The 55,659-nt window shown below is 63.0% G+C and carries 59 protein-coding genes (1 of these 59 only partly in view); 40 read left to right on the top strand and 19 right to left on the bottom strand.

The features are described 5' to 3' along the window. From dapA to FJ950_RS21775, 3 genes are all read left to right on the top strand, one after another. Window positions 1-324: the end of a 4-hydroxy-tetrahydrodipicolinate synthase gene (dapA, locus tag FJ950_RS21785; protein ID WP_140618726.1), read on the top strand. The gene continues 558 nt to the left of window position 1, outside the view; the window shows 324 of its 882 coding nt (coding positions 559-882); its start codon lies beyond the left edge, outside the window; the stop codon is at window positions 322-324. A 151-nt stretch (window positions 325-475) separates the two neighbouring features. Beyond that, a complete protein-coding gene (smpB, locus tag FJ950_RS21780; protein WP_006202221.1) occupies window positions 476-955 on the top strand; it encodes an SsrA-binding protein SmpB in 480 nt (159 codons plus the stop codon). A gap of 73 nt (window positions 956-1,028) precedes the next feature. Next, entirely contained in the window at window positions 1,029-1,739 is a 711-nt protein-coding gene (locus FJ950_RS21775) for a GH25 family lysozyme (protein ID WP_140618498.1), read from the top strand. Window positions 1,740-1,801: 62 nt separating this feature from the next. Here the strand turns inward: FJ950_RS21775 and FJ950_RS21770 are convergent, their stop codons facing one another. Then, window positions 1,802-2,725 carry a DMT family transporter gene (locus FJ950_RS21770; RefSeq protein WP_140618496.1) on the bottom strand — a complete coding sequence of 308 codons (924 nt, stop codon included), beginning with the start codon at window positions 2,723-2,725 and terminating at the stop codon, window positions 1,802-1,804. 145 nt (window positions 2,726-2,870) lie between these two features. Here FJ950_RS21770 and FJ950_RS21765 point away from each other — a divergent pair, with 145 nt between their 5' ends. Next, complete coding sequence (locus FJ950_RS21765) at window positions 2,871-3,344, top strand: Lrp/AsnC ligand binding domain-containing protein (protein ID WP_015318584.1); 474 nt, start codon at window positions 2,871-2,873, stop codon at window positions 3,342-3,344. 33 nt (window positions 3,345-3,377) lie between these two features. Here the strand turns inward: FJ950_RS21765 and FJ950_RS21760 are convergent, their stop codons facing one another. Then, window positions 3,378-4,034, bottom strand: coding sequence for a uracil-DNA glycosylase (locus FJ950_RS21760; RefSeq protein WP_140618494.1), 657 nt, complete (start codon window positions 4,032-4,034; stop codon window positions 3,378-3,380). 11 nt (window positions 4,035-4,045) lie between these two features. Continuing rightward, the gene (locus tag FJ950_RS21755) at window positions 4,046-4,627 is read right to left on the bottom strand and encodes an NYN domain-containing protein (RefSeq protein WP_140618492.1); all 582 of its coding nucleotides are present in this window, start codon (window positions 4,625-4,627) and stop codon (window positions 4,046-4,048) included. A gap of 318 nt (window positions 4,628-4,945) precedes the next feature. Between FJ950_RS21755 and rpoZ the strand changes: the two genes are divergently transcribed. From rpoZ to FJ950_RS29870, 18 genes are all read left to right on the top strand, one after another. Next, window positions 4,946-5,347 carry a DNA-directed RNA polymerase subunit omega gene (rpoZ, locus tag FJ950_RS21750; protein ID WP_015318581.1) on the top strand — a complete coding sequence of 134 codons (402 nt, stop codon included), beginning with the start codon at window positions 4,946-4,948 and terminating at the stop codon, window positions 5,345-5,347. A gap of 212 nt (window positions 5,348-5,559) precedes the next feature. Further along, window positions 5,560-7,788 carry a bifunctional (p)ppGpp synthetase/guanosine-3',5'-bis(diphosphate) 3'-pyrophosphohydrolase gene (locus tag FJ950_RS21745; protein WP_140618490.1) on the top strand — a complete coding sequence of 743 codons (2,229 nt, stop codon included), beginning with the start codon at window positions 5,560-5,562 and terminating at the stop codon, window positions 7,786-7,788. A 24-nt stretch (window positions 7,789-7,812) separates the two neighbouring features. Next, window positions 7,813-8,391: an orotate phosphoribosyltransferase gene (gene pyrE, locus FJ950_RS21740; RefSeq protein ID WP_023771628.1), complete on the top strand. Its 579-nt coding sequence runs from the start codon at window positions 7,813-7,815 to the stop codon at window positions 8,389-8,391. Between the two features lie 13 nt (window positions 8,392-8,404). Beyond that, complete coding sequence (locus tag FJ950_RS21735; RefSeq protein ID WP_140618489.1) at window positions 8,405-8,785, top strand: VOC family protein; 381 nt, start codon at window positions 8,405-8,407, stop codon at window positions 8,783-8,785. A 335-nt stretch (window positions 8,786-9,120) separates the two neighbouring features. Next, window positions 9,121-9,720 (top strand): DUF2062 domain-containing protein, encoded by a 600-nt coding sequence (locus FJ950_RS21730; protein WP_015318577.1) that lies wholly within the window; start codon window positions 9,121-9,123, stop codon window positions 9,718-9,720. Then, complete coding sequence (gene acpS, locus FJ950_RS21725) at window positions 9,717-10,130, top strand: holo-ACP synthase (RefSeq protein ID WP_015318576.1); 414 nt, start codon at window positions 9,717-9,719, stop codon at window positions 10,128-10,130. The genes FJ950_RS21730 and acpS overlap by 4 nt, the downstream gene beginning before the upstream one ends. A 78-nt stretch (window positions 10,131-10,208) precedes the next feature. Beyond that, window positions 10,209-10,958: a signal peptidase I gene (gene lepB / locus FJ950_RS21720; RefSeq protein WP_027144187.1), complete on the top strand. Its 750-nt coding sequence runs from the start codon at window positions 10,209-10,211 to the stop codon at window positions 10,956-10,958. Then, entirely contained in the window at window positions 10,958-11,674 is a 717-nt protein-coding gene (gene rnc, locus FJ950_RS21715; protein WP_140618724.1) for a ribonuclease III, read from the top strand. The genes lepB and rnc overlap by 1 nt, the downstream gene beginning before the upstream one ends. Next, window positions 11,671-12,591 (top strand): GTPase Era, encoded by a 921-nt coding sequence (gene era, locus FJ950_RS21710; protein WP_140618487.1) that lies wholly within the window; start codon window positions 11,671-11,673, stop codon window positions 12,589-12,591. Before rnc ends, era begins: the two co-directional genes overlap by 4 nt. Window positions 12,592-13,343: 752 nt before the next feature. Continuing rightward, on the top strand, window positions 13,344-14,504 hold the full coding sequence (locus tag FJ950_RS21705; protein ID WP_140618485.1) for a porin: 1,161 nt from the start codon (window positions 13,344-13,346) through the stop codon (window positions 14,502-14,504). 132 nt (window positions 14,505-14,636) lie between these two features. Continuing rightward, window positions 14,637-15,413, top strand: a complete 777-nt coding sequence (recO, locus tag FJ950_RS21700; protein ID WP_140618484.1) for a DNA repair protein RecO — start codon at window positions 14,637-14,639, stop codon at window positions 15,411-15,413. Continuing rightward, window positions 15,410-15,928, top strand: a complete 519-nt coding sequence (locus FJ950_RS21695) for a PaaI family thioesterase (RefSeq protein ID WP_015318570.1) — start codon at window positions 15,410-15,412, stop codon at window positions 15,926-15,928. Before recO ends, FJ950_RS21695 begins: the two co-directional genes overlap by 4 nt. An 82-nt stretch (window positions 15,929-16,010) precedes the next feature. Next, window positions 16,011-18,758, top strand: a complete 2,748-nt coding sequence (locus FJ950_RS21690; RefSeq protein ID WP_140618482.1) for a DUF2339 domain-containing protein — start codon at window positions 16,011-16,013, stop codon at window positions 18,756-18,758. 161 nt (window positions 18,759-18,919) lie between these two features. Further along, window positions 18,920-19,438: an RNA polymerase sigma factor gene (locus tag FJ950_RS21685; RefSeq protein ID WP_140618480.1), complete on the top strand. Its 519-nt coding sequence runs from the start codon at window positions 18,920-18,922 to the stop codon at window positions 19,436-19,438. Next, on the top strand, window positions 19,435-20,226 hold the full coding sequence (locus FJ950_RS21680) for an anti-sigma factor (protein ID WP_140618479.1): 792 nt from the start codon (window positions 19,435-19,437) through the stop codon (window positions 20,224-20,226). The genes FJ950_RS21685 and FJ950_RS21680 overlap by 4 nt, the downstream gene beginning before the upstream one ends. A gap of 208 nt (window positions 20,227-20,434) precedes the next feature. Further along, a complete protein-coding gene (locus FJ950_RS21675; RefSeq protein WP_140618477.1) occupies window positions 20,435-21,532 on the top strand; it encodes a peptidase C39 family protein in 1,098 nt (365 codons plus the stop codon). Next, window positions 21,532-22,995, top strand: coding sequence for a RimK family alpha-L-glutamate ligase (locus FJ950_RS21670; RefSeq protein WP_015318565.1), 1,464 nt, complete (start codon window positions 21,532-21,534; stop codon window positions 22,993-22,995). Before FJ950_RS21675 ends, FJ950_RS21670 begins: the two co-directional genes overlap by 1 nt. A 144-nt stretch (window positions 22,996-23,139) precedes the next feature. Then, window positions 23,140-23,286, top strand: coding sequence for a DUF3303 family protein (locus FJ950_RS29870; protein WP_246681361.1), 147 nt, complete (start codon window positions 23,140-23,142; stop codon window positions 23,284-23,286). Window positions 23,287-23,301: 15 nt separating this feature from the next. Here the strand turns inward: FJ950_RS29870 and FJ950_RS21660 are convergent, their stop codons facing one another. Continuing rightward, entirely contained in the window at window positions 23,302-24,216 is a 915-nt protein-coding gene (locus FJ950_RS21660) for a LysR substrate-binding domain-containing protein (RefSeq protein WP_140618476.1), read from the bottom strand. 111 nt (window positions 24,217-24,327) lie between these two features. On the opposite strand from FJ950_RS21660, the gene FJ950_RS21655 reads away from it, so the two are divergent. Then, window positions 24,328-25,218 carry a fatty acid desaturase family protein gene (locus FJ950_RS21655; RefSeq protein WP_140618475.1) on the top strand — a complete coding sequence of 297 codons (891 nt, stop codon included), beginning with the start codon at window positions 24,328-24,330 and terminating at the stop codon, window positions 25,216-25,218. Between the two features lie 15 nt (window positions 25,219-25,233). On the opposite strand, the gene FJ950_RS21650 is transcribed toward FJ950_RS21655, so the two are convergent. From FJ950_RS21650 to FJ950_RS21640, 3 genes are all read right to left on the bottom strand, one after another. Next, entirely contained in the window at window positions 25,234-27,375 is a 2,142-nt protein-coding gene (locus FJ950_RS21650) for an EAL domain-containing protein (RefSeq protein ID WP_140618473.1), read from the bottom strand. A gap of 65 nt (window positions 27,376-27,440) precedes the next feature. Continuing rightward, entirely contained in the window at window positions 27,441-28,076 is a 636-nt protein-coding gene (locus tag FJ950_RS21645) for an HD family hydrolase (RefSeq protein ID WP_015318561.1), read from the bottom strand. Then, window positions 28,076-28,936 (bottom strand): folate-binding protein YgfZ, encoded by an 861-nt coding sequence (locus tag FJ950_RS21640; protein ID WP_140618472.1) that lies wholly within the window; start codon window positions 28,934-28,936, stop codon window positions 28,076-28,078. Before FJ950_RS21640 ends, FJ950_RS21645 begins: the two co-directional genes overlap by 1 nt. Window positions 28,937-29,012: 76 nt before the next feature. On the opposite strand from FJ950_RS21640, the gene FJ950_RS21635 reads away from it, so the two are divergent. Beyond that, a complete protein-coding gene (locus FJ950_RS21635) occupies window positions 29,013-30,344 on the top strand; it encodes a dihydroorotase (protein WP_181171395.1) in 1,332 nt (443 codons plus the stop codon). Window positions 30,345-30,826: 482 nt separating this feature from the next. Here the strand turns inward: FJ950_RS21635 and FJ950_RS21625 are convergent, their stop codons facing one another. From FJ950_RS21625 to FJ950_RS21610, 4 genes are all read right to left on the bottom strand, one after another. Then, the gene (locus FJ950_RS21625) at window positions 30,827-31,612 is read right to left on the bottom strand and encodes a hypothetical protein (RefSeq protein WP_181171374.1); all 786 of its coding nucleotides are present in this window, start codon (window positions 31,610-31,612) and stop codon (window positions 30,827-30,829) included. Window positions 31,613-31,682: 70 nt separating this feature from the next. Next, the gene (locus tag FJ950_RS21620; RefSeq protein ID WP_015318556.1) at window positions 31,683-31,940 is read right to left on the bottom strand and encodes a hypothetical protein; all 258 of its coding nucleotides are present in this window, start codon (window positions 31,938-31,940) and stop codon (window positions 31,683-31,685) included. Window positions 31,941-32,291: 351 nt separating this feature from the next. Then, entirely contained in the window at window positions 32,292-32,666 is a 375-nt protein-coding gene (locus tag FJ950_RS21615; RefSeq protein ID WP_015318555.1) for a TIGR02301 family protein, read from the bottom strand. Between the two features lie 129 nt (window positions 32,667-32,795). Beyond that, complete coding sequence (locus FJ950_RS21610) at window positions 32,796-33,218, bottom strand: NUDIX domain-containing protein (RefSeq protein WP_140618468.1); 423 nt, start codon at window positions 33,216-33,218, stop codon at window positions 32,796-32,798. Window positions 33,219-33,346: 128 nt separating this feature from the next. On the opposite strand from FJ950_RS21610, the gene FJ950_RS21605 reads away from it, so the two are divergent. Further along, window positions 33,347-34,108 (top strand): SOS response-associated peptidase, encoded by a 762-nt coding sequence (locus tag FJ950_RS21605; protein WP_140618466.1) that lies wholly within the window; start codon window positions 33,347-33,349, stop codon window positions 34,106-34,108. 75 nt (window positions 34,109-34,183) lie between these two features. Here the strand turns inward: FJ950_RS21605 and FJ950_RS21600 are convergent, their stop codons facing one another. Next, complete coding sequence (locus FJ950_RS21600) at window positions 34,184-34,339, bottom strand: hypothetical protein (RefSeq protein WP_015318552.1); 156 nt, start codon at window positions 34,337-34,339, stop codon at window positions 34,184-34,186. 414 nt (window positions 34,340-34,753) lie between these two features. Between FJ950_RS21600 and cysS the strand changes: the two genes are divergently transcribed. The 8 genes from cysS (at window position 34,754) to rarD (ending at window position 41,711) form a co-directional block, all read left to right on the top strand. After that, entirely contained in the window at window positions 34,754-36,205 is a 1,452-nt protein-coding gene (gene cysS, locus FJ950_RS21595) for a cysteine--tRNA ligase (RefSeq protein ID WP_140618465.1), read from the top strand. A 226-nt stretch (window positions 36,206-36,431) separates the two neighbouring features. Beyond that, window positions 36,432-36,782 carry an endonuclease domain-containing protein gene (locus FJ950_RS21585; protein WP_140618721.1) on the top strand — a complete coding sequence of 117 codons (351 nt, stop codon included), beginning with the start codon at window positions 36,432-36,434 and terminating at the stop codon, window positions 36,780-36,782. Continuing rightward, window positions 36,779-37,165, top strand: a complete 387-nt coding sequence (locus FJ950_RS21580; protein WP_015318548.1) for a VOC family protein — start codon at window positions 36,779-36,781, stop codon at window positions 37,163-37,165. Before FJ950_RS21585 ends, FJ950_RS21580 begins: the two co-directional genes overlap by 4 nt. A 6-nt stretch (window positions 37,166-37,171) precedes the next feature. Then, entirely contained in the window at window positions 37,172-37,663 is a 492-nt protein-coding gene (locus FJ950_RS21575) for a GFA family protein (RefSeq protein ID WP_140618463.1), read from the top strand. Beyond that, entirely contained in the window at window positions 37,660-38,136 is a 477-nt protein-coding gene (locus FJ950_RS21570; RefSeq protein ID WP_140618462.1) for a GFA family protein, read from the top strand. Before FJ950_RS21575 ends, FJ950_RS21570 begins: the two co-directional genes overlap by 4 nt. Then, entirely contained in the window at window positions 38,133-39,083 is a 951-nt protein-coding gene (gene pip / locus FJ950_RS21565; RefSeq protein ID WP_140618460.1) for a prolyl aminopeptidase, read from the top strand. Before FJ950_RS21570 ends, pip begins: the two co-directional genes overlap by 4 nt. After that, entirely contained in the window at window positions 39,080-40,702 is a 1,623-nt protein-coding gene (gene cimA / locus FJ950_RS21560) for a citramalate synthase (protein ID WP_181171372.1), read from the top strand. Before pip ends, cimA begins: the two co-directional genes overlap by 4 nt. Before the next feature lie 82 nt (window positions 40,703-40,784). After that, window positions 40,785-41,711 (top strand): EamA family transporter RarD, encoded by a 927-nt coding sequence (gene rarD, locus FJ950_RS21555; RefSeq protein WP_140618458.1) that lies wholly within the window; start codon window positions 40,785-40,787, stop codon window positions 41,709-41,711. Here rarD and FJ950_RS21550 read toward each other — a convergent pair. From FJ950_RS21550 to FJ950_RS21535, 4 genes are all read right to left on the bottom strand, one after another. Then, window positions 41,689-42,687, bottom strand: coding sequence for a transporter (locus FJ950_RS21550; RefSeq protein ID WP_140618719.1), 999 nt, complete (start codon window positions 42,685-42,687; stop codon window positions 41,689-41,691). The two genes, rarD and FJ950_RS21550, sit on opposite strands and share 23 nt — an antisense overlap. 108 nt (window positions 42,688-42,795) lie before the next feature. Further along, entirely contained in the window at window positions 42,796-43,578 is a 783-nt protein-coding gene (locus FJ950_RS21545; RefSeq protein WP_140618456.1) for a glucose 1-dehydrogenase, read from the bottom strand. Between the two features lie 158 nt (window positions 43,579-43,736). After that, entirely contained in the window at window positions 43,737-43,904 is a 168-nt protein-coding gene (locus tag FJ950_RS21540; RefSeq protein WP_181171402.1) for a hypothetical protein, read from the bottom strand. An 83-nt stretch (window positions 43,905-43,987) separates the two neighbouring features. Beyond that, a complete protein-coding gene (locus FJ950_RS21535; protein WP_015318539.1) occupies window positions 43,988-44,599 on the bottom strand; it encodes a TIGR00730 family Rossman fold protein in 612 nt (203 codons plus the stop codon). Between the two features lie 127 nt (window positions 44,600-44,726). On the opposite strand from FJ950_RS21535, the gene FJ950_RS21530 reads away from it, so the two are divergent. The 4 genes from FJ950_RS21530 to FJ950_RS21515 all read left to right on the top strand — a co-directional run bounded on the left by FJ950_RS21530 (window position 44,727) and on the right by FJ950_RS21515 (window position 48,986). After that, window positions 44,727-46,208: a LysM peptidoglycan-binding domain-containing protein gene (locus FJ950_RS21530; protein ID WP_140618452.1), complete on the top strand. Its 1,482-nt coding sequence runs from the start codon at window positions 44,727-44,729 to the stop codon at window positions 46,206-46,208. Window positions 46,209-46,287: 79 nt separating this feature from the next. Further along, window positions 46,288-46,635 carry a metalloregulator ArsR/SmtB family transcription factor gene (locus FJ950_RS21525; RefSeq protein WP_181171370.1) on the top strand — a complete coding sequence of 116 codons (348 nt, stop codon included), beginning with the start codon at window positions 46,288-46,290 and terminating at the stop codon, window positions 46,633-46,635. A gap of 25 nt (window positions 46,636-46,660) precedes the next feature. Next, the gene (locus tag FJ950_RS21520; RefSeq protein WP_140618450.1) at window positions 46,661-48,544 is read left to right on the top strand and encodes an ABC transporter ATP-binding protein/permease; all 1,884 of its coding nucleotides are present in this window, start codon (window positions 46,661-46,663) and stop codon (window positions 48,542-48,544) included. Window positions 48,545-48,638: 94 nt separating this feature from the next. After that, a complete protein-coding gene (locus FJ950_RS21515) occupies window positions 48,639-48,986 on the top strand; it encodes an antibiotic biosynthesis monooxygenase (RefSeq protein WP_140618448.1) in 348 nt (115 codons plus the stop codon). Here FJ950_RS21515 and FJ950_RS21510 read toward each other — a convergent pair. Beyond that, window positions 48,983-49,849: an SMP-30/gluconolactonase/LRE family protein gene (locus FJ950_RS21510; RefSeq protein ID WP_140618446.1), complete on the bottom strand. Its 867-nt coding sequence runs from the start codon at window positions 49,847-49,849 to the stop codon at window positions 48,983-48,985. The two genes, FJ950_RS21515 and FJ950_RS21510, sit on opposite strands and share 4 nt — an antisense overlap. Before the next feature lie 408 nt (window positions 49,850-50,257). On the opposite strand from FJ950_RS21510, the gene FJ950_RS21505 reads away from it, so the two are divergent. Beyond that, window positions 50,258-50,956, top strand: coding sequence for a phosphatidylserine decarboxylase (locus tag FJ950_RS21505; protein WP_140618445.1), 699 nt, complete (start codon window positions 50,258-50,260; stop codon window positions 50,954-50,956). Between the two features lie 74 nt (window positions 50,957-51,030). Continuing rightward, window positions 51,031-51,777 (top strand): phosphatidylcholine/phosphatidylserine synthase, encoded by a 747-nt coding sequence (locus tag FJ950_RS21500; RefSeq protein ID WP_224584719.1) that lies wholly within the window; start codon window positions 51,031-51,033, stop codon window positions 51,775-51,777. A 27-nt stretch (window positions 51,778-51,804) separates the two neighbouring features. Here FJ950_RS21500 and FJ950_RS21495 read toward each other — a convergent pair whose 3' ends face one another. After that, window positions 51,805-54,027 carry an AMP-binding protein gene (locus FJ950_RS21495; protein WP_140618443.1) on the bottom strand — a complete coding sequence of 741 codons (2,223 nt, stop codon included), beginning with the start codon at window positions 54,025-54,027 and terminating at the stop codon, window positions 51,805-51,807. A 103-nt stretch (window positions 54,028-54,130) separates the two neighbouring features. Then, window positions 54,131-54,538: a 4-oxalocrotonate tautomerase family protein gene (locus FJ950_RS21490; protein ID WP_140618441.1), complete on the bottom strand. Its 408-nt coding sequence runs from the start codon at window positions 54,536-54,538 to the stop codon at window positions 54,131-54,133. Window positions 54,539-54,648: 110 nt separating this feature from the next. Between FJ950_RS21490 and FJ950_RS21485 the strand changes: the two genes are divergently transcribed. Next, entirely contained in the window at window positions 54,649-55,512 is an 864-nt protein-coding gene (locus FJ950_RS21485; RefSeq protein WP_140618439.1) for a LysR substrate-binding domain-containing protein, read from the top strand. Window positions 55,513-55,659 lie beyond the last annotated feature (147 nt).

The raw sequence follows: 55,659 nt of genomic DNA, 5'->3' as shown, positions 1-55,659 counted from the left end.
GGTGAGGACGCTTCCGCGCTCGGTTTCAACGCGCATGGTGGTGTCGGCTGCATCTCGGTGACCTCGAACGTCGCGCCACGGCTCTGCGCCGAATTCCAGGAAGCAACGCTTTCGGGCGACAGTGCGAAGGCGCTGGAGCTGCAGGACCGTCTCTTGCCGCTGCACAAGGCGATCTTCATCGAGCCCGGCGTATCCGGCGCGAAATATGCACTGTCGAAGCTGGGCAAGGTCGAGAACGTGCTGCGTTCGCCGCTGGTGACTGTCGAGCCGGCAACGGCCGAGAGGATCGATGCGGCCATGAAGCACGCCGGCTTGATCAATTAGCGAGCCCGTTTGGGAAGTCTGCTCCCGCGGTCATCTGAAGGCGCCACCTGCGCTTCCGGTGTTCCCGTACTATATGTACGCTCCGCTCCGGTTCTCGGTAGCACCATCATCTGACTCGCGGGAGCGAGTTTCGAAACGGACTCTAGACCTCATGAACCAAGTCAGAAAAGCCGATCCCAACAACAAGACCGTTGCCGAAAACCGCAAGGCGCGGTTTTCCTATGAGGTGCTCGACACGATCGAGGCCGGCCTTGTGCTGACCGGAACCGAGGTCAAGTCGCTGCGTCAGGGCCAGGCCAACATCCAGGACAGCTATGCCTCGGTCGAAGGCGGCGAGATCTGGCTGATCAATTCCTATCTGCCCGAATATCTGCAGGCCAACCGCTTCAACCACGAGCCGCGCCGCCGCCGCAAACTGCTGCTCAACAAGCGCGAAATGGCCAAGCTGTCGCAGAGCGTGGACCGCGAAGGCATGACCCTGGTGCCGCTGAAAATCTATTTCAACGACCAGGGACGCGCCAAGCTGCTGCTTGCCGTCGGCCGCGGCAAGAAACTGCACGACAAGCGCGAGACCGAAAAGCAACGCGACTGGTCGCGCGAAAAAGGCCGGCTGCTGAAGGAGCGCGGGTGATCGGGAGATAGCCTGGAAAGCCAACGGTCGGGTTTTCAACGCCGAACAACCGGCAAGTCCAACAGGGGTGGTCTTGAAGAAGCGGATTGTTCTCTGGGGCGCGGCCAGTCTTGCCCTGGCATGTGTCATTGCTGTGGGAGGAGTGGCCAATTTCCGCACCTACTCTCCCGACCGCGACCGATATCCGGTCAGGGGCATCGACGTCTCCCATCATCAGGGCCGGATCGACTGGCGGCGTGTTGCCGCCGATGATGTGGCTTTCGTCGTCATCAAGGCGACTGAAGGCGGCGACCATGTCGACGACGCCTTCGCCGGCAATCTGCGCGAGGCCCGCGCCGCCGGCCTCGCCGTCGGCGCCTATCATTTCTTCACCTTCTGCCGGCCGGGCGCCGACCAGGCGAGGAATTTCATCTCGGTGGTGCCGCACGATCAGCCGCTGCTGCCGCCCGTGGTCGACATCGAGTTCGGCGGCAACTGTCCGCGGCGTCCGTCGCCCGAACAGTTGAATGCCGAACTCCAGGCCTTCCTCGGACTTGTCGAGGCGGCATTCGGCAAGCCGGCGATCGTCTATCTTACGGATGAAGCCGAGGCCGCTTATGCCGGGCAAATCGCCGCTCGCCCACTCTGGCTACGCTCACTGCTCATGGAACCGGACCGTCGTGACTGGATCTACTGGCAGTACCACAACAAGGGGCGCGTGAACGGCATCGAGGGGGACGTCGATCTGAACGTTTTGCAGGGCGGGCCGGAGAAGTTGGCGGCGCTGCTCGCCTCCACACCTTGATGAACAGGCCCGATCCGATGCCGGTCCCGTTCTTCGGCAGCCTGCCATGCCCCTGAAACCATTCACGATCCAGCTGATGTCGAGACAGCCAGATTTTCCCTGGTGCTGCGTCGACCCATCGCCGAATAACCCATCCCGGCGGCCATGATGGCGATGGCCACGCATTGGATAGCCAGCGGGGTCTCGCCAAGCACGACCATGCCGACCATCACGGTGGCGACCGGCACACCCGGCAGGAACAATGATGCAGCCTGTGAGCCCAATCGGTCGACAATGTAAGTGTAGAGGAACATTGCGGCAGCGCCCGCGAGAAGACCTTGAATGACGATCTGGCTGGCGATTTCGGCGCCTGCGGCGGCATGGAGGCCGCTTGGCGCCAAGACATAAAGAAGTGGCAGCGGCAGGCAGGACAAAAGCACGACGCTCGCGGTCGCCGTGACCGGGTCGACACGCCATCGCTGCACAAGAACGGCATATGTGGAAAACATCGCGCCCGATCCGATAAACAGCAGGTCCCCGAACAGGACATCGCTGGCGCCGGTGCGCGCCGGCGCTATGAACAGCAACAAGCCGGCGATGATCGTAACGACGCCGATGATCCGCCGACGCGACGCGCTTTCCCTGAACAGCGACAACAGGAACGAGAAGAACACGATCGAGGCCGGGCAGAGCGCCGCGGCATGGGCGGCGGGCGCGTGGGTTAGACCCCAGTTGATGATCAGCGGATAGGGCAATCCGGCCAGTGCAGCCAACGTCAGTCCACGCCGCCAGCCCAGCGCCTTCATGGTCGCCAGGCCGCGTCTCCAGACGATCGGCAGGAACACCGCACCGGCACCTGCAAAGCGCAGGCTGGCCATGTCGGTGGCCGTCAGATGCTCCCTGAGGCTGAAGCGGGCGGCGACGAACTGCGCCGCATAGATGGCGATCATGACAAGGCCGGCGATCACCGCCAGTCTTGTGTCTCCCGTGTCTCGTCCGTCCGCCATGTCAGTTCCGCCGCATGTTCATGCCGCCAGGAGGAGACAGCCCCGACCTTGCGATGAAGCGCAGCCTATGGTCGAAATGGTCGCGACAAAATACGCTGTTTTTTACAGTTTGAAGTGTAATTCACGCAAATAGGAGGGCTTGAACGTGAATCCTGAACCAGTCGACCTGGACGCCGTCGACCGCAGTCTTCTGCGACTGCTGCAGGAAGATGGACGCCGTACCACGCTCGACCTGGCAGCGCGCGTCGGCCTGTCACCAACCGGCGCCAGCCAGCGCGTGAAACGCCTGTTTCGCGACGGGTTCATCACCGCCGTCAGGGCGGTGCTCAATCCGGCAAAGATTGGCCGCGGCATGCTTGTCTTCATCGAGGTGCGGCTCGATCACGCGGCCCCGCATATCTTTGACCGCTTCGCCGAGGCGGTGGCAAAGGCGCCCGAGGTTCTGGAATGCCATATGGTCGTCGGCGGCTTCGACTATCTCGTGAAGGCCCGCATTGCCGAGATGGCCGACTATCAGGACTTTCTCAAACGCGTCATCCTGCCGCTGCCCGGGGTGAAGGAGACACATACCTATGCCTCGATCGGCGACGTGAAGCCGGATGCCTTGCTGCCGGTGTGAGCAGGCACCGCGGACCGCACGGTATCCGAGAGCTCAGTTCTTCAGGAATGCCGCGATCTCGCCAAACACCCTGACGAACATGTCTTCGGTCAACACACCGGTATTGGTGTTGTAGCGCGAACAATGGTAGCTCGAAAACAGCATGATGCCGCCGGCTTCCAACTGGCCGCCATGTTTGAACGGATAGGCGGCGACGCGCCCGCCCAGTGCCCGCACGGTCGACTGGTGCGCGATCGATCCCAGCGCCAGCACGGCGCGCAGGTTGGGAAAGCGAGCGATCGTCGGCACCAGGAATGTCCGGCAGGTGGCGATCTCGGCACCAACCGGCTTGTTCTCCGGCGGCACGCAGCGCACCGCGTTGGTGATCGCCGTGCCGACGAGTTCCAGCCCATCATCGGGCCGCGCCTTGAACTCGCCGCGTGCGAAGTTGTGGGCAATCAGTGTCGAATAGAGCAGGTCGCCGGCATAGTCGCCGGTAAAGGGGCGCCCGGTGCGGTTGGCGCCGCGCAGGCCAGGCGCCAGACCGACGATCAGAAGCTGGACGGTATCTTCGCCGCCCAGTGGCAGGAAGGTTGGCACCGGCGCGTTGAACCATGACGGCTCGCGCTGCCGCCATTCGGCGATGAAATCATGCAGCCGCGGGCAGAGCGGGCAATCGCGGCTGGGTTCAGAAAGTGAAGGGGCGGTCAAGTCGACCGGCCTCAGTAGTCGTCCTCGTCCACTTCAGCCGGTTCGGGCCGCCGTGCCGGTCGTTCGGAGGGGTCGCGGCCGACTTCGTTTTTCAGCGTCGCCAGGTCGATGAAATGGTCGGCCTGCCGGCGCAGGTCGTCTGAGATCATCGGAGGTTGCGAGGCCATGGTCGAGACTACCGACACCTTGCGGCCACGCCGTTGCAGCGCTTCGACCAGCGTGCGGAAATCGCCGTCTCCGGAGAATATGACATAGTGGTCGACGACATCGGCGAGTTCCAGCGCATCGACGGTGAGCTCGATGTCCATATTGCCCTTGATCTTGCGGCGGCCGGTCGAGTCGGTGAATTCCTTGGCCGGCTTGGTGACCACCTTGAAGCCGTTATAGTCGAGCCAGTCGATCAGCGGCCGGATCGAGGAGTATTCCTGGTCCTCGACCAGCGCGGTGTAATAATAGGCGCGCAACAGGTAACCGCGCTTGTGGAAGCTCGCCAGGAGCTTGCGATAGTCGATGTCGAACCCAAGCGCGCGCGATGTGGCGTAGAGATTGGCGCCGTCGATGAACAGGGCGATTTTTTCACGAGGGTCGAACATGGAAATAATCCTTTTCGAAAAAAACGGCCGTCTAAACGAAATGCGGTAGCGACTATCCGTCAGGCTCTAATAACCGGCCGACCTTGGACCAATCGAGATAACGCCAGTTTGGTGGCAATCCAAGGGCATGTGGCGCACTGCAAGCAATTGTGATCGTGGCGCCGAACCCTGGACCCGGCTGCTTTGCTAGATCGGGAGTTCGATATTGAGATTGAGTGCCCTGTGGGCCCGCATTGCCATGATGCTTGTATTTTGGCGCCGTTCGGGTTATGGACCGCGCCTGTTTTCCATTAAATCCAGGCATGAAAGGGGCAGTCCATGGCCCGCGTAACCGTTGAAGATTGCATCGACAAGGTCGACAACCGCTTCGAGCTGGTGCTTCTGGCCGGCCACCGCGCCCGTCAGATCAGCCAGGGCGCGCAGATCACCGTCCCGCGCGACAACGACAAGAACCCCGTCATCGCACTGCGCGAGATCGCCGACGAGACGCTGTCGCCCGATGATCTCAAGGAAGATCTGATCCATTCGCTGCAGAAGCATGTCGAGGTCGACGAGCCCGAAGCCGATGGCGAAGTGATCGCCGATCAGACCGGCGGCGCTGTTGCGGCCGCCGAAGCCGACGACGCCGAGGAGAACGTCACCTTCGACCGGATGACCGAGGAAGATCTCCTGGCTGGCATCGAAGGCCTGGTGCCCCCGGAAAAGAGCGACGACTACTAAGCCCTCCGTTCCGGCGGTCGCTGGAACAATCTTCCGGCACTTCCGTCCCGGCGGTTTCGTGGCTATCTAGTACCAACTGTCGCAAATACCAGAATGCAGCTTTGGCCGCACTTGGCATAATGCGTGAATCTGGTATTTGCGACAGTTGGTACCGGCATGCGCCGTACGACAGTGCGGCGCATGATTCATTTCATCGCCGAGAGATTTAGCCCATGATGCGTCAGTATGAGCTTGTCGAGCGCGTCCAGCGCTACAAGCCTGACGTCAACGAGGCGTTGCTCAACAAGGCCTATGTCTACGCCATGCAGAAGCATGGCCACCAGAAGCGCGCTTCCGGCGATCCCTATTTCTCGCATCCGCTCGAAGTCGCCGCCATCCTCACCGAGATGCACATGGACGAGGCGACCATCGCCGTCGCACTGCTGCACGACACCATCGAGGACACGACGGCGACGCGGGCCGAGATCGACGATCTGTTCGGCCCCGAAATGGGCAAGCTGGTCGAGGGCCTGACCAAGCTCAAGAAGCTCGACCTCGTCTCCAAGAAGGCCGAGCAGGCGGAGAACCTGCGCAAGCTTTTGCTGGCGATCTCGGAAGATGTTCGCGTGCTGCTGGTCAAGCTCGCCGACCGTTTGCACAACATGCGCACCCTCGATCACATGCCCGAGGCCAAACGCCTGCGCATCGCCGAGGAGACGATGGATATCTACGCGCCGCTGGCCGGGCGCATGGGCATGCAAGGCATGCGCGAGGAGCTGGAAGAGATCGCCTTCCGCTTCATCAATCCGGAAGCCTACCGGGCCGTCACCGCGCGGCTCGCCGAGATATTCGAGCGCAACAAGGGCGTGCTGACCGACATTGAAAAGGCGCTGTCGGCCCTGTTTGAAAAGCACGCCATCAACGCCGGCGTGAAGAGCCGGCAGAAGAAGCCATGGTCGGTGTTCCGCAAGATGGAGGCCAAGGCGCTGTCCTTCGAGCAGCTGTCCGACATTTTTGGCTTCCGTGTTGTCGTTGACAGCGTCGAGGACTGCTATCGCGCGCTGGGTGCCATCCACACCACTTGGTCGATGGTGCCCGGCCGTTTCAAGGATTACATCTCGACCCCGAAGCAGAACGACTACCGTTCGATCCACACCACCATCGTCGGGCCTTCGCGCCAGCGCGTCGAACTGCAGATCCGCACCCGCGAGATGAACAAGATCGCCGAATACGGCGTCGCCGCCCATTCGATCTACAAGGACACCGGCGGCAAGACGAACGGCGCCGGCCATGCGATCTCGAAGGAGACCAACGCCTACGCTTGGCTGCGCCGTACCATCGAGCAGTTGGCCGAGGGCGACAATCCCGAGGATTTTCTCGAGAACACCAAGCTGGAGCTGTTCCAGGACCAGGTGTTCTGCTTCACGCCGAAAGGCATGCTGATTGCCTTGCCGCGCGGCGCCACGCCGATCGATTTCGCCTATGCGGTCCACACCGATGTCGGCGACACCTGCGTCGGCGCCAAGGTCAATGGCCGCATCATGCCGCTGATGACGGAACTGAAGAATGGCGACGAGGTCGAGATCATCCGCTCCAAAGCGCAGGTGCCGCCAGCCGCATGGGAATCGGTCGTCGTCACCGGCAAGGCGCGCGCAGCCATCCGCCGCGCCACCAAGAATGCGATCCGCAAGCAGTATTCTGGCCTTGGCGGGCGTATCCTGGAGCGTGCCTTCGAACGAGCCGGCAAGACCTTCACCAGGGAAAGCCTGAAGCCCGTGCTGCACAGGCTGGCACGCAAGGACATCGAGGATGTGCTGGCATCCGTGGGGCGCGGCGAACTGGCCTCAACCGATGTCATGAAGGCGGTGTTTCCCGACTACAAGGACGAGCGCGTCACGCCGGCAGCGCCCAAGCAGCGCGAGGAGGGCTGGTCGAAGATCCGCAACGCCGCAGGCATGCTGTTCCAGATACCTGGCCGGGCCGCGCGCAAGGACAAGGACCAGCCAGGCGCCGGCGCCGTGCCGATCCGCGGCGTGCGCGGCGACCTGCCGGTGCGCTTCGCGCCGGAAGGCGCGGTCCCTGGCGATCGTATCGTCGGCATCGTCCAGCCGGGCACCGGCATCACCATCTACCCGATCCAGTCTCCGGCGCTGCAGGCCTTCGACGATCAGCCGGAGCGCTGGATCGACGTGCGCTGGGACATCGACGAGCGCACCAAGGAACGGTTCCCCGCGCGCGTCTCGGTCACCGCCATCAACGCGCCGGGTTCGCTTGCCGATATCGCCCAGGTCGTTGCCTCCAACGACGCCAACATCCATACGCTGTCGATGGTGCGCACCGCGCCCGATTTCACCGAAATGCTGATCGATCTCGAAGTCTGGGACCTGAAGCATCTCAACCGGCTGCTGTCGCAGCTCAAGGACAATTCGAGCGTCAGCGATGCGCGGCGCGTCAACGGCTAGCGATAGCCGGCCATGGGGGACGAGATGAATACCGACGAAGTGCTGGACATATTCCGTGAGGCTGGCGCTGTTCTCGAGGGTCATTTTATCCTGACGTCGGGCCTGCGCAGTCCAGTTTTCCTGCAGAAGGCACGCGTCTTCATGCATGCCGACAAGACCGAGCGGCTGTGCAAGGCGCTGGCCAAGAAGATCCGCGCCGCCGTGCCAGGCAAGATCGACTATGTCGTCGGGCCGGCGATCGGCGGCTTGATCCCGGCATACGAAACCTCGCGCCACCTTGGCGTGCCGGCGATCTGGGTGGAGCGGGAAGGGGGCGAGTTCCGCCTGCGCCGCTTCGAGATCGATCGAGGCGCCCGCGTCGTCATCGTCGAGGACATCGTCACCACCGGTCTGTCGATCCGCGAAACCATTGATTGCCTGCGCGACGTTGGCGCAGAGGTGGTCGCGGCCGCCTGCATCATCGACCGTTCGGCCGGCAAGACCCATGTCGGTGTGCCGTTGATCGCGCTTGCCGAATATGAAGTTCCAGCCTACCCGCCGGACAGGTTGCCGCCGGAGCTTGCCGCCATCCCGGCCATCAAGCCGGGCAGCCGCAACATCTGACGAGGAGGTCGAAATGATCGCCGGCATCGACCATTTCGTGCTGACGGTCCGCTCGGTTGAAGCGACCTGCGACTTCTACCGGCGCGTGCTTGGCATGCGGCGCCTGGATCAGCCGAACCGGCCGACAGCGCTTCTGTTCGGTTCGCAGAAGATCAACCTGCACGAAGTCGGCCGTACTTTCGAGCCAAAGGCGAGGACGCCGACGCTGGGTTCTGGCGATTTCTGCCTCGTGTCGGCGGTGCCTCTCGCCGAAATCCAGGCCGGCCTCGCGGCCGACGGCGTTGCCATCGAAGTCGGTCCGGTTGAGCGCATCGGCGCGCGAGGACCTATGATGTCGGTCTATTTCCGCGATCCCGACGACAATCTGGTCGAGGTCAGCGAATATCTGAAGTAGGCACCGCGCCGGAAGGATATCGTCTCGGCCCCGGATGGTGACCTTGTCGAAGCCGGCCGGAACCCTCGGCCGCATATCGGTCATCCGGCTGCGACAATTAGCCGAAACCACTTCTCAAATTCGCCGCGATTGTCCGATGTGGAGAAGATGGATCTGACCAAAAATCTGGCGCTGCGGACGCTGAGCGTACGGCCTTCGGTTGTTGTTGGGCTTGCGGATGGCTATATCAAAGTCGCGATTGCCTTCTGGCGACCGTAAAGCGCAAGATGTGGCGGTCGAAGCCTGGCTGGAAACAGCCGGCGTGTAAGCTGTGAACTGTCGGGAATAGGAAGAGAGTGCTTTTTCGTCGCCGCAAGCCTGATGGCCTTTTCGAGCGGGTGCGTACCTATCTGTGGCCGCGCCGTTCGTTTTCGCGCTCGCTTCAATATTTCTCCAAGCGCATTCTGCGGCTGAAGGCCACCCCGCATGCGGTGGCGGCCGGCGTCGCCGCGGGTGTCTTTGCTTCGTTCTTCCCCGTCGGTTTCCACTTCATCATTGCCGCCGTTCTGTGTTGGGTGATCGCCGGCAATCTGGTGGCCGCCGCTTTGGGAGCCGTATTCTTCGGCAATCCGCTGACTTTTCCGCTCTTGTGGGGCGCATCCTGGGAAACCGGCAAGCTCATCCTGCACGATCGCCTGCCGACACACGGTCCGCCGGCGCATCTGGGCGAGATGCTGCACACGCTGTCCTTCGCCAAACTATGGCATCCCGTCCTGGAGCCGATGCTGATCGGCGCGGTGCCGCTCGGGCTGGTGTTCGGCCTGGTGTTCTACGGCATCACGCGCTGGGGCATGAATGTCTTCCGAGAACAGCGGCGCAAGCGGCTGGCCGAGCGCGCGAGACGCCGTGAGCATTCGCCTCATCCCGGCGGAAGCGTCGGTTCCGCCGCCCAATGATCATCGGCATCGGCAGCGACCTGATCGACATCACACGCATCGAGAAATCGCTGGAGCGTCACGGCCAGCGCTTCATCCAGAGGATCTACACCGAGGTGGAACAGGCGCGTTCGGAGAACCGGCGCGCCCGCGCAGCTTCCTACGCCAAGCGCTTTGCCGCCAAGGAGGCGTGCGCCAAGGCACTGGGCACTGGTCTGGCACAAGGGGTCTTCTGGCGTGACATGGGTGTCGTCAACCTGCCCAGCGGTGCGCCGACGATGGCGCTGACCGGCGGGGCGCTGGCGCGGCTGGAAAAGATCCTGCCTCAAGGTCATCGGGCGGCGATCCACCTCACCATCACGGATGATTTCCCGCTCGCTCAAGCCTTTGTGATCATAGAGGCGTTACCGGTCGAAGAAGCGCCACATTGATTGCATCTGACGACCGGCATGGACGTTGCCCAGCGCGCGCCGAGACTCTATACCATCCAACGCACAATCGAGGACGACATGAGCGTGGCTGAAAAATCTCAGAAGAAATCCGGCGGGCTTGGCGAAACCGTCAGCGTCATCGTCCAGGCGCTTTTGCTCGCCCTGGTCATTCGCACGCTGCTGTTCCAACCGTTCTCGATCCCGTCGGGCTCGATGCGGCCGACGCTTCTGGAAGGCGACTATCTGTTCGTCACCAAATGGTCCTACGGCTATTCACGCTATTCGCTGCCTTTTGGACCGGACATTTTCTCGGGCCGCATCTGGGGCTCCGAGCCCAAGCGTGGCGACGTGGTGGTGTTCAAGTTCCCGCCTGATCCGTCCGTCGACTACATCAAGCGCGTCATCGGCCTGCCCGGCGACAAGATCCAGATGAAGGATGGCCAAGTCTTCATCAATGGCGTTGGCGTGCCGCGCGTCAAGACCGGCCAGATCGACAATCCCGACATCACGGAAAAGGATTATCCGATCGACGTCTATCGCGAGACGCTGCCCGATGGTGTCAGCTATGACACGCTCGACCTGTCGCCGAACTCGATTGGCGACAACACCCGCGAATTCGACGTGCCCCCCGGCCACTATTTCATGATGGGCGACAACAGGGACAATTCCGCCGACAGCCGTTTCACCGTCGGTTATGTTCCGGCCGAGAACCTGGTCGGCCGCGCCAACCTTGTCTTCTTCTCGATCGCCGGCAAGGCTAGCCCGCTCGAAATCTGGAAATGGCCGTCGCTGATGCGCGCTTCGCGCCTGTTCCACTTCGTCAACTGATGGCCTTGAAGCGCCCGACAGGCGAGACTCTGGCCGGTTTGGTGATGGCCAGGACCGGCCATGTTTTCAGGGACATCCGCTTACTTGAGACCGCCTTGACGCATTCCAGCGCGGTCAAGGCGGCAAGCAACAATCAGCGTCTTGAATTCCTTGGCGACCGCGTGCTTGGTCTTGTCGTCGCCGATATGCTTTTCGAGAAATTCCCCGATGCACCGGAAGGTGAAATCGCGCCCCGTTTCAATGCGCTGGTCGATGCAAAGACATGCTCGGAAGTCGGCATCGAGATGCAGCTGGAGAATCTGGTTCGAGCCGACGCCGCCTTGAAGGCGCGATCGCGCGGCTCTGGCGGAAATTATCTGGCTGATGCCGTCGAAGCGCTAATCGCGGCAGTTTATATCGATGGCGGTATCGACGCCGCGCGGCGGTTCGTTCTGCGTTATTGGGAGCCACGTTCGAGCACGGTTGTGACGAAGCCACTTAATCCGAAATCCGATTTGCAGGAATGGATTGCCAAGACGAGTGACGCGCGACCCGAATATGTGATCGAAAAACGCGAAGGGCCCGACCATCAGCCGGTCTTCACTATTTCTTTGCAGGTTAGCGGCTTTGCACCTTCCGTCGGTACCGGCGGCTCCCGCAGGGCGGCTGAAGAAGCGGCGGCTTCGGCATTTCTCGTGCGCGAAGGCGTGTGGGCCAATAAAGGGAGCGCGGCATGACCGCAGAAGACACTGCAGCCGCTCCCGTCACGCACTCCGGCTTCGTTGCGCTGATCGGCGCGCCTAACGCGGGCAAGTCAACGCTGGTCAACCAGCTGGTCGGCGCCAAGGTCTCGATCGTCACCCATAAGGTGCAGACGACACGCGCCATCGTGCGCGGCATCGCCACGCACGACAACGCGCAGATCGTCTTTGTCGACACACCGGGCATCTTCAAGCCCAAGCGGCGGCTCGACACCGCGATGGTGACCACCGCCTGGGGAGGCGCCAAGGACGCCGACATCGTGCTGCTGCTGATCGATGCCGAGCGCGGCATCAGGGGCGATGCTGATGCCATCCTCGAACGGCTGAAGGACGTGCGCCAACCGATGGTGCTGATTCTCAACAAGGTCGATCGGGTCAAGCACGAGGCGCTGCTGGCCCTGTCTGCGGCAGCGAACGAGAAAGTGCCGTTCCAGCGCACCTTCATGGTCTCCGCGCTGACCGGTTCCGGCTGCAAGGACCTCCTCGACTATCTGGCGCACGCGCTGCCGGCCGGCCCCTGGTACTATCCGGAAGACCAGATTTCGGACCTGCCGATGCGCCAGCTGGCTGCCGAGATCACCCGCGAAAAACTCTATCTCAGGCTGCATCAGGAACTGCCCTATTCCTCGCACATCGAAACGGAGAAATGGGAAGAGAAAAAGGACGGCTCGGTGCGCATCGACCAGACCATCTTTGTCGAGCGCGACAGCCAGAAGAAGATCGTGCTCGGCCACAAGGGCGAGACCATCCGCGCCATCGGGCAGGCCGCGCGGATGGAAATATCAGGCATACTGGAACAGAAGGTGCACCTGTTCCTGTTCGTGAAAGTGCGCGAGAACTGGGGCGATGATCCCGAGCGCTACCGCGAGATGGGGCTGGAGTTCCCCCGCTAAGGCCGAAAAAATCCTGGCGCGTCATCGCACGGTGGCCGACCACAAGCATTGGGCGTGAGGCTAATGCATGTCGCCCGGAAGAGTCCTCGGTTCCGGGACAGCGACATGCATAAAATCAGAAGCTTACAGCAGGTCGGCGAATCCGATTCGCCGCGACGTGCTGTAGAGCACGTCGCGGTTTTACGCGAACCGCGAACGGCTCCCGGGTGGCGGAAAGCAGGCCAAAGCGAAACGCCGGCTCCACCATGCGGCCCGCGATTGGCGCGAGACCAACTCAGATTCTTGGCAAGCCGCCAACGAAGCGGCGACGCGTGCTGAGGCCGGCTTTCCGCGCCGTGATCTGGATCTGCTGATGGTGTTGTTTTCGCGCCGACAGCGATAGGAGGACAGAAATCACAAATTTCTCAATTTATTTTAGATTTAGAGTTTAAAAGACCGAAATTCATAGAGTAAACTGGTATATGCAGAATGATATACTTAATTATTACAAAAATATGACGATGTTTCATTTGTGCCATTTTAAATTCAAGCAAGCTCTCATTAGTGTTATTTGTGCAACACGTATTTAATCTGTGGCGAGAATCCAGCGCATTTATGGAATTGTCATTGAAGGTGGACGATTGGTGGGTATGTTCGCCGCGAAAAGGGGACGCGGTGCGGGCCTTTTTCATTGTGGGGGTGAGGCGGGAAAACATATCCGCCAGCCACAATTCAGAAGCCATTTTTTCAAACTTGACTGGAGAGGTCAGAAAATGAACATCAAGAGCCTCCTTCTCGGCTCAGCCGCGGCTTTGATCGCGGTGTCCGGCGCGCGCGCCGCGGACGCGGTTGTCGTCGCCGAACCGGAACCGGCCGAATACGTCAAGATCTGCGACGTCTACGGCGCCGGCTATTTCTACATCCCGGGCACCGAGACCTGCCTGCGCATCGGCGGCTATCTCCGCTATGACATCGGCGTCGGCGATTCCGGCACGCTGGATGGCGTCAACAACGTTGGCGATCACATGGACGGTGGAAACCACGACACCTACTACAAGAACATGCGCTTCACGCTGAGGACGTATACCGGCCAGGAAACCGAACTCGGCACGTTGAAGACCTTCACCGAGACCCGCTTCCAGTTCGGCAACTCCTCGGGCGACTATGATGGAAGCTCCTCGACCTCCTGGCAGGCCGGCAACAAAACCACCAGCCTCAACTTCGCCTGGATACAGCTCGGTGGCCTGCGCGTCGGTAAGGATGAAACTGCATACGACCAGTTCATCGGTTACGCGGGCAACGTCATCCAGGACACGATCATCCCGTACGGCGTCAAGGACACCAATGTCGTCCAGTACTATTTCGACGCTGGCAGCGGCTTCACGGGCGTGGTCTCGCTCGAAGAAGGCACGGGCGTCAACACCATCGACAGCTATGTTCCGCATGTCGTCGGCGGCTTGAAGTACAAGGGCGACTGGGGCGCGATCACCGGTGTTGTCGCCTATGACAGCAACTACGAGGAAGTGGCCGGCAAGGTTCGCCTGGATGTCAACGTCAGCAAGGAACTGTCGCTGTTCATCATGGGCGGCTACGGCACCGACGACAACCTCACAGACGACGCACACAATGCCATCGACGTACATGGCCGCAGCCAGTACAAGCCGTGGGGCGGCAACTGGGCCGTCTGGGGCGGCGGTACCTACAAGTTCAACGAGAAGACCTCGTTCAACGTCCAGGCTTCGGCTGACGACGACAAGAACTATGCTCTCGCCGCGAACGTCGCATACACCATCGTCCCGGGCTTCACGGTCACGACCGAAGTCGACTGGGATCACTACGGCAATTTCGGCAATCCATCCATCTACGGCAACTGGTCCAAGGCCGACAAGAAGGACAGCGTCGGCGGCATCGTCCGCTTCCAGCGCAACTTCTAACGGATCGACTGACCTCACCAACCGCCCGCAGCACATCGCTGCGGGCGGCTTTTTTATGCCTCGTTGCGAGAGCCGGCACAGGCGCCAGACCATACCTTGATTTCGCCACCCGATCGGTGAAAAGCTCCTGATATGGAATGGCGCGACGAGGGAATCATTCTCGGCACCCGCAGGCATGGCGAAACCAGCGCCATTCTCGAGGTGATGACGCGCGCCCATGGCCGCCATCTCGGCCTCGTGCGCGGTGGCCGCTCGCGCAAGCAGCAGCCCGTTCTCCAGCCGGGCAATCGTGTCGATCTCTTGTGGCGCGCGCGCCTCGACGAGCACCTGGGCACTTTCCAGGCCGAAGCCATCGAGATGAACGCCGCCCGGCTGATGGACAGTGCCGTTGCCGTCTACGGCCTTCAGACGATGGCGGCGCATCTGCGCCTGCTGCCCGAGCGCGATGCCCATGGCGGCCTCTACGAGGCGCTTTCGGTGATGATCGTTCATCTCGACGACGCAGATGCCGCCGGCGAATTGGTGGCGCGCTTCGAGCTTCTGATCCTTGATGAACTCGGCTTTGGCCTCGATCTCAGCCAATGCGCCGCCACCGGCACGAGGCAGGATCTGGCCTATGTCTCGCCTAAATCCGGACGCGCGGTGTCGCGTGAAGCCGGGGCGCCGTGGCACGACAAGATGCTGGTGCTGCCCGCCTTCCTGCAGCGCGGCTCCGGCCAGCGCGCCAATCAGGCGGCGATGGCGGACGCCTTCCGCCTGACCGGCTTCTTCTTCACCCGCCACGTCTACGAGCCGCGCGGCATCGATCAGCCCGATGCGCGCGCCGGCTTTCTGGCCGCACTGCGCAAGCACCACGCAGCGCAGAAGCCCATCGCCGGAGAGAGCGCGGCCGGAGAAATCATCCGATGAGCGAAGTCGAACTCTATCCGGGCCGGGTCTCGCCGCTCGGCCTCGGCACCATTCCTCATGCCGACATTCTGAAATACACCGGCTTGGAATTGCTGCAGCGAATCGTCGACGGCAAATACCCGGCACCACCGATCTCCTTCCAGCTCAGCTTCGCGTTGACCGAAGTATCGGAAGGTCGCGCCGTGTTCCGGGGCGTGCCGAACGAACGCCACCTCAACCCGCTGGGCGGCGTTCACGGCGGCTGGGCGGCGACGCTGCTCGATTCAGCGTTGGCGTGCGCGGTGCAGACCCTGCTCGACAAGGGCGAGGCTTACACGACTGCGGAGTTCAAGGTGAACCTGACGCGGCCGATCACGCCCAGGACCGGTGAGGTTGTCTGCGAAGGCAAGGTGGTTCACAAGGGCCGCACGCTTGCCGTTTCGGAAGCGACGCTGAAGGATGCCGGCGGCAAGCTGCTGGCTTTCGGTACCGAGACATGTTCGATATTTCCAGCCGCCAATCTGGCGGCACGTTGAATTTTCAGCCGTTTAGCCGCCGTATTTGAATGTCAGTGAGATGAAGCGTCAGTGAAAACTGGCCTGGTTTGGGGGAACCGCCATGTTTGAGAGCCTGATCGGCCTCGTCGCCATCATTGCCTTGTTCGTCATCATTTCGCGTCAGCAGGGCCGCATCGGTCTGATCGAGCGCGAACTTGGCGCACTGCGCAGCCTCGTGCTTTCGGGCGCGGTATCGCCCACGGTCAAGCCGTCGGAACTGGAGGCGGCGCAGGGCAGGGCCGACACGGCTCCGGTGGCCAGGCCTGCCGACATCGCCCCGGCACCAATCGGCGAGCCGGCCCCCGCGCTACAGGCCACGGAGGCGGAAATCCCGGCCGGAGGGCCCGGCCCTTGGAGCGCGCCCGAGATCGCACCGAAAACGCCAGAGGTCGCGCCGGCAGCGGTCGCCAAAGCCGCTCGCCAGTCCGACGTTGAAACCGCGCTCGGCACGCGTTGGGCGGTCTGGGTCGGCGGCATCGCGCTGGCTCTGGGCGGCTTGTTCCTGATCCGCTACACCATCGAGGCCGGCATTTTCGGACCCGGCGTGCGGCTCACCATGGCGGCGGTGCTCGGGTTGGTGCTGGTCGCCGGCGGCGAGTTCATTCGCCGCACCGGCTTCAAGGTACCGGTGCAAGGTATTGCCGGCGCTTATATTCCGGCGATCTTGACCGCGGCCGGCGCCTTCATCCTGTTCGGCACCGTCTATGCCGCCCATGGCATTTACGGCTTTATCGGCCCGGCGCTTGCCTTCACGCTGCTCGGTGCGATCGGCGTTGCGACCATAGCCGCCGCTCTCGTCCATGGCCAGGCGCTGGCCGGCATCGGTCTCGTCGGCGCCATGGTGACGCCGGTGCTGATCGCTTCGCAGGCGCCCAATCCGTGGGCGTTGTTCGGCTATCTCGCCATCGTGCTCGCCGCCACTGGCGTGATCGCCCGCATGCGCGACTGGAAGACGCTGATGGCGGCCGCTTTTTTCGGTACCGGCGTCTGGACCATCCTCTACATGACCGACGCACCGGGCGCGAACCTCTCCGCCATACTGTTCATCGATGCTGTGACGCTGGCTGTGCTTGCCCTTGTCTGGCTGAGCAGTCGTGGCGGCGAGACCGGACTAGCAGGGACTTTCGACTGGCCATCCATCGTGCCTGGACTGTTCGTCGCCTTCTCGGCGCTTGGCCTCTCGGTTGACCCGGTCTTCGCCGCTGCCGGTGATGCTTTGCCGGGCGCGGTGCTGCTTGTCGTGATGATAGCGGTCGCGCTCTACCGCCCACTGGCGCTGCCACTGCTTTATGGCGCGGGACTGGTGACGGTGCTGATCTATCTCGGCATCATCCCGCCAACGTCTATCGCTTCCGACTTTTCGGGCGGCGCTTTGGGTGTTGATGGGGTGCCCTTGGCCACCGCTGACGCGCTGAGCTTGCGTATCGGTATTGGTCTCGGTCTTGTTTTCGTCGCCGCTGGTTTGTGGGCCGCGCGCCGCTTCGCCGCCACGGCGCAGATCCGAGCAGCCTCTTGGGCTGCATGGGGTGTCATCGTGCCGCTGATCGTCCTGCTGGCGCTCTGGTTCACGTTCGGCAATCTCGACCGCGACTTTGTCTATGCCGCCATCGCGGCCCTGCTGGTCCTGATCTTCGCCGCCGGCGGCGAGTGGATCGCGCGGGCCGAGGAACCGCCGCTCAAGGGCGGAGCCGCAGTGTCGTTTGTTTTGGGCGGCGCGGCAGTCGCCGGCCTCCTGATGCTGCATATGGCTTTTGATTCCGGTTGGACCACCATCCTGCTTGGTGCCGCCGCGATCGTGCCGGCGCTCGCCACGCGCTGGCGCTCCTATCCTGTGCTCGGCTGGATTTCGGTCGCCGCTGTCATCGCGGTGCTTGGCCGCGCCGCCGTCGATCCGACGATCGTCGGCGCCGAATTCCTGTCGACGACACCGGTTTTCAACTGGTTGCTGCCGGGCTACGGCGTGCCGGCGCTCGCCTTCGGCTTCGCGGCCTGGCAACTCGCCCGCACCACCGATGGCCGTCCACGCCTGGCCATGGAAGCGGCGGCGGCACTGTTTGCGCTGCTGACGCTCGCCATGCTGGTGCGTCACGTAATGCATGGCGGCGTCATCAACAGCGATGCGCCGACGCTCGCCGAACAGGCGATCTACACGCTGATCGCCGTCGGTGCCGGCGCCATCCTGATCGCCATCGACAGGCGCTCGCCAAGCTCGGTGCTGCGCTATGGTTCGATGGCGGTGGGCGTGCTCTCGGCCGCCTTCATCGTCATCCAGCATTTCCTGGTGCTCAATCCGTTGTTCACGGACGAATCGACCGGCCGGATCCCGGTCTTCAACCTCTTGTTCCTCGCCTATCTCCTGCCGGCAGTCGCCGCCGGTGGTCTGGCGCTCTATAGCAGGGGCAAGCGGCCGAAATGGTATTCGGCCATGCTGGCGCTGATGGCGGCGCTGCTTGCCTTCGCCTATGCCACGCTTTCGGTCAGGCGCCTGTTCAAGGGCGAGTTCATCGGCATGTGGAGCGGCCTTGGGCAGTTGGAGACCTATACCTATTCGGCGCTCTGGCTGGTTATCGGCGTGGCGCTGCTCACCGCCGGCGTCTGGCTGAAATCGCAGGTGCTGCGCATCGCCTCCGCCGCGCTGATCGCGGTGGCCGTCCTGAAAGTCTTCCTGTTCGACATGTCGGAACTGGAAGGTGTGCTCAGGGCGCTGTCCTTTATCGGGCTCGGCGCCGTTCTGATCGGCATCGGCCTGTTCTACCAGCGGCTCCTGACGCGGGCGGCAAAGGAGAAATTGCCGGCCGGCGAACAATAACAGCCGGAATTCAACGCTGCGCGGGAATAAACCGGCATCCGCCGGCGTTATCTCATTGCTTGGGTGACCGGAGCGGTGGACCGCTTCGCGCTGGCTGCTTGCGCCGTGCCGGGAAGGCGCGTTCTATCGGATCAACAAGGGCGACCTCAGAACCAGCGGTCATGGACGAAAAAAAGGCAGCAATCCTTGGTGAAATACCGCGCCTGCGCCGCTACGCACGCTCGCTTCTGCGCGGCCGTGATGCTGCCGACGACCTCGTTCAGGACTGCCTCGAGCGTGCGCTGTTGCGGCTGGACAACTGGCAGACGGGAGAAAGCCCCAGGAGGTGGCTGTTTACGATCATGCATCATTTGTTCATCGACCAGATGCGCAAGGTGAACCGCCGCGGCGAAGCGGCGATGCTGCCGCTGGAGGCGGGCGAGGCGGTTGCCCAGCCGCCCGAACAGTTGGAGGGCATCGCTTCGCGCGAGATCATCGACGCGTTGCAGGCGCTCAGCCCCGATCGCCGCGCGGCCATCGTCATGGTTGCCATAGAAGGCTTTTCCTATGCCGAGGCTGCCAACATTCTGGGTGTTCCCGCCGGCACGCTGATGTCGCGCATCGCGCGGGGGCGTGAGGAATTGCGCGGGCTGCTGGACGACACAGCGCGCCGCCGCGCCATAAGGATCGTCGAGAAATGATCCGCCGCGATTTTTCCGAACGGGACATCCATATGGCGCTCGACGGCGAACTGCCGGCCGATGAGCGCGCCGCCTACGATGCCTGGCTCGACGCCAATCCCGAGATGAAGGCCAGGAGCGCCCGCTTCACCGCCGACCGGGAGGCATTGCGCTCGGCCTTCGCCGGCGTGCTGGACGAGGTGGTGCCAGTGCGCTTGCGCAAGGTGGTGCTCGGTGAAGCGCCTGTTAAGGCAGCAGTGCGACGCTCACGCTGGTGGCTTGCCGCCGCCGCGGCCGTGCTTCTCGCCACGGGCGGATTTGGCGGCTACTTTGCGGGTATCGGAGGGATCGGGCAGGAGGATCCGGCGGAGGATCAGCTCGCCGAACAAGCGATCGCCGCCCATGTCATTTATGCCGCCGAGAAGCGGCACGCGGTGGAAGTGCCGGCCAGCGACAAGGATCATCTGCAGACCTGGCTGTCCAGTCGGGTCGGCCTGAAACTGGTGGCACCGGACCTGAGCGCGAACGGCTTCCAACTGGTTGGCGGCCGGTTGCTGCCGGCGGGGGAAAGCAAGGCCGCGATGCTGCTCTACGAAGACGATAAGGGCGAGCGCATATCCCTCTTCGTGACGGCGGAATCGACCGAGAATGCCAAGGGCACCTATGCTTCGGCGCAGGACGGTCCGCAGGCCGTCTACTGGCTGGATAAAGGCTATGGCTGTGCCGTCGTTGGTTCGCTGCCGCGCGAGCAGTTGGCGGCCGTGGCCAAGAGCGCGTATGGCCAGCTTCTGGCCGGTCTCTCCAGCTGAGCCGGCTGCGATCTTGCGCGGTCGGCTGGCATGAAAACAGCGATTCCGTTCAAAGCTTGTCAGCTTCCCTGCCGTCGCGGAAAGTGTCACAATTCGGCCCTAATCAAGGAGCGATAGCGCTTGATGAATACCGGCGCTTCGGCCGGTGTTTGCGACGCTTTTCGACCGGGGACGTTGCCGCAACGCAATCGAGGTTTTCTCAAGCCGCATGCCTGCCGAGATCCGCACGGCCCGCGCGTCTGACGTCGATGACCTCGCCGCCATCGAGAAAGCTGTATTCTCGAGCGACCGCATTTCCCGCCGCTCCTTCCGCCTGTTCATCGAGCGCGAGACCGCCGAGACGCTGGTCGCCGAAATCGATGGCCGCGTCGGCGGTTATGCGATCGTGCTGTTTCGCAAGGGCAGTGGGGTAGCACGGCTTTATTCGATCGCCGTCGGACCGTTTTTCGGCGGGCTCGGCATAGGCCGGCAATTGCTGGCCGCGGCCGAAGAGGCAGCCTTCGAACACGACCGCATGATGCTGCGTCTCGAAGTGCGCGAGGACAATGGCCGTGCCATCAGCATCTATGAACAGGCCGGCTACCGCAAGATTGGCCGCGAGCCCGGTTATTACGAGGACGGCGCGACGGCACTGCGCTATGAAAAAACCCTGCGCGGCGACCTTCCGGTCGCCACCAGGGTGCCATTCTATCAGCAGACCTGCGAGTTCACCTGCGGTCCATGCTGCCTGATGATGGCCATGGCCAATTTCGATCGTGGCTTCGTGCCCGACCCGGTGATGGAAATCCGACTCTGGCGCGAGGCAACGACCGTCTTCATGATGTCAGGACCGGGCGGCTGCGAACCATTCGGCCTGGCTGTCTCGGGCTACGAAAGCGGGCTTGCGGCGGAGGTTTACGTTTCCTTCTACGGCGCATTGTTCCTGCAATCGGTGCGCAGCGAGGACAAGCGCCGGGTCATGGAACTGGCACAGGTCGACTTTCGCCGCCGCGCGGAACTTTACGGCATCCCGGTGAATTACCGTCCATTCACCATCGACGATATCAGGGCGGCTCTCGCCGGGGGCAAACTGGTGCTGGTGCTGATCAGCGGCTTCCTGATGTTCGGCAAGAAGGTGCCGCACTGGGTGCTGGCCATCGGCGATGATGGCGATCATATTCTGATCCACGATCCGTGGGTCGAGGATGAAAGGCAGGAAACCATCCTTGATGCCGCCAACATTCCCGTGCCTTACGGCATCTTCATGAACATGGCGCAGTTCGGCCGCGACGGACTGCGTGCCGCCATCACTTTGGGAAAGAGATAATGACCTGGGTCATTCTTACCGGCAGGCAGAGCGATCTCGACCAGGTGGCGACGCCGCACAAGATCATCACCAATCGCGACTATCTCGCGCATCCCTCGCTGTTTCGCGGTCAGCGGCCTAAGGTTATCAACCTGTCGAACAACTACGGCTATCAGAGCCGCGGCTACTATGCCTCGCTGCTGGCGAGTTCGCGCGGCCACAAGGTCATCCCGACCGTGGAGACGATGATCGACCTGTCGGAGCGCAAGCTCTACGAGCACGCCTTGCCGGAACTGGAACTGGCGCTCAACAAATGCCGCAAGGATCTCGGCGGTGTATTTCCGGCGAAGGTCTGCATCTTCTTCGGCATCGGTCCGTCCAAGGTCTGGGACCGTTTCGCCAAGCTGTTGTTCGACTGGTTCCGGGCGCCGGCGCTCGAAGTCCATATCAAGGACAGCGCCGAATGGGCTTCGATCCGCAAGATCGGCTTCCACCCCCTGGCTCGGATGACGGAGGACGAGGAAAAAAGCTTCATCCAGTGCCTGGAGACCTACACCAACCGCGAGTGGCGCGACACCAAGGGCCGCACGCCGGCGCGCTATACCTTCGCCACGCTGGTCGATCCGCATGAGGAATTGCCGCCTTCGGAAATCTCTTCGCTGCGCTACTGGGCCAAGATCGCCGAGAAGATGGGGGTCGAAATCGAGCCGATCACCAGAAAGGATCTGGCCAAGCTGGCGAATTACGATGCACTGTTCATCCGGGAGACCACCTCGATCTCCAACCATACTTACCGCTTCGCTCGCCGTGCTCAGCAGGAAGGCATGCCGGTCATCGACGACCCGCTGTCCATGATCCGCTGCACCAACAAGGTCTATCTCAACGAACTGATGGCCTACAACAAGGTGCCGGTGCCGCCGACAGTGATGATCGCCGGCACCTCTGACCTCGAATTGGCCGCACAGACGCTGGGTTTTCCCCTAGTGTTGAAGATCCCCGATTCGTCCTTCTCGCGCGGCGTCAAGAAATGCGAGACCCTGGAGGAACTGACGCGGCTCGCGACCGAATGGCTGGAGGATTCCGACCTTCTCATCGCGCAGAAATTCATCCCGACCGAATATGACTGGCGTGTCGGCGTGCTCGGTGGCCAGCCGCTGTTTGCCGTGCACTATCTGATGGCCAAGAAACATTGGCAGATCGTCAACCACAAGGCCAATGGCAAGCCCGACCAAGGCGGCATCAAGACCTTCACGCTGAAGGAGACGCCGGCCCATGTCGTCGAGACCGCCGTCAAGGCGGCGCGCTGCATCGGCGACGGCCTCTACGGCGTCGACCTCAAGGAGACCAAGGACGGCGTCTTCGTCATCGAGGTCAACGACAATCCAAACCTCGATCACGGCTGGGAGGATTCCGGCGAGAAGGACGAGGTCTGGGTGCGGCTGACGCAGTGGTTCCTGGAGCGGCTCGACCGGCCGGGGCGGTAATCATCCGAGGGGAAATATGCAGTTCATCGTCATCGAGGATTTCACCGGCTGCGACCGCAAGGAGATCTACCGCCGGTTCCGCGCGACCGCGGCCGCCTGAAGCCGGAGGAGCTTGTCGTGCATCACAGCTGGATTGCGGCTGACATGAGCCGCTGTTTCCTGCTGGTGGAGACCGATGATGTCACGTCGCTGCAGCGCTGGGTCATCGAATGGGCTGATCTGGTCGAGTTCGAGATCGTGCCCGTGGCGACCAGCAAGGACATGGTGGCGGCCTTGAGCGGGCACCTCTGACCATCTCCCTCCCGGTCAGCGCAGCGCCGGCGAGCCAACCGCGCGTTGGCATTGGTTGACCAGCCAATCGCGGAACGCGGCCACGACATCGCGGCTTGCGCTTCGCTCTGGAACCGTCAGGCAATAGGGCTGGCGCAATGCAATCGCGCCGCCGGCCGGCCGGACCAGCCTGCCGTCCTCCACGGCTTCGGCACAATAAATCCCTTGCGCCAGCGCCACGCCCAACCCCGAAATGGCGAGGTCGAGGGCCGCGCGCGACGAATTGGCCGAAAGGCCGCGCCGTGCCGCTCGGCCAGGGTGAGCACCCGCGGCCTCGAACCAGTTGGGCCAGGACGGAAACGATGCGCCTGTCGGCCCCCAGTCGGTGTGGATGAGCGGCAGCCCGGCGAGCGGCTCGCCCGCCTTGGTGATGCCGGCAAGCCCTGGCGCGCAGACGGGATAGACGGCGTCCCGGCCGATCTCCTCGGTCGGGTGCTCGCGATAATGCGGGCCATAGGAAAGCCTGATGTCGATCAACTCGCGGTCGAACGACACCGGGTCGTCATCGCCCCGGAGCGATATGTCGGCGGCGCCGTGGCTTGCGACAAAGCCGGCGAGGCGCTGCGAGAGCCAGCCCATGGCCATGGATGGCGGCACCGACACCACCAGGCGCGGGCGGAATGCATCGGCGCCCAGTTCGCGAGAGACGCTGCCGATCTCCTGGAAGGCCACGGTCAGCCGAGGCAGCATTTCCACGCCGGCCTCGGTGAGGACAACGCGGCGGTTGATCCGATGAAACAGCTTGCGTTCCATCTGGGCCTCCACGGTGCGGATAAGCTGGCTGACGGCGGCGGCCGAAACCGAAAGCTCTTCCGCCGCCGCGGCAAAGCTGCCCGTGCGCGCCGCGGCCTCGAAAGCCTGAAGTCCTTTCAGGGATGGGGATGTGGCCATGATCGCTAGATAGGTAAGGTAAACTTATCTAAATCGCAGAAATCGTCGTTTCTGGAAAGCTTTTTCGTCGACTAGAATGGCTTCATCATTCTTCAGCCTGGATCGAAGCCGATGGACCATCGCGACATTATCGCCTCATTGACACCGGAAGAGCGCAACCGCCTGACGGCCAAGTCCGATGTTGCGGGCCTGTTCCAGCTCTGCACTCACTTGGGTGCGATTATCTTAATTGGATCGCTGATCGCGGCCGAGGTCCCATTCTGGCCGTTGCTGATGCTGCCGCAAGGCATCCTGATCGTGTTCCTGTTCACGCTGCTGCATGAGACGGCGCACCGCACGGCTTTCGAAACACAGTGGCTGAACGACGGCGTGGCGCGGCTGTGCAGCCTGGCCATCGCGCTGCCGGCCGACTGGTTCCGCTACTTCCATTTCGCTCACCACCGGTACACGCAGGATCCCGAAAACGACCCCGAGCTTTCCTTTCCGAAGCCCGAAACCCTGCGGCAGTACATTGTCCACGTCTCTGGGCTTCCGGTGTGGTGGGGCCATCTCAAGACACTCTACGCCAATGCGATTGGCGGTAGTCAGGAGAGCTATGTACCGCCGAAAGGCCGACGCAAGGTGCGGGCCGAGGCGCGCGCCATGATTGCCTTCTACGCTGTCCTCATTCTGCTCGCCGTTCATTTCCGGCTCACCGTGCTTTTCTATGTCTGGATCATTCCCGCTCTGCTCGGACAGCCATTCCTGCGCCTCTATCTGCTGGCCGAGCACGGTCGTTGCCCGCTGGTGGCCAACATGCTGGAAAACACCAGGACGACGCTGACCAGCTGGGCGGTGCGCAAGCTCGCCTGGAACATGCCGTTCCATGCCGAGCATCATGCCTATCCCGGCGTTCCGTTTCACCAATTGCCGCGGTTTCATGCGCTGATCGAGCGGCATCTGAAGGTGGTCGAGCCCGGCTATGTCAGCTTCCATGAGAAATACCTGGAAACGCTGCGCTGACTTGCGCTGACGCCATCAGCCGGTCTGGCTGCGTGTCGCACGCGACTTCAGCAGGCGCTGGATGTCGGCCGGCTTTGACGGCACGCCGATCAGATAGCCTTGCGCCTCGACACAGCCATTGTCGCGCAGCATGTCGAGTTGCGCCTCCGTCTCGACGCCTTCGGCCGTGACGACGATGCCAAGCTCGGCACCCAGCCCGATGATGGTCCGAACGATGGCCGCCGTGTCGCGGTTGCCCATGTCGCGAATGAATGATCGGTCGATCTTGATCTTGTCGACCGGAAAACGCCTGAGGTAGCCGAGCGAGGAATAGCCGGTGCCGAAATCGTCCAGGGCGATGCGGATGCCGAGCTCACGCAACTGGCGCAGCGTTTTCAGCACGGCCTTGCTTTCGTCCATCAGCACGGTTTCGGTGATCTCCAGCTCCAGCCGTCCAGCCGGAACGCCGGAAAAAGCCAGCGCCGAGATCACCCCGCGGGCAAACCCGTTGCTTTTGAGCTGCACGGCCGAGACATTGACCGCAATGCGTAGGCCGGGTGGCCAGCTTGCGGCCTCTGCGCAGGCTTTCCTCAGCGCCCACTCGCCGAGCGGCACGATCAGCCCGATCTCTTCGGCGACCGGGATGAAGTCGTCCGGCGCGACAGTGCCACGCCCTGGTGAATGCCAGCGCATCAAGGCTTCCGCGCCGGTGATCTCGCCGGAAGTGATGTTCATGATGGGCTGGAAATGGAGATCGAACTCCTGGCGCGGCAGTGCTGCCTCGAGGTCCACTTCAAGCGCCCTGCGGGCCTGCACGACAGCATCCATTCCGGGCTCGAAGAAGCGATACAGGTTTCGTCCTTCGCTCTTCGCCCGGTAGAGCGCCGTATCCGCGTTTTTCAGCAGCGTGTCGGCGTCCCTGCCGTCGTTGGGGAAAACGGCAATGCCCATGCTGATGCCGACATGCATGTCCCGGCTCTTGTCTCTAAATGGTTTTGCGATTGCTTCGACGATGCGCTTTGCCAGTTTTTCGGCATCGCCAATGCCCTTGAAATGGAACTGCATGACGACGAACTCGTCGCCGCCGAAGCGGGCGACGATGTCTGTTTCGTTGCGGACGCAATGCCGCAGCCTCTCGGCTACGCTTCTCAGCAGCCAGTCGCCTACGGGGTGTCCCCAGGTGTCGTTGACCGCCTTGAAGCGGTCGAGATCGAGCGAGAAGATCGCCAACGGCTTGGCTGCCGCGTCCTCCAGCGCAAGATCGAGCCGTTCGCGAAACTTCGAGCGGTTGGGCAGTCCGGTCAGCGTGTCGTGATGCGCAAGATGGGTCATGCGCTCTTCGGTCCGGCGGCGCTCGGTCACGTCGTCGAAAGTCACCACCCAACCGCCGCCGCTCATCGGCCGGCGTGTGACCAGAACCGTCCTGCCGTCGGTCAGATGCCGGTAGGCCGAATGCGTCTTTGCCGCCGCCAGACAGGCTTCGGCTTTGGCGACTTCGCTGTCGACGTCGATCTTCATGTAGATGCCGAGTTCCAGCAATCGTTCGAGTGCGTTGCGGTGCGTCGTTCCAAGCGGGAAGTCCTCCGCAGTGACGTTATAGAGCTCCAGAAAACGCCTGTTGCGCACAATCATCTTGCCGTCGGCGTCGTACATCAGCAGGCCTTGCGACATGTTGGCGAGTGCCGCGTCGAAACGGCGATGCTGCTCCTTGAGATCCTGCTCGGCGCGCCGCTTTTCGGTGATGTCCTCGTAGATCGAAACCCATCCACCCAGGGCAAGCGGACGGTGCGAGATGTTGATGATGCGGCCGTCAGACAGCGTCTCCTCGTAAGTTGAGGGTTTTGCCTGGTCGATATAGGGCTTGCGGATGGCGTAGAGTTCTTCGGCGCTTTGCGAGGCAACCCCGATATCGACGCTGTGCCGCAGAATGTCGACGAAGCGGATACCTGGCCGTACCACTTTGGCGTCGAGCCGGAAGATGTTGATATAATTGCCGTTGCAGATGATCATGCGCTCGTCGGCGTCGAACATGCACAGGCCATGCGACATGTTTTCGACAGCAGCTGAAAAGCGTTCGTTCTGCTCGCGCAGCTCATCTTGCATGCGGCGCGGGTGTTCCATGCCTCCGGCCGCCCGTTCCGGGACGACCGAACCACCCTTGACATCCACGACGGGCATGAGGCGCCCCTGCGATGCTTGATCGAACACCACACTGTTGACGCTTCCGGTTAATTTAGCGTTTTCTATCCTAGCGCGGACGTCGGAACGTGATGCCGCGACTTCTCGATCGCCGAAAACCGCTTCAGGAACGCATTCTGCGCTGAGGTCACCGAGCGTGGCGCGAAGTCGAAGCGCTCGGCGGAAAAACCGCGCGGCCGGCCGAAGAACTCGGTCGCCTCGGCGGTCGAAAACCCGGCAAGCAGCGTCGCCTCGAAATAGGCGGCGATCTGGTCGGCGCGCTTGATCTCCTTGCGCAGGATCGCACCCGGTTCCGGCGGCAGCGAGAAGCGCAGATGGATGGCGCGCTGCAGGCGCACTTCGCAGTCCTTGTAGCTGCCGCCCATCACCGACTTGAATGGCGAGATCATGTCGCCGATGACATATTCGGGCGCATCGTGCAGCAGCGCCGCCAATTGGTCGTCGGCCGAAGCCTTGGGCACCAGCTCGTTGAACAGTGCCTCGACCAGCAGTGAATGCTGGGCAACCGAAAAGGCGTGCTCGCCGCTGGTCTGGCCGTTCCAGCGGGCGACGCGGGCAAGCCCATGGGCGATGTCCGAGATCTCGATGTCGAGCGGCGAAGGGTCGAGAAGGTCGAGCCGGCGGCCGGACAGCATACGCTGCCATGCCCGTGGCGGCGCACCGGCGCGGTCTGCCGCCATCAGGCTTCCTCCGCGCCGGCGATTTCCTGCGGAAAGCTGAATTTGGCCCAACTGGGGATGATGAGCGTCACCGGTACGTCACCCGCCAGGATCGGCTGGCCGGCATCGAGCGCCGCCTTCACCCTGTCGATGCGGGCGATGGCGAGCCCTGTCACGGTAGCACTCGAGCCGAGCGTGCCGACCGGCCGCCCGCCGACGGTTAGCTCGGCACCCGCAGCGGGCAGGGGAAGCCCAGCCTGGACAATCAGCACCCGCCGCCGGGCGGTGCCTCGATGCTGCATGCGCGAGACGACCTCCTGGCCGACATAGCAGCCCTTCTTGAAGCCGACGCCGCCCATTTCGTCGAGCAGCACGTCATGCGGGAACGCATCGCCAAGTGCATAGTCGGCCCCGCTCTCGGCGACGCCGTGGGCAATGCGAAAGGCCTGCCACGCGCCAATGTCGCCAGCGTCCGCGGTGCCGGCATGGAAGCGCGTGACGCCTTCGTCACCAAAGCGCCTGTCGGCAAGCGCGGTTGAATCACTTTCTGAGGCGATTGACTCTTTTCCCCAGGCGACAGTGACAAGTGCCTGTCCCGACTTCGCAATCTCGACCTTGGCGCGAAGCTTGTAGAGCATCAGCCGGCGAATGAAATCGTCTGAAATGTCGGCACGGCATTCGATGCGGAAGGCATTTTCGCCTGCCCGTGAGATCAGGAAGTCGAACAGGATCTTGCCTTGCGGCGTCAAAAGCGCGCCCGGCTTTGCCTCGCCATTGCCAAGCGTATCGAGATCGGTGGTCACGATGTTCTGCAGAAAATGCTCGGCATCGGGGCCGGAGACGGTGATGAGCGCGCGATCTTTCAGCAGGGCAAAGGGCATGGGGCGGATTAAAAGCCTGATCTTGCAAAACGGTTGGCCATTACGTAAGCCGCTGACACTCCTCCCGCAAGAGAGCATCACCATGACCTACGACCTCATCCTGACAGGCGGCATAGTGGTCAATCATGACGGCGAGGGGCCACGCGACATCGGCGTGAAGGGCGGGCGCATCGCCGCGATCGGCGATCTGCGCCAGGCATCGGCTGGCGAGACGATCGACTGCCGGGGCCTGCATATCCTGCCCGGTGTCGTCGACAGCCAGGTGCATTTCCGTGAGCCGGGACTGGAACACAAGGAAGACCTGGAAACGGGTTCGCGGGCCGCGGTGCTGGGCGGTGTCACCGCCGTGTTCGAAATGCCCAACACCAATCCGCTGACCACCAGCGAGGCAACGCTTGCCGACAAGGTCCGGCGCGGCAGCGGCCGCATGCATTGCGATTTTGCTTTCTGGGTTGGCGGTACCCGCGACAACGCCAGGGACGTCGGCGAGCTCGAACGTTTGCCGGGGGCTGCGGGAATAAAGGCCTTCATGGGATCGTCCACCGGTGACCTGCTGGTCGAGGACGATGAAGGCGTCGCCTCGATCCTGAGGAATACCCGCCGTCGCGCCGCTTTTCATTCGGAAGACGAGTTCCGGCTGCGCGAGCGCCTGGACGAGCGCGTCGAGGGCGATCCGTCATCGCATCCGGTCTGGCGTGACGAGATCGCCGCCTTGCGCTGCACCGAGCGGCTGGTGCGCATCGCGCGCGCCGTTCGTGCCCGCATCCATGTCCTGCACATCTCGACCGCCGAGGAGATCCTGTTCCTCGAACAGCACAAGGATGTTGCGACCTGTGAAGCCACGCCGCACCATCTGACGCTGAGCGCCGACGACTATGCGCGGCTTGGCACGCTGATCCAGATGAACCCGCCGGTGCGGGACAAACGCCATCGCGACGGCGTCTGGCATGGCATAGCGCAAGGCATCGTCGACGTGCTCGGCTCCGACCACGCGCCGCACACGCTGGCCGAGAAGGCAAAACCCTATCCGGCCTCGCCCTCGGGTATGACCGGCGTGCAGACGCTGGTGCCGATCATGCTCGACCATGTCAACGCCGGCCGGCTGACCCTGCAGCGCTTCGTCGATCTCTCCAGCCATGGCCCGCAGCGCATCTTCGGCATGGCCAGAAAAGGCCGCATCGCCGCCGGCTATGACGCCGACTTCACCATTGTCGACATGAAGCGGCGCGAGACCATCACCAACGCGCAAGCCGGCTCGAAAGCCGGCTGGACCCCCTATGACGGCAAGCAGGTCACGGGCTGGCCGGTCGGCACGGTCATTCGCGGTCAGCGCATTATGTGGGACGGCGAAATCGCGACGCCAGGCCAGGGGACGGCGGTGGAGTTTTCCGAGGCGCTGCCGGGTTAGCCACCTGTGGCTGTGCGTCACGTCTTTTAAGCGTTCCGCATTATGTTCAAGGCATCATGCGGACACATGTCGCGCCTATGATTGACCGAGTTTCCAGAGCTGCAAGCGCTCCTGTGGAATCGCGATGTCGCGCGACTGATCCCGGCCAACGAAGCATTTGCGTTCTACGAGCGCAATTGGCGCTTTGTCGATCAGACACGGCTTACGACGCGCGAGAAATTGCTTATCCAGAACTCGCCAGGGAATTCGGTCACGGTATCCTTCTGACTGCCGGCTGAATTGTCCTCCCGTGGTGTTTTTCGCCTCGTATCTGCAACATCAAACCGGACACGTCGCGTGCGCTAGCGGTGCTATTTCGGTTCTTCGAAACGAAAGCATTCGCATTTGGCCGGATGCCGACGTCAGTGCAAAACCTGCCGGCCCGCTCAAATAGCAACATCGTCCACGATGCTGTTCGCATCCTGGCGCAACCAGGGGGGCCTTCAGTCGCCGGCGACGAAGAAGGTCCATTGCCCGGCTGGCGTGATGCCGACGCGATAGAAGATGTAGGCTCCGAACTGCTTCATGTCGTCGAAATCGCCGGCGGTGACGATCTTGAACAGCTCGACCCGTTGCTTGGCGTCGAGCTTGTCCAGCGGCAGCGCGAAGAAATACGGCCAGACATAGAGGTCCTGTGGCGTGCCTGCATCGACATGGACGTAGCCTGCGGAAAGCACTTCCTCCAGAATGGCCAGGATCTCCTGGCCATCAGGGTCGCCGGACAGCCCCTTGAGGAAGGTGATGGCGTCGCCGTCGATGTCGGCCAGCGACAGCTGGGTCATGCTGTCGCCCTTGCCGATCAAAGGCCTGAGCTTCTCGATGTCGCCGCTCTTGCAGGCCTCGATGATCAAGTCATGCATGCGCCGCACGGGCTCGGGCAGCTTGCCGAGATCATAGACGACTTCCGGCAGAGGTGCCTCGGGATCGACACGCGGCCTGTTGCTGCCGCCATCCGATGGGCTGTCCGGCTCAGCGGCGTCGGGAGCGGCCGGCTGGCTTGTTGAAGGCGGCGTTCCCACCGGGTCAGGCATGGGAATCGCGCTTCCTGGCGGCGAAACATCGTCCTCCGACGGTGTGGCTGGAGCGGGGAGCTCTTCGCGTTTGATCTCGCTCAGCGCATGAGCCGGACTGCTGGCCAGGCAAGTCGTGAAGGTAACCGCGGCACAGCAAGCAGCGAGGCGGATGTAGAGGCCCAAGCCCTTCGGCTTGCCTGACATCGGAAAATTCACTGCCCGTATCTCCCTACTTCCGGGCATGACACCCGAACGGCATTCGATCGTCAGAGAACCTGATATCGGTTCAGTGCCGCAGCCGCTCAGGTTCGAAGGCGCCTGCGATCACCTTCTCGCGCATGCGGTCGAGCAGGGCAAGGGCCGAGGTTTCGCCGTTGGCGCGCAACATTTCACCGAATGCCGTCTCAAGGGCCGCCTCGGCGATGATTTCTGGCTCAATGCCGGCCGAGAGGCCTTCCGCCCAGGCTTCGCTGTGGCTCTCAACCGCCGTCAGGCGCTTCTCTTCCCTGACCAGCGCGTCGATGTCGTTGGCAGCATGTTCCATAAGCGATGTCCACCCTTCCAAGCGGCAACCCATCAGTGTGGATCAGGCTTGATCTGTTCCATTCATAGGCAGCTTCAAGTAAGTATCTGTAAATACGACATTTTTTTGATCGTCATTTACAGGGGCCAACTGTGTTTGGCGAAGCTGCGTTTCAACCCGGATCAAACTTAGCCGATTAGCCTGGCCTGCGGGGCGAAAACCTTCAGTTTGAGTTAATTGCGCCTTCGCGTGATAACGTTTGATTAACGCTGTTGCAGAAGTGCAACATCAGAATTGCACCAAGATGTGGGCGGCGACAAGCCGGATATATCGAGATCCCTGGCGGCGGGCCTGATATCTGTTGATGAATGCTCAGTTGCCATACCGCGAGGCGATATCGCGCGACAGCGTCTCGCCTTCTTTCATGTAACGGCTGATGGCTTCAGTGGCCGAAGCGGTGCACTGGGTGTAAGTGCCGAAGGAACGGTAGCCGCGATTGAAGCTGGCGATGAAGCGGGCGCGGCGCTCCGGGTCCGGGTTTTCCGAATCGAGCAGTTTTTCCATCTCGCCACGCCACTGGTCGCCCTTCTCCCCGCACAGATTGCGCAGGAAATGCAGCGACCCGAGAACTTCCGCCAATCGCATCAGCCCCGGCTCGAACGGCGACTCGGCACTGAAGGCAGGCCGCGCCGGGACGACCGCGCTGACGGCAAGGCAAATGGCAAGGAGCACTGACGGACGGTTCATAAACCTTCTCTGCCTGACGGCTTAGGCCTTGTGGTCTGCCTGATGGCCTGAGACGTCGTGGCTGGCGAGACAACATAAGCCTTGTGACGAAACAATTTGTCGCCTGCAAGGCGGTTTTTCAGTGCTGCGTCAGCGGGCTTGAACGGGACCGAGGAGTTCCTCGGCGACCGCGAACACCGAGCCCGCGAGCGGCAGCAGGGTCATCTCCTTGAGTGTATAGAAGGCGGCTGTCTCGGCGTCGTCGCTGGCCTCGGCCTCGCCACCGGCATAGGTGGCGCCGAAGACCGTGAGGAGATAATCGATCGGATGGCTGTCTTGCCTGCCGTCGATGTGGATTTCCCGAAGCGGGCGAAAGCCGGCGGCGCGCAAGCCGGTCTCTTCCATCAGTTCACGCCGTGCCGCGTCCTCCAGCGTCTCGCCGGCTTCGACCTTACCGCCGGGAAAAGCGTAGAGCCCTTGCGACGGCGAACGCGCCCGCTTGACCAAGAGTACGGTGTCGCCGCGCACGACGGCTACCGACACGGCCAGAAGTACCTTGCGTGCTGTGTTCATCGATCCCTAATCAACTCATTCGAGACAGCTCTTTTGTGGACCGACAGCATGGGCAAGCTTTAGCGGTTGCGCAACGCCGGTTCGATCGCCACTTTCAACACCGAACTATTCGAAAGACACAATCGATCATGTGCGGACGTTTTGCCTTGACCGCCACGCCGGACCAGACCGCTGCCTTGCTGAGCCTTGCGGAGCTGGAGGATTTCCCGGCCCGCTACAACATCGCACCGACACAGCCGGTCCTGATGGTGACCGCTGGCGTGCCGCGAGCCCCAGGCTCCAATCTGCCGGACCGGCAGCCGATGCTGGTGCGCTGGGGCCTGATCCCAGCTTGGGTGAAGGACACCAGGGAGTTTCCGCTGCTGTTCAACGCGCGCTCCGAAGGTGCGATCGAGAAGGCCTCGTTCAAGGCCGCCATGCGCCATCGCCGCGCGCTGGTGCCGGCATCCGGTTTCTACGAATGGCGGCAGACCGGAGGCAAGAAGGGGCAACCCTATTGGATCCGGCCCAGGCATGGCGGGTTGATCGCCTTTGCAGGTCTGATCGAAACCTATGCCGAGCCCGGTGGCTCAGAGATGGACACCGGCGCTATCCTGACCGTCAACGCCAACGCCGATTTCGCCCATATCCATGACCGCATGCCGGTGGTGGTCGATATTTCTGACTTTGCCCGTTGGCTGGATTGCCGCACGCTCGAACCGCGCGATGTCGTCGATTTGCTGCGGCCGGCGCAGCCCGATTTCTTCGAGGCGATCCCTGTCTCCGACCTCGTCAACAAGGTTGCCAACACTGGACCGGAGATTCAAGAGAGGGGCGAAATCGGGCCGGAACCCGAGAAGGTCAGGCGCCAGAAACCTGGCGCGGACGACAGTCAGATGACGCTGTTCTAGCGAAGCCGGTCGAAGTCTAAGTTCAGGACGCCTGTTCTCGCCCTCATCGTCGGCGATTGCGCCAGCCGCGTCATCTCAGGCAGCGCGAGGCGACACGATCTTCTGCGCCGGCTTCTTCTTCTTGGCGGTGTGAAGAAGGGCGGCGACGATGGCGGCCGGGCCGATTGCGCGATAGTGGTTGGCCAGCGCCGGTTGCTTGGCGCGGTTGGCTTCCTGCTTGCTTCGAGGCATGTTTCTCTTCCCTGGTAACATTTCCGTGTCTGCGTTTGCTGGTTGATTCCGACCAAATCGTGACGCGTGGTGATCTAGCCGGCGAATGTTTCATGACTGTGCCGACATGTTTAATAAAATGTTTCACTGACTGATTCCGCATGACCGGGCGATGCGTTTGCCAGCCCTCGCTACTTTTTTCCCGGAATCCGCGACTTGACGGCAACACTGGTCAGGGCGATAAAGCCGCCGATGAAAACGTCTTTCGCCATTTGTGGCATTTGCATTATTGGCTAGCCTCGCGCTGGTCCGGACGTTTTCGCCTCATCTTCCCCAGATTGGACAAACGCCCCGGCCAGCAGGCTGGAACCTGATTTGCGCCTTGGCGCTGGGCTGGCTCCATCCAGACAAGAAGTTCTGAACGGGAAGCATGGAATGTCTGACGCATCAAAGGGCCTGCGCCTCTACAACACGCTGACGCGCACGAAAGAGGGCTTCGTGCCGATCGATCCGCTTGACGTGCGCATGTATGTCTGCGGCCCGACCGTTTACGATTTCGCCCATATCGGCAACGCCAGGCCGGTGATCGTGTTCGACGTGCTGTTCCGCTTATTGCGCCACCTCTACGGCGAGACGCACGTCACCTATGTGCGCAACATCACCGACGTCGACGACAAGATCAACGCGCGGGCGCTGCGCGATTTCGGCGGCGAGATCGCTTCGGGAACCCTTTCGCTCAACGAAGCGATCCGACGGGTGACCGAAAAAACGGCCGACCAGTTTCACAGGGATGTCGCCACGCTTGGTTGCCTGGAGCCGACGGTCGAACCGCGCGCCACCGAATTCGTCGAACCCCGCGCCGACGGCAAGGCTGATATGATCACCTTGATTAAAAGCCTGATCGAACGCGGCCATGCCTATGTCGCGGCAGGCGAAGTTCTGTTCGATACGGCCTCGATGCCGGACTATGGTCAATTGTCGAAGCGCAATCTCGACGAGCAGCAGGCCGGTGCCCGCATCGCCGTCGAGGCCCACAAGAAGAACCCCGGCGATTTTGTGCTGTGGAAACTGTCATCGCCGGAAGAGCCCGGCTGGCAAAGTCCATGGGGCAGGGGCCGGCCCGGCTGGCATATCGAATGCTCGGCCATGTCGGCCGCCTATCTCGGCGAGGTCTTCGACATCCATGGCGGCGGCCTCGATCTGATCTTCCCGCATCATGAGAACGAGATCGCCCAGTCGCGCTGCGCCCACGGCACCGATGTCATGGCCAATGTGTGGATGCACAATGGTTTCCTGCAGGTCGAGGGCCAGAAAATGTCGAAGAGCCTCGGCAATTTCTATTCGATCCACGAATTGCTCGAGACCGAGACCTTCGGCGGCCGCAGATGGCCTGGCGAGGTGCTGCGGCTGGCGATGCTGATGACGCACTACCGCGAGCCGATCGACTTTTCCGTGCGCAAGCTTGAGGAGGCGGAGAACACGCTACGCAAATGGAAACGCGCGTCGGACCTGGCGCCGGCTGCGGGAAGCCAGGTGCCGGCGGAAGTCGTGGAGGCGCTGTCGGATGATCTTGCGACCTACGCGGCCTTCCAGCAACTGACCCAGCTTGCCGGTGAGGCAACCGACTTCAGCGGCGCTGGCGAGAATGGCGCCGCGGCTTCCTTGAAAACCTCGCTCGCGTTCCTCGGTTTCGACGTCGGCGCGGCCAAGGTCGACGAGGCCGCGATTGCGGAAACCATCGCCAGGCGCCTGCAGTTCATCGCTGCCAAGAACTGGGCCGAGGCCGACCGCATCCGCGATGAACTCCTGGCGCAAGGCGTGCAGTTGAAGGATGGCAAGGATCCGGTCACCGGCGAGCGCGTGACGACGTGGGAGGTGAAGCGGTGAGGGTGGCGCCAGGCACCCCCCTCTGCCCTGCCGGGCATCTTCCCCTCAAGGGGGGAGATTGGATGCCACTTCAGCTTTCGCCAATCGCCGACGTTGAAGGTCCGGCCCCGTCGCTGAAACTGCCGATCTCCCCCCTTGAGGGGGAGATGTCCGGCAGGACAGAGGGGGGCGAACTGCCGTGACGCATTATCCAGTGTCCGCCTTCAATCGCGGCAATGCGCGCAAGATGCGCAAGGCAATGACCGATGCCGAACTCAAACTTTGGAATGAGATCAGAGCGCATCGTCTTATGGGCTTGGCTTTCAGACGCCAAATGCCGATCGGTGGCTATATCGTCGACTTTGCTTGCCCGGCCAAAAAGCTGATCGTCGAGCTGGACGGTTCCCAGCACGCACGAGTTGGAGTTTCGGAATCGGATGCCGGAAGAACAGCGAGGCTCGAAGCACTAGGCTGGACCATCCTGCGCTTCTGGAATGACGACGTGATCCGCGATATCGACAATGTCTGCCAGCACATCGTCAACTCGGCTGGCATGGCCAACGTGCCGGAGCCAGCAACGGAGGAGCTCGTTCCATGATCGACCATCTCGGCATCACCGTTTCCGATTTCGATGCCTCCAAGGCCTTTTACGACAAGGCGATGGCGCCGCTGGGTGGCTCGCTGCTTTATATGGTGCCGCAGGAATACACTGGTGGCGCCAAGGTCGGCGGCTATGGCCGCGACCGGCCGGTGTTCTGGTTGAGCGCGGCCAGGGAAAAGCCCCGAGATCATCAGCACGTCGCCTTCACCGCGCGCAGCCGCGCCGAGGTCGACGCCTTCCACGCCGCCGCCCTTGCAGCCGGCGGCAAGGACAATGGCGGACCGGGCCTGCGTCCGCACTATCACCCCAACTATTACGGCGCCTTCGTCCTCGATCCCGACGGCAACAATGTCGAGGCGGTCTGCCATGATCCGGAGTGAAAACCGATGAGCCTCGACAACCGGCCAGTCTACACAGGCGGCTGCCAGTGCGGTGCGGTGCGCTTCCGCGTCGAAGGCGCGCCCGGCGACGCCTCGGTCTGCCACTGCCGCATGTGCCAGAAGGCCAGCGGCAATTTCTACCTGCCGCTGGTCTCGGTGCGCGGCGCCAAGGTCGACTGGACGCGCGGCGAACCCAAGCGGTTCCGTTCCTCCAATGCAGCATGGCGCGGTTTCTGCGCCGAATGCGGCACGCCGCTGACCTTCGAGGCGCCCGACGGCATGGCTCTGGCGATCGCCGCCTTCGACGATCCGGCTGGTATCGCGCCGACCATCCAGTGGGGCACGGAAGCAAAACTGCCCTATGTGGATTCCATTCCGCGATTGCCGGGCGAGGACACGATGGCGGATATCGGCTCGGCTCCTTATCTCGCCGAGCTCGTCTCCTATCAGCATCCCGACCACGACACCGACCAATGGCCGCCGGAGGAAAGACCATGACCGAAACTGTCCGAACCGGCGGCTGCCAATGCGGCGCCGTGCGCTTCCGCATCAAGGGGGCGCTGGGACGTGCGTCCATCTGCCATTGCCGCATGTGCCAGAAACAGTTCGGCTCCTTCTTCGGCGCGCTGGTGACGGTACCCAAGGATGGCGTCGAATGGACCCATGAAGAACCAAGTTATTTCCAGTCTTCGGTCAACATCGATCGCGGCTTCTGCGCCCGTTGCGGCACGCCGCTGACCTACCGGCAGCCCGGCGGGCTCGAGATCGCCATCGGCGCCTTCGACGACCGCTCGGATCTGGCGCCGCGGATCCAGGTCAACTATGCGGCACGGCTGCCTTGGGTCGAGACGATCTTCGACCAGCCTGTCCACCAGGATCCCGATTATTACGCCCGGCAGGAGCAGATCATCTCCTTCCAACACCCCGATCAGGAAACGGCCAACTGGCCGCAACAGGGCCTGAAAATATGAGCTTGCGCACCCTCTACCCGGAAATCGAACCGTTCGACTCGGGGATGCTCGATGTCGGCGACGGCCATATGGTCTATTGGGAGCGGTCGGGCACCAAGGGCGCCAAGCCGGCCGTGTTCCTGCACGGTGGACCGGGCGGCACCATTTCGTCAAAACACCGGCGGCTGTTCGACCCCAAGCTCTACGACGTCATCCTGTTCGATCAGCGCGGCTGCGGAAAATCGACGCCGAACGCCTCGCTGGAGGCCAACACGACATGGCATCTCGTTGCCGACATCGAGCGACTGCGCGAAATGGCCGGCTTCGACAATTGGCTGGTGTTCGGCGGTTCCTGGGGCTCGACGCTGGCGCTCGCCTATGCCGAGACACACCCTGATCGCGTCAGCGAACTGGTGGTGCGCGGCATCTACACGCTGACCCGCGCCGAGCTCGAATGGTACTATCAATTCGGCGTCTCGGAGATGTTCCCCGACAAATGGGAGCGTTTCCTGGCGCCGATTCCGCAGGCCGAGCGCGGCGACATGATGGCCGCCTACCGCAAGCGGCTGGTCGGGTCCGACCGGAAGGCGCAGATCGAGGCCGCCCGCGCCTGGAGCCTGTGGGAAGGCGAGACGATCACGCTGCTTCCTGAACCCGAAACCAGCGGTCCGTTCGGCGAGGACGACTATGCCGTCGCCTTCGCCCGCATCGAAAATCACTATTTCGTCCATGCCGGCTGGCTCGAGGAGGGACAGTTGCTGCGCGATGCCGGGAAGCTCAAGGACATCCCCGGCACCATCGTCCACGGCCGCTACGACATGCCGTGCCCGGCGCGCTACGCCTGGGCGCTGCACAAGGCCTGGCCGAAGGCGGACTTTCATCTGATCGAAGGCGCCGGTCATGCCTATTCGGAGCCGGGCATCCTCGACCGGCTGATCCGCGCGACGGACAAGTTTGCGGGCAAATGACGATGAGCCGCGCGCGCCTCTATCTCTTCGACACCACGCTCCGCGACGGCCAGCAGACGCCGGGCATCGACTTTTCGGTCGAGGACAAGATCGCGATTGCCAAACTGCTTGACGAGTTCGGCTTCGACTATGTCGAAGGTGGTTATCCCGGCGCCAATCCGACCGACACTGCATTCTTCCAGCAGAAGCGCACGGCACGCGCAAAATTCGTTGCTTTCGGCATGACCAAGCGGGCTGGAGTCTCAGCCTCTAACGATCCGGGGCTGGCGGCGCTTGTCCAATCGAAATCGGACGCCATCTGCTTCGTCGCCAAGAGCTGGGACTACCACGTTCGCGTGGCGCTCGGTTGCACCAACGAGGAGAACCTCGACTCCATAAAAGTCTCCGTCGAGGCATCGGTCGCTTCGGACAAGGAAGCGATGGTCGATTGCGAGCATTTCTTCGACGGCTTCAAGGCCAATCCGGACTATGCGCTCGCTTGTGCGAAAACGGCCTACGACGCCGGTGCGCGCTGGGTGGTGCTTTGCGACACGAATGGCGGCACGCAGCCCTCGGAAGTGCGGGCAATCGTCGAGAAGGTTATCGCCGCGGGCATTCCGGGAGAGCATCTCGGCATCCATGCCCATGACGACACCGGCCAGGCGGTGGCCAATTCCCTTGCCGCCGTCGAGGCCGGCGTGCGCCAGATCCAGGGCACGCTGAATGGCATCGGCGAACGTTGCGGCAACGCCAATCTGATCTCGATCCTGCCGACACTGGCGCTGAAGCCGGCTTTCGCCGACCGCTTCGAGACGGGAATCTCAGCCGAAGCGCTTACCGGCATTTCGCGCCTGTCGCGCGCCTTCGACGAATTGTTGAACCGCGCTCCGGAAGCGCAGGCGCCCTATGTCGGCTCCTCCGCCTTTGCCACCAAGGCGGGTATCCACGCTTCGGCGCTGGCCAAGGAGTCGGCGACCTATGAGCATGTGGAGCCGCAGGCCGTGGGCAACCGCCGCCGCGTCATGGTCTCCGACCAGGGCGGCAAGGCCAATTTCCTCGCCGAGTTGAAGCGGCGCGGCATCGATGTGCCGAAGGACGACCATCGGCTCGACGCCCTGATATCGGTGGTCAAGGAGCGTGAGGCCTTGGGCTACGCCTATGAGGGCGCCGACGCCTCCTTCGAACTCCTGGCGCGCAAGATGCTGCATGGCCTGCCCGAATTCTTCCACGTCACCTCGTTCCGCTGCATGATTGAACGCCGCTTCGATGCCAATGGCCAGTTGAAGACGGTGTCGGAAGCAGTGGTCAAGGTGCTGGTCGAGGGCGAGGAGAAGATGTCGGTGGCCGAGGGCCATGGCCCCGTCAACGCGCTCGACATTGCGCTGCGCAAGGATCTCGGCAGATACCAGAACGAGATCGCGGATCTCGAGCTTGCCGACTTCAAGGTGCGGATCCTCAATGGCGGCACCGAGGCCATCACCCGCGTGCTCATCGAATCGCATGACGGTACCGGCGCGCGCTGGTGGACGGTCGGGGTCTCGGAAAACATCATCGACGCCTCGTTTCAGGCGTTAATGGATTCGATCGTCTACAAGCTGATGAAGAATCGCGAGATGGCGGGGCTGGTGGCGGCGGAGTAAGTTTGAACCATCAGCGAAGTCCATTGATCCATCAGAACTTTGCGATGGTCTTGCCAAGATTACTGGGCCATAGCGTTGGGCCATGGCCGCTGAAGCAATTACCCCCGATGCAGAATCGAAAGCCCGCCGCGGCTTCTTGCTGGCGCTGGGTGCCTATCTCTTGTGGGGGTTGCTGCCCTTCTACATGAAGGCGGTGGCGCATCTGCCGCTTGCCGAGGTGATTGCACACCGCATCGTCTGGTCGGTGCCGATTGCCGCGGCGGTCCTGGTCTGGGCCGGCCGCACGGCCGACTTCAAGGTGGCGATCCGCTCGCCCCGCACCATCGCCATGGCGGCGCTGACGGCGGCGCTGATCTCGATCAACTGGGGCATCTATGTCTGGGCGATCGCCGTCGACCGCACCGTCGAGACGGCATTGGGCTATTACATCAACCCACTGGTGAACGTCGTGGTCGGCGCACTGCTGCTCGGCGAGCGGCTCGACCGGTTGCAGATCGCGGCGGTGGTGCTTGCGGCGGTGGCCGTCGCCGTGCTGACGATCGACGGCGGCAAGCTGCCCTGGGTGTCGCTGGCATTGGCGTTTTCCTTCGCCGCCTACGGCTTCTTCCGCAAGACGCTGCCGATCGGTCCCAGCCAGGGCTTCCTGCTCGAAGTGCTTTTGCTGTCGGTGCCGGCGCTGGGCTACATCGTCTTCCTTATCGCCACCGGACAGGACCATTTCGTCTCCAGCAATGGCACCGACACCGCGCTGCTCATCGGCTGCGGGCCGGTGACGGCCGTGCCGCTGCTGCTGTTCGCCTTTGGCGCCAAGCTGCTGCGCCTCTCGACCATCGGCATCATGCAGTACATAGCGCCGACTATGGTGTTTCTGATTGCCGTGCTGATCTTCGACGAGCCGTTCGGCACCACGCAGGCCATCGCCTTTGCCCTGATCTGGGCGGCCCTTGCGGTCTATTCCTGGTCCATGCTGGCGACGGCGCGCCGGGCTACATCTGCCCGAGCCGCCTGACAAAAAGATAGGTCACGCCAGCGATCAGCAGCGACGCGCCCGTGATCACCCAAAAACCCAACGGGGTGTTGACCAGCGGCAAACCGCCGACATTCATGCCGAACAGGCCTGAGATGATGGTCATCGGCAACAGCACCGCCGTCATCACCGAGAGCACGTAAAGCAGCCGGTTCGACTGCGTCGTCAGCTTGGCCATCAGCTCGTCCTGTAGCAGCCGCGTGCGCGCCTGCAACTGCTCGCCGTCATAGTGCAGTGTCTGTGCGCGGTGCGAAAGCCGCGCCGCCATGTCGTTGATCGAATCCGGCAGGTCGTTGCGGTGCGAATGGTCGAGATGGCGAAACAGGTTGGTCAGCGTCGCCATCTGCCGGTGGATGACCACCAGATGCCGGCGTGCATCGACCAGCGCCTGCCGCTCATTGTGCCATGCGTCGCAGACGATGCGGTCCTCAATGCCGTCGAGACTGTCGCTGAGTGCCGCGAGTTCCGTCGCCATCCCGTCGAACGACTGGCCGACGACAGCCTCGATCAGCTCGGCCGGAGACCGGAACTTGCGCGATCCGTTCTCGATCGCCTTGCGGATGTTGTCGACCGATTGCAGCGGCTGCTTGCGGGCGCCGACCAGCATCGTGTCGTTGAGGGCGAAGCGGAAATGACCAAGCCCGCCGGCTTCCGCCGAATAATCATGGCGCAGGTCCGGCAGATCGCCATAGAGCCAGTCATCCTCGAGGTCGATGTGGCAGCCATGACTGGCGGTCAGGAAGGCTTCGCGCACCGGCGCCGGCAAGGCCTGATCGGCGCCGATCTCGTGGCGCGCATGCATGTCGGAAAGCTGGTAGCTGCGCCATGTCCAATGCGCGGCGGCGGCATCCCTGGTGCGCACCCCTTCGGTGGTAAAGTGGTAGATGAAGAACAACCCGTGCTCATCGGGCAGGTAAGGCGACAGGTCAGTGCCCTCGGAGGGGATGGCGATGTTCATGGCGGCTTCGCCGGTCTCTGATGCGGTCGGGGTCGCGGGGGCGGCCAAGCGCGATTTCTAGCACGGCATCCCCGATTTAGTGTGACTGTTCCGTGACGGCGTGCCCGCTTACAGGACGCTGGTGATCCCGCCATCCACCAGCAGCGTCTGTCCGTTCACGAAACTGGCGGCGTCGGACGCCAGGAACACGGCAGCGCCCGCGAGTTCCCTCACTTCGCCCCAGCGCCGCATCGGCGTGCGGCCGGTCAGCCAGGCGGAGAATGTCTCGTCGGCGACCAGCGCGGCGTTGAGCTCGGTCTTGAAATAGCCCGGCGCGATGGCGTTGATACGCACGCCGTGCTGGCCCCATTCGCCGGCCATCGACTTGGTCAGCATGGTGATGGCGCCCTTGCTCGCCGCGTAGGGCGCGATCGAGGGGCGGGCGAGCACGCTCTGCACTGAGGAGACATTGATGATCGACCCCCTTTGGCGCGCGATCATGCCCTTTACGACGGCCCGGCTCACCTTGAACACGCCGTCCAGGTTGGTGGCCATCAGCGCGTCCCAGTCGGCGTCGCTGAAGGTCTCCAACGGCGCCCGTCGCTGGATGCCGGCATTGTTGACCAGGATGTCTATCGGTGCGGTGCCGGTTTCCGCCGCCGCGATTGCCTGGTCGACCGACTGGGTGTCGGTCACGTCGATCACCGCTTCCGTGATCGAATGGCCCGCGGCGCGCAACTTGTCCGCGGCCGCTTTGAGATCGTCGGCCTTGCGGCCGCCGATCGTGACGCGCGCGCCGGCGCTCGCAAGCGCCTCCGCGAAGGCGAGGCCCAGGCCACGGCTGGCGCCGGTTATGAAGGCATGCTTGCCTTCGAGGCCGAACAGTTGGCCGAGATAGTCGGTCGAATGCAATTTGCACCTTCATCGGTTGCGATTTGTCGCCCGTCAGTCGAAGGCTCGTTCGGCCCTTGGCAAGCGGCAGCGCCAGCGTGCCGCTTGGCTTGATGAGATGCAAGGCGCTTGTCGGCCTGGCGGTCCTGCTGACGACCTCGATTGCGCGGCCGTCGGCCTCAGCGCTTCGGCCCAAACCCCGGATAGGGGTTGAGTGGCACGGTCGCGGCAATGTCCATCATGCCAGCCTTGACCAGTGGCAAGGTGGCGAGATGGCCGCGCGCATCGGCATCGCTGCCGACTTCGAACATCATGCCGCTGCCGGGAATGTCGCCGATCTGGGGCAAGCTGCTCGGAGGGAGTAGGGAGCAGGCAGTAGGGGGAAGTGTACGCTCCGACACTGCAAACCTACTGCTCTACTCCCGTAACCTTACATCTTGTCGATCACCGACTGGACGCCCTCGGTCGGTGCGTCGACCGAGGAGCCGGCGACCATGATGGCGGCGACGATGGCCTCGGGGTCGTTGACGACCAGCGGCTTCACACGCTGCGCGGTATGAATGAAGCCTTCCGCCGCCATGTGATCAAGCAACGCCGTCATCGGATCCCAGAATCCGTTGACGTTGCCGAAGACGATCGGTTTGCGGTGATGGCCAAGCTGCGCCCAGGTCATGATCTCGACGATCTCCTCGACTGTGCCGATGCCACCAGGCAGCGCCACAAAGGCGTCGGATTTCTCGAACATCTTATGTTTGCGCTCGTGCATGTTGTCGGTGATCGACAACTCGTCGAGCCGGTCAAGCGCGGTTTCGGTTGCTTCCTTGTTGATCAGGAAGCGCGGAATGATGCCCGTCACCTTGCCGCCGGCCTTGAGCGCGCCTTCGGCGACGGCGCCCATAATGCCTTTGGTGCCGCCGCCATAGACCAGCCGCAGGCCTGCCTTTGCAATTGAGCGTCCAAGCAGGTGGCCGGCCTTGACATAGATTTCATCGCGGCCCGGAGATGAGCCGCAATAGACGCAAACGGATCGAATCGTGTTCATGCCGATGATTGGTGATTGGGTCTGAAAGCGCGGTCAAGCCCTCGGGTTGAGAAGGCCGGGCTTTTTCTTGTCGGTCATGGCAAAACACGCTAGACCGGCGTTAGGTGGCTAAGGGGCAGGGAAATACATGGCAATCAATCCATTGAAGGCGTTCTTGTTCGCGGCGGGTGGGACCGTCGCGGCCGCGGGAACCGCCTATGTGTCGGGCGCACTCGACCCGTATCTTCATCGCACACCGCCGGCGGAAGTCGCGGCGTTGACGCCGCCCGCGGCGCCGAAGCCGGCCGATCCTGGCACGGAAGGGCGCCTGCCGGCTCCGGCGATGCCGGCCGCGCCGGGCGCGGCACCTCAGGCGACGGCCCCGGCAGCACCTGCAACCGACGCTGCGGCGCCTACGGCGCCCGCGACGGCGGATCCGATCGCGCCGACTTTCGATGTCGTACGGGTCGAGAGCAACGGCTCGATCGTCGTTGCCGGCAACGCGGCGCCCAACTCGAAGGTCGAAATTCTCAACGGCGCGACGGTGATCGGCTCCACGGTTGCTGGTCCCGATGGCGCCTTTGTCATCGTGCTCGAAGACCCGCTGAAGCCCGGCGACTATACGATCGCCCTGCGTTCGACGGTTGGCGCGGTCGTGACCGCCTCGGCGCAGACCGCAGTCGTCTCGGTGCCCACGAATGCGGCTGGCCAGGTGCTGGCCATGGTCGAGGAGCCGGGCAAGCCGGCCGAACTGCTGACGGTTCCGGCATCTGAGCCAAAGCCGGCGCCGGCAACCGGCGACCAGGCTGCCGCTCCTGCTGCTGAAGCGCCCGCCGCGCCGGCGACGGCCACGCCAGCCGTGGTTGAAGCAAAACCCACTCCGGCGGCACCGGCCGCGCCCGCGGCAGCCGTGGCCGAACCAAAGATCGTGGTCGAGGCAGTCGAGATCGACGGCAACAAGATCTTTGTCGCCGGCCTCGCCGATCCGGGCCGCAAGGTGCGCGCCTACGCCAACGACATCCTGCTCGGCGACGCGCAGACCTCGTCGGACGGCCATTTCCTGGTCGAGGCGACGCGCGATATTCCGGTCGGCAGCTATACCATCCATGTCGACGGCCTCGATGCCGATGGCGTGAAGGTGGTGGCCCGCGCCGCGGTGCCCTTCGAGCGCGAACCGGGCGAGGCGGTCGCCGCCGTTGCCCCCGCCGAGACCAAGCCCACCGAGACCAAGCCCGCCGAGGCCAAGCCCGCGGCGCCCGCTGTTGCCGCCGCTGCTCCGGGCGAGACCGCGCCGGCTCCCGCCGCGCCAGCCACCGAGGCTCCGGCTAACGTCGCAGCAGCCACGCCGCCAAGCGACGTGCCCGAAATCGTGTCGCCCAAGCTCGAACATGCCGACAGCGCGATCATCATTCGGCGCAACGACACACTGTGGCGGATCTCACGGCGCGTCTATGGTCACGGCGTGCGCTACTCCACCATATACCTCGCCAACCAGGACCAGATCAGGAATCCGAACCGCATCTGGCCGGGGCAGGTGTTCAAGGTTCCGGAAAAGTCGAAGGAAGGCGAAGCCGCCGACCTCAAGGCAATGGGCGAGCAGGCGACGACCGCACCGATGAAGACGGAATAGGGATAGACCGGCAATTCCGGCGATCTACCCATCGGCCTAGCTTGCCCTGTCATCGTTCATCGTCTATCGCCGATGAACGATGACAGAATGCGTTCCCTTACCAGACCATGCCGCCTCGGCACTGCCTGGCTGCATGCCGGACAGCCGCGCTGTCGCGGCGCGGTTCGCAGCACTTTCGCATCCGGCGCGGATCGAGATACTGAGGCATCTGTCGGCCAGCAATTCCTGCTGCTGCCGTGAGGTCGTCGACCGTTTCGCTCTGGCCCAGTCGACGATCTCCCAGCATCTGAAAATATTGGTCGAGGCGGGCCTCGTCCGGTTTGAGCCCGACCGTCAGCGATCGCGCTATGCGGTCGATCGCGCGGCACTTGCCGACGTATCGGCATCGCTGGGCGCGCTCATCAATTCCTGCTGCGCCGGCCGCTGACCCTCTCACCCAAAAGGCAAGAAAAGTGGCCGAAAAAACCGTCTCCGCCGACACCTCGACACTCACGACACTGCGCAATCTCTGGCCCTATATGTGGCCGGCCGACCGCGCCGATCTCAGGGCGCGGGTGACCTGGGCGACGCTGCTGCTGGTCGTCGCCAAGGTGACGCTGGTCGCCGGTCCCTATTTCTTCAAATGGGCGACCGATGCGCTGGCGGGCGGCTTCAAAACGCCACCGCCGCTGCCATCGTTCATGCTTGCCCCGGTGATGCTGGTCATTGCCTACAATGTGCTGAGGCTCGTCCAGCTCGGCTTCAACCAGCTGCGCGATGCGCTGTTTGCCCGGGTCGGCCAGCATGCGGTTCGCCAGCTTGCCTTCCGCACCTTCGTGCACATGCATCAGCTGTCGCTGCGCTTCCACCTGGAGCGCCGCACCGGCGGCCTGTCGCGCATCATCGAGCGCGGCACCAAGGGCATCGAGACGATCGTGCGCTTCATCATGCTCAACACCGCGCCGACGATCCTCGAATTCGCGCTGACCGCCGGCATATTCGGTTTCACCTATGGCTGGAAATATGTGGCCGTGGTGGCGGTCACCGTCTGCCTCTACGTCTGGTTCACGGTAAAGGCCAGCGACTGGCGCATCTCGATCCGCCGCGACATGAACGACAGCGACACCGACGCCAACACCAAGGCGATCGACTCGCTGCTTAACTTCGAGACGGTCAAGTATTTCACCAATGAGCGCATGGAGGCCGAGCGCTTCGACCGCTCGATGGCGCGTTACGAGATCGCCGCAACCAAGACATGGACCTCGCTCGGCTGGCTAAACTTCGGCCAGGGCTTCATCTTCGGCGTCGGCACGGTCGTCGTCATGTGCATGTCGGCGCTGGAGGTGCAGGCCGGCACCCAGAGCGTCGGCGATTTCGTTTTCATCAATGCCATGCTGGTACAGCTCTCCGTGCCTCTCAACTTTATCGGCTTCATCTATCGCGAAATCCGCCAGGGCCTCACCGACATCGAGCACATGTTCGACCTCCTCGACGTGCCGCAGGAGATCGTCGACAAGCCCAACGCCAAGCCGTTGGCCGTCAGCGCCGGCAAGGTCGAGTTCCGCGACGTCCACTTTTCCTATGATCCGAACCGCAAGATCCTGAAGGGCGTCTCCTTCGAGGTGCCGGCCGGCAAGACCGTTGCCATTGTCGGGCCGTCGGGCGCGGGCAAGTCGACCATCTCGCGGTTGCTGTTCCGCTTCTACGACGTGCAGGGTGGCCAGGTTCTGATCGACGGCCAGGACGTGAGGGATGTCACACAGGACAGCCTGCGCGCGGTGCTCGGCATGGTGCCGCAGGACACGGTGCTGTTCAACGACACCATCGCCTACAACATCCGCTACGGCCGTGTCGGCGCCGACGAGGAGGAGGTGCGCAAGGCCGCCGAACTCGCCCAGATCGGGCCGTTCATCGAGAAGCTGCCTGACGGCTATAAGTCGATGGTTGGCGAGCGCGGGCTGAAACTTTCCGGCGGCGAGAAGCAGCGCGTGGCGATCGCCCGCACCATCCTGAAGGCACCGCCGATCCTGATGCTCGACGAAGCGACCTCCGCACTGGACAGTCATACAGAACAGGAGATCCAGGCCGCGCTCGACCTCGTCAGCAAGGGCCGCACCACCATCGTCATCGCCCACCGCCTGTCGACGGTGATTGCCGCCGACGAGATCATCGTGCTGAAGGACGGCCAGATCGCCGAGCGCGGCACTCATGTCGAGCTGATGCGAAAGCACGGCCTCTATGCCTCGATGTGGGACCGCCAGCGCGAGGCGACCGAAGCCGAGGAGCGGCTGCGCATTGCCCGCGAAAGCGACGAACTGGGTGTCGTCGTACGCCGGCGCACATCGGAGATGTCGTAGCTCAAAAAAGCTCTTGACCTCAACTTAGGTTGAGATTGTAGACCGTCGCCCGAGAGCCGCAAAACAGCATCGTCGAGGACGGAATCAAATGGATATGAGCTTTACGGATCAGGATGTTAACGGCGGCAGCGTGTTCAGGGTCGACAAGTTCGTGGTGCCCGCCAATGCCCGCGATGAAATCCTCGCAAAGGTGAAGATGACGCATGAGTTGCTGCGTCTGCAGCAAGGCTTCGTCCAGGACTTTCTGCTCGAGCAATTCTCCGGACCGGGCGAATTCAACCTCGTCACCATCGTCGAATGGGAAAGCCAGGCTGCCGTCGACAATGTGGTACCGATCGTCAAGGCTGCGCACGAGCGCATAGCCTTCAACCCGCAGGAGACGATCGCCCGGCTCGGAGTGCGAGCTGATATCGCCAATTATCAGCGCGTGCCGGGACTCTAGCCAGGCCACCCCACACTCGGTGCCGGCGCTTCAATGCCGAGCACCTGGCCGGTGCGGGCCTCGCTTGTCATATGCTCGAAGCCGCGCCACTCGGCGGCGGTGATGAACAGCGTTTTCCGGTCCGCAGCGCCCAGCATGCAGGCAAAGCAGCCGCGATCGGCGGTGACGGTCTGCAAGACGTCACCGCCTTCGCGCACCCGCACGCAATGCTTGTTGGGAACGTCGGCATACCAGACCGCCCCGTCCGCATCGAGGCAGATGCCGTCGGGATATCCGTCGAGATCGGCCCAGGTGCGTCTGTTGGACAAGGAACCGTCGGCGGCAATGTCAAACGCGCTCAGCCGGTTGGCATGGGATTCGGCAATGATCAGCGTCTTGTTGTCCGGGGTCACCGCCATGCCGTTCGCAAAGGCGATAGTGTCCGCCACTTGCCTGACCGCGCCATCCGGTGTGACCAGCACGATGGTGCCGGGACCGAAATGCTGGCCGGCCGCCGGCGCCGGCCCGCCGCCATTGACGTAGATGTTGCCGCGCCCGTCGACGACGATCTCATTCCACGGGCTTTTCGACAGGCCGCGCAGGTCGGCGTGGATGACGAGCGAGCCATCGGCTTCCTGCCGCAACAGCAGGCCCTCGCAGCCTGAGACAACCAGCAGACGACCGTCCGGCAGCCAGTCGATGGAGTAGGGCAGGACAGCCGGAATCGTGAGCATGATCTTGCGGCTGCCGCCGGCATCGACGGCGATGATCTCGCCGGTGCCCCAATTGCAGACCCACAGGCGTCCGTCATGCCAGCGTGGCGATTCCCCGAAGGCGAGACCTTCCATGACGATGTACGGTTTGTCGCCGGACGATATTCGCATGATCAGGAGCCTCCGTTGCGCGCGTCATCCGCCCTTGCGATGAAGCGCTTCCCACCAAGGACGGGCGAGATGAGAGTCTCCCGACAGCGGACCGCTGTATTTTCGCGCAGGAAGAACGCTGCATCGGTGTGACGTTGACGCCACAGGTGCCGGTCTGCGCAAGGGCGGCGTCGGCGCAGATAGGTTTCTCGGCCACTCTGGCTGTCCTGGCCCTGTCAAAGGATGGCTTTTGAGGGCATGACACAGGCATGCGACCCGGTATCCAATTTCACGACACACGGAGCGCCAGGCTATCCGCGGTCACAGGCCCGCACTTGCCCGTTCATCCGCGCCGGCGATTGTCGCGTTGCGGGCAGGGGGTGTTTCGGCTATTGAGGCCGGACCTGAAACAGGGACCGCCCCCAGCCCATGAGCCTTGTCGACACGGTCAAGAACGCGTTCGTACCGATCCATCGCGAAGGCTATCCCTTCATCGCGGCGTTTGGCGCGGCGACGCTGTTCGTCGGCTATTTCTCCTCGATCCTGTTCTGGATCGGCCTGATCCTGACCGCCTGGTGCGTCTATTTCTTCCGTGACCCCGAGCGCGTCACGCCTGTTGACGATCGCCTGGTGGTAAGCCCCGCTGATGGCATCGTCTCGGCGGTCGGGCCGGCCGTGCCACCGCGCGAGCTTGGCCTCGGCAATGTCGAGATGACCCGTATCTCCGTGTTCATGAACGTCTTTTCCTGTCACGTGAACCGCTCTCCGGTGCGCGGCCGCATCGCCAGAATCGAACATCGGCCGGGAAAATTCCTCAATGCCGAGCTGGACAAGGCGAGCACGGAAAACGAGCGCAACGGCCTCGTCATCGAGAGCCCCAACGGCACGGTGGCGGCAGTCCAGATCGCCGGCCTGGTGGCGCGCCGCATTGTCTGCTGGACCGAGGCCGGCGCTTCGATCGGCACCGGCGAGCGTTTCGGCCTGATCCGCTTCGGCTCGCGCGTCGACGTGTTCCTGCCCTTGACCGCCACGCCGCGCGTCGCCGTTGGCCAGACGGCGGTCGGCGGCGAAACCGTGCTCGCCGAATTCGGCGGTGTCGCCGGCACGCCTCTCGTGCGGATTTCCTGACGGTGGGCACGCAGTATAAAAAATTCGAGGCCCATGCCAGCGGCGGTCCGCGCATCCGCGAGATCCCCATGCGCATGGTGCTGCCCAATCTGGTCACCGTGCTTGCCATCTGCGCCGGCCTGTCCGGCATCCGCTTCGGTTTCGAGGGGCGTTTCGAGCCGGCGGTGGTGATGGTGCTGCTGGCCGCTTTTCTCGACGGCATTGACGGCCGCCTGGCGCGGATGCTGAAGGCGACCTCCAAATTCGGCGCGCAGATGGATTCCCTGGCCGACATCGTCAATTTCGGCGTTGCGCCGGCTCTAGTGCTCTATGCCTTCCTGCTCGACCGCGCCGGCTCGCCGGGCTGGATCGCGGCACTGCTGTTTGCGATCGCTTGCGGGCTGCGGCTGGCGCGTTTCAACGTGCTCGACGACGAGAAGGCCGACCGCCCGATATGGCAGACCGAATATTTCGTCGGTGTGCCGGCGCCGGCGGGCGCCGTTCTGGTGATGCTGCCGCTCTATCTCTATTTCCTGCGGCTTGGGGTGGAGCCCAGCCGGCCGGCCGCCTTCGTCGCCACCGGCTTCACCATCCTGGTCGCCTTCCTGCTGGTCAGCCGCTTGCCAGTCTATTCAGGCAAGAGCATCAAGATCCCTGGCGACAGGGTGCTGCCGGTCATCCTCGCCGTCGTCCTCTACATTCTCTTGCTGATGACCTATCCCTGGTACACGCTGACGGCATCGGTCGCGGGCTACCTGATCTTTCTTCCATTCAGCGTGCGCGCCTATTCCAAGCGAGCCAAGCTGGAAGGCGAGAAGGTGCCGCCTTCGGACATAGGTTAGAAAGTCGGCCGAAGTCCTTGGTCCGACTCAGGCCGCCACGCCAAGTCCGAGCCGGTCGATCGCCAGCTTTCTCGTCGACACATAATCGGTCTTGCCGGAGCCGAGTACCGGGATTTCCTCGACCTTGACGATGTCGTTAGGCACCATCAGTTCGGCCGCTCCGGCCTTTTTGCCGAACTGACGCAACTCCTCGGCGCTGGCATCGTCGGCGGTGGTGACCAGCACGATGCGCTCGCCCCGCCTCTTGTCCGGCACCGCCACCGCCGCATGGCGTTCTTCCGGCCAAAGCGACTGCACCAGCATCTCGACCGCACCCAGCGACACCATCTCGCCAGCGATCTTGGCGAAGCGCTTGGCGCGGCCGCGAATGCTGATGAAGCCTTCGCGGTCGACGGCGACGATATCGCCGGTGTCGTGCCAGCCGGTCAGCGGCTGGAGTTCGCCGGGGCGGTCCGCGGTCATGTATCCCATCATCATGTTCGGCCCGTCGAGCCACAACTGGCCGGCATCGTTGATGCCTTCGACTGGCTCCAGTTTCATGCGAATGGCCGGCAGAAGCCGGCCGACCGTGCCGTCGCGGCCGTGGATCGCGGTGTTGACGGCAACCACGGGCGCCGCCTCGGTCAGTCCGAAGCCCTCGATGATCTCGGCCTGGAAGCGTTCGCGATAAACGCGGCGGGTATCCGGCTTCACCGCCTCGGCGCCGGCGACGACGAAGCGCAGACTGGAGAAATCCCCGTCCTTGGCGGTGCGCGCATAGTTGGAGAGGAACGTGTCGGTGCCGAACATGATGGTCGGTTTCACCTTGCGCGCGATCTCGGGGATGAGCTTGTAGTGGAGAGGCGAGGGATAGAGGAACAGCTTTACCCCGGTGACCAGTGGCAGGATGGTGCCGCCCGTCAGGCCGAACGAATGGAACACCGGCAACACGTTGAGCAGGATGTCCGCTGGCGAAATGGTGATCCGCGCCTCGGCCTGCATGGCATTGGCGAGGAGATTCTTTTGCGACAGAACAACGGCCTTCGGCGTGCCTTCGGAGCCCGAGGTGAACAGGATCACGCCGGGCTTTGCCGCGTCCTGTCGCTGCAGCGGCAGGCGCCACAGCAAGGCGGCTGCAAGCTTGTCCAGCGTGGTGACGCTTTCGCGTACATCTTCCAGCCACAGCAGCCTGGCGCCGCCCTTCTCGACCGCGGCGACGATATCGGCGAGATCGGCCTTCTCGACGAAGGCACGCGAAGAGACAACGGTGCGGATGACGGCGGTGCGGACAGCCGCGGTGACGCTTGCCGGCCCGGCCGTGTAGTTGATCATCGCCGCCACACGGCCCGCCGAGAGCAGGCCGACGAGCGACAGCACGACGCCGTTGGCGTTCGGCAGCATTACCCCCACAGCTTCGCCCGGCGCCGTCACCGCCTCGAAGCGCCTGCCCAGCACCCGCGCGCCGATGAACATCTTGCGGTAGCTCAGCGCCCCGGAAATGACGTCCTCGATGATCGGATGCGAAGCGCCGATCCTGGTTGCGGCGTCGCGCATGGCAAGGAACAGGCCGCGGTCGAGGTCGGTGCCAAAAAGCCGGGCCTCCGCGACGCGGTCGAACAGCGCATTGGTGTTGGAAGCCTGGTCCGGATTGCGCGCCACCAGTTCGGCGATCGTCATCGGCTCCAGGACACTGATCGACAGCCGTGGAAACCAGTGACGCGGTGCCTTGTCCGCCGACGTCAGCGACACCGGCAGGTTGCGGGCGCCGGCGACGAAGATCGGCACGATGCGGGCGTCGGCCTGCATGGCGATGCGGGTGACGGCGCGGAACAGCCGAAACGTCTTGACGTCGGGCTCGACCGCGTCCGGCAGATAGACGGCCAGCCGGCCCTTGCCCTTCAGCACGCGCACCAGCCGGCGGCTGACGAAGACATGTTCGGCGTTGAAGGCAATGGTGCGGCCGAGTTCGCGCCACGGTTCGAGCCAAGGCGAACGCGCCGAGACCTCGTCGAGTATATGCAGCGTGTCGTCGGGCAGCAGCGACAGCATCAGCGCCGGCTCGAAGCGCGACTGGTGCGAGATGACATAGATGACCGGCACCTGCGCCTTGCGAGCGATCTTAATGCGATTGTCGCTGATCCGGTAGGCGAGCTTGAACGGTGCGTAGAGCAGCGCTTGGGTGAAGCGCAGGCCGAGGCGGAATTTTTCCACCACGCCGATCAGCAACCAGGCCACAACCAGACCCGCAAGCAGCGCCAGTGTCAGGATCATGCCGCGTCTCTCCCAACGATTTTGTCATTGCGGCTCTTGTGCGGCCGCTTCGGGGGCAGAGCCTAGCGGAAGTCGAGGCAAGGTCAATGCGGAAGGGGCGCCCTCACGCCGCGTTCAGCCGCCCGCTGATGAAACGGAACTCCTGCGTCTTGCCGCCGTAGCCATAGGCCGCTGCCGGAACCTCATGCACGAAAGCATAGCTCTCCTGGTGCACGCCGCCTAGCAGGCGGCCAAAGGCATCGAAGATCGCCTTGAGATAGGCCTCCAGTTCGAGCTTTGTGTTGGTGCCGTCGACCACCTTGATGTCGAGCCAGAATGTGTTGGTGCCGTGCTCGGCGAGCGACTTGCCGCCGGCGAACCAGTGCTGCGGATCGAGATAGGACACGGCAACTGCGGTGATCGTCGGATCCTTGCGCAGATGCGTGGCGGTGATCTCGGTTATTTCCCTGGCGATGCTGGCCGACAGGGTGGCGTCGGGCTTGCCGGTGACGCTGACATTGATGATGGGCATTCTTCTCTCCTTGGTTTTTAGCGGCGTGGTCACCGCTGAAAGACCATGCCATCATCTTTTGATCGAAAAAACTGAATTGTTTTCAAATGAAGATTCGATAACATCGAATTATGGAAACGCTTGATCCCGACCTGCTCAGAACCTTCCTTGCTTTCGTCGACAGCGGTTCGCTGGCGCAGGCGGCGGCCAATGTCGGCCGCTCGCCCTCGGCGGTGACGGCGCAGATGCAGCGCTTGGAAGAGATCGTCGGTGAGCCGGTTCTGGCGCCGCAGGGCAGGGGGCGCGGCCTGACGCCGGCAGGCGAGGATCTTGTCGGGCACGCCAGGCGTATTCTTGCCGTGCATCGCGAGGCCTGGCTGGCGCTGAAGGGCGCACGCGCTGCCGGGCGCGTCGCCATCGGCACGACGCAGGATTTCGCCGATAGCGGCCTGCCGGACCTGCTGCGTGCCTTCGCCTCCAGCCATCCCCGCGTCAGGATCGAACTGCGTGTCGGCCGCTCCGCCGAACTGGCGCAGGCGTTACAAGCTGGCAGCCTCGATCTGGCGATCGTCATGCGCCAGGCTGCCGTGCCGGACGAGGTCGGCGTGCTGCGCGAGCCGATGATATGGCTGTGTTCGAACAAGGGACTGGCCTCGCGGCAGGAAGAATTGCCGCTGGCGCTGCTCGACCCCTATTGCGGGTTTCGCGAAGCGGCGCTCGCCGCGCTCGACGCCGCCGGCCGCCGCTATCGCATCGCTGCCGGCAGCGCCAGCCTGGCCGGGCTGCGCACTGCGGTAAATGCCGGTGTTGCGCTGACCTTGCGAACCCCGCGCTTTGCCCATTCCGGCATTGTCGAAGCGCCCCGCGAACTTGGCTTGCCGCCGGTTCCGATGGCTGATTTCGCGATCCGGCTGCGCGCCGGTGCCGATGCGCCCGCGGGCGATCTGGCGACGCTGCTCGGCGGTAGCCTCGCTTTGTCCGGACCGCTTGGTTGATTGGCGAGGCGCGAAGTTCCGTCGCCGGTCTTTTGGCATGGAAAGCCGACTTGCGGTCGACCCGTCTGTTGCAAAGCAAAAGCTGTCGCAAAGAAAAAGCCGACCTTGCGGTCGGCTTGGAGTAGGACGGGCCGAGGGGTTTGGGGG

This window comes from Mesorhizobium sp. B2-3-14, assembly GCF_006442175.1.
Classification (GTDB): Bacteria; Pseudomonadota; Alphaproteobacteria; order Rhizobiales; family Rhizobiaceae; genus Mesorhizobium; species Mesorhizobium australicum.
This window is presented reverse-complemented; position numbering and strand designations above follow the sequence as displayed.

Bases quoted from the DNA above. Each gene is read 5' to 3' on its own strand.
- smpB (WP_006202221.1), top strand. From the start codon at position 476: ATGAACCAAGTCAGAAAAGCCGATCCCAACAACAAGACCGTTGCCGAA.
- FJ950_RS21770 (WP_140618496.1), bottom strand. From the start codon at position 2,725: ATGGCGGACGGACGAGACACGGGAGACACAAGACTGGCGGTGATCGCC.
- FJ950_RS21755 (WP_140618492.1), bottom strand. From the start codon at position 4,627: ATGTTCGACCCTCGTGAAAAAATCGCCCTGTTCATCGACGGCGCCAAT.
- rpoZ (WP_015318581.1), top strand. From the start codon at position 4,946: ATGGCCCGCGTAACCGTTGAAGATTGCATCGACAAGGTCGACAACCGC.
- FJ950_RS21745 (WP_140618490.1), top strand. From the start codon at position 5,560: ATGATGCGTCAGTATGAGCTTGTCGAGCGCGTCCAGCGCTACAAGCCT.
- pyrE (WP_023771628.1), top strand. From the start codon at position 7,813: ATGAATACCGACGAAGTGCTGGACATATTCCGTGAGGCTGGCGCTGTT.
- FJ950_RS21735 (WP_140618489.1), top strand. From the start codon at position 8,405: ATGATCGCCGGCATCGACCATTTCGTGCTGACGGTCCGCTCGGTTGAA.
- acpS (WP_015318576.1), top strand. From the start codon at position 9,717: ATGATCATCGGCATCGGCAGCGACCTGATCGACATCACACGCATCGAG.
- lepB (WP_027144187.1), top strand. From the start codon at position 10,209: ATGAGCGTGGCTGAAAAATCTCAGAAGAAATCCGGCGGGCTTGGCGAA.
- rnc (WP_140618724.1), top strand. From the start codon at position 10,958: ATGGCCTTGAAGCGCCCGACAGGCGAGACTCTGGCCGGTTTGGTGATG.
- era (WP_140618487.1), top strand. From the start codon at position 11,671: ATGACCGCAGAAGACACTGCAGCCGCTCCCGTCACGCACTCCGGCTTC.
- FJ950_RS21705 (WP_140618485.1), top strand. From the start codon at position 13,344: ATGAACATCAAGAGCCTCCTTCTCGGCTCAGCCGCGGCTTTGATCGCG.
- recO (WP_140618484.1), top strand. From the start codon at position 14,637: ATGGAATGGCGCGACGAGGGAATCATTCTCGGCACCCGCAGGCATGGC.
- FJ950_RS21695 (WP_015318570.1), top strand. From the start codon at position 15,410: ATGAGCGAAGTCGAACTCTATCCGGGCCGGGTCTCGCCGCTCGGCCTC.
- FJ950_RS21690 (WP_140618482.1), top strand. From the start codon at position 16,011: ATGTTTGAGAGCCTGATCGGCCTCGTCGCCATCATTGCCTTGTTCGTC.
- FJ950_RS21685 (WP_140618480.1), top strand. From the start codon at position 18,920: ATGGACGAAAAAAAGGCAGCAATCCTTGGTGAAATACCGCGCCTGCGC.
- FJ950_RS21680 (WP_140618479.1), top strand. From the start codon at position 19,435: ATGATCCGCCGCGATTTTTCCGAACGGGACATCCATATGGCGCTCGAC.
- FJ950_RS21675 (WP_140618477.1), top strand. From the start codon at position 20,435: ATGCCTGCCGAGATCCGCACGGCCCGCGCGTCTGACGTCGATGACCTC.
- FJ950_RS21670 (WP_015318565.1), top strand. From the start codon at position 21,532: ATGACCTGGGTCATTCTTACCGGCAGGCAGAGCGATCTCGACCAGGTG.
- FJ950_RS29870 (WP_246681361.1), top strand. From the start codon at position 23,140: ATGAGCCGCTGTTTCCTGCTGGTGGAGACCGATGATGTCACGTCGCTG.
- FJ950_RS21660 (WP_140618476.1), bottom strand. From the start codon at position 24,216: ATGGCCACATCCCCATCCCTGAAAGGACTTCAGGCTTTCGAGGCCGCG.
- FJ950_RS21655 (WP_140618475.1), top strand. From the start codon at position 24,328: ATGGACCATCGCGACATTATCGCCTCATTGACACCGGAAGAGCGCAAC.
- FJ950_RS21650 (WP_140618473.1), bottom strand. From the start codon at position 27,375: ATGCCCGTCGTGGATGTCAAGGGTGGTTCGGTCGTCCCGGAACGGGCG.
- FJ950_RS21645 (WP_015318561.1), bottom strand. From the start codon at position 28,076: ATGGCGGCAGACCGCGCCGGTGCGCCGCCACGGGCATGGCAGCGTATG.
- FJ950_RS21640 (WP_140618472.1), bottom strand. From the start codon at position 28,936: ATGCCCTTTGCCCTGCTGAAAGATCGCGCGCTCATCACCGTCTCCGGC.
- FJ950_RS21620 (WP_015318556.1), bottom strand. From the start codon at position 31,940: ATGGAACATGCTGCCAACGACATCGACGCGCTGGTCAGGGAAGAGAAG.
- FJ950_RS21615 (WP_015318555.1), bottom strand. From the start codon at position 32,666: ATGAACCGTCCGTCAGTGCTCCTTGCCATTTGCCTTGCCGTCAGCGCG.
- FJ950_RS21610 (WP_140618468.1), bottom strand. From the start codon at position 33,218: ATGAACACAGCACGCAAGGTACTTCTGGCCGTGTCGGTAGCCGTCGTG.
- FJ950_RS21605 (WP_140618466.1), top strand. From the start codon at position 33,347: ATGTGCGGACGTTTTGCCTTGACCGCCACGCCGGACCAGACCGCTGCC.
- FJ950_RS21600 (WP_015318552.1), bottom strand. From the start codon at position 34,339: ATGCCTCGAAGCAAGCAGGAAGCCAACCGCGCCAAGCAACCGGCGCTG.
- cysS (WP_140618465.1), top strand. From the start codon at position 34,754: ATGTCTGACGCATCAAAGGGCCTGCGCCTCTACAACACGCTGACGCGC.
- FJ950_RS21585 (WP_140618721.1), top strand. From the start codon at position 36,432: ATGCGCAAGGCAATGACCGATGCCGAACTCAAACTTTGGAATGAGATC.
- FJ950_RS21580 (WP_015318548.1), top strand. From the start codon at position 36,779: ATGATCGACCATCTCGGCATCACCGTTTCCGATTTCGATGCCTCCAAG.
- FJ950_RS21575 (WP_140618463.1), top strand. From the start codon at position 37,172: ATGAGCCTCGACAACCGGCCAGTCTACACAGGCGGCTGCCAGTGCGGT.
- FJ950_RS21570 (WP_140618462.1), top strand. From the start codon at position 37,660: ATGACCGAAACTGTCCGAACCGGCGGCTGCCAATGCGGCGCCGTGCGC.
- pip (WP_140618460.1), top strand. From the start codon at position 38,133: ATGAGCTTGCGCACCCTCTACCCGGAAATCGAACCGTTCGACTCGGGG.
- cimA (WP_181171372.1), top strand. From the start codon at position 39,080: ATGACGATGAGCCGCGCGCGCCTCTATCTCTTCGACACCACGCTCCGC.
- rarD (WP_140618458.1), top strand. From the start codon at position 40,785: ATGGCCGCTGAAGCAATTACCCCCGATGCAGAATCGAAAGCCCGCCGC.
- FJ950_RS21550 (WP_140618719.1), bottom strand. From the start codon at position 42,687: ATGAACATCGCCATCCCCTCCGAGGGCACTGACCTGTCGCCTTACCTG.
- FJ950_RS21535 (WP_015318539.1), bottom strand. From the start codon at position 44,599: ATGAACACGATTCGATCCGTTTGCGTCTATTGCGGCTCATCTCCGGGC.
- FJ950_RS21530 (WP_140618452.1), top strand. From the start codon at position 44,727: ATGGCAATCAATCCATTGAAGGCGTTCTTGTTCGCGGCGGGTGGGACC.
- FJ950_RS21525 (WP_181171370.1), top strand. From the start codon at position 46,288: ATGACAGAATGCGTTCCCTTACCAGACCATGCCGCCTCGGCACTGCCT.
- FJ950_RS21515 (WP_140618448.1), top strand. From the start codon at position 48,639: ATGAGCTTTACGGATCAGGATGTTAACGGCGGCAGCGTGTTCAGGGTC.
- FJ950_RS21510 (WP_140618446.1), bottom strand. From the start codon at position 49,849: ATGCGAATATCGTCCGGCGACAAACCGTACATCGTCATGGAAGGTCTC.
- FJ950_RS21505 (WP_140618445.1), top strand. From the start codon at position 50,258: ATGAGCCTTGTCGACACGGTCAAGAACGCGTTCGTACCGATCCATCGC.
- FJ950_RS21500 (WP_224584719.1), top strand. From the start codon at position 51,031: ATGGTGCTGCCCAATCTGGTCACCGTGCTTGCCATCTGCGCCGGCCTG.
- FJ950_RS21495 (WP_140618443.1), bottom strand. From the start codon at position 54,027: ATGATCCTGACACTGGCGCTGCTTGCGGGTCTGGTTGTGGCCTGGTTG.
- FJ950_RS21490 (WP_140618441.1), bottom strand. From the start codon at position 54,538: ATGCCCATCATCAATGTCAGCGTCACCGGCAAGCCCGACGCCACCCTG.
- FJ950_RS21485 (WP_140618439.1), top strand. From the start codon at position 54,649: ATGGAAACGCTTGATCCCGACCTGCTCAGAACCTTCCTTGCTTTCGTC.